Raw genomic sequence first — 55,954 nt, 5'->3', positions numbered from 1 at the left:
TTGGTACTTAGTGCTTGGTACTTGGTGCCTGGTTTTTCGTCCTGCACAACCTGTTCAGCCGCGCCGCCGGCACCGGTTTGCACCACGTCTTTTCTCGTTTCCTCGAAGCAGCCGCTGCGCCTTTTGAACTCCTGCAGGCCCAGCTCCTCCACGCCCAGGCGCACCATTTCGGCCACGCCCACGGCGCAGAAGCTCGAATCGGCCCCGCCGCTCAGGCTCAGCACGAAGCCGCGGCTGCGCGCCTTGCGCAGGTAGTCGAACAGGGCCAGGCTCATGGCCTGGTTCAGCTCCTTGTACTCATCGGGCTCGGGCAGCGGCACAATTTCGGCCGCCGGCTCCTGCGGGGTGGTGAAATCCACGTCCACCCATTCCAAATCCACTTCCTTAAAGCTCAGCAGCTGGTTGCGCTTCAGCAAATGACCATTGCGGGCCACCAGAATTTCACCGTCGAAGATGATGCGGCCGGCCTCGTTGCCCAGCAAATTAGCGTAGAGGTAAGTGCAGTCGAAAGTGCGCGACGCCTTCATTACCAGCTGGTAGCGCACGTCGGTTTTGCTCATCGCAAAGTGGCTGGCCGAGGGATTTACAATCAAATCCACCTTGCCCATGAGCCGGCAGGCGGGCCGCACGTTGTCGGCCCGCCAGGCATCCTCACAAATCTCGAAGCCGAAGCGCACGCCCTCGTGCTCAAAAATCAGGTCGCCGAGCGGCCACGTCTCCCCTTCCCAGCTCACGGTGCCGGTTTCGCCCGCCACCCAGGGCGCAAAGAAGCGCGTCTCGTAGTGCACCCCGTCATTGGCCAGAAACTGCTTGGCCGCGAAGCCCAGAATCTGGCCATCGCGCAGCACGGCGGCCGTGTTGTAGGTTCGGCCCGGCAGGCGCACCGGCAAGCCCACCACCACGCAGATGCCCTGCGTCCACTCCCGCACCTTTTGCAGGTGGGCCAGCGCCGCCTCGGGCATCCAGTCGCTCAGAAACAGGTCCTCGCAGCCGTAGCCGGTCAGGCACAGCTCGGGCAGGCACAGCAGCTGCACGCCCGCTGCTTTGGCCTGCTCGATGGCGGTCTGGATATTCCGCAGGTTGTTTTCCCAGTCGATGGGAATCTGGTTGAGGGCGGCTCCGGCAATACGCATTGGAAGGGTTGAATTTTGAGGGTTAAGGGTTGGGTAAGGCCAACCGCATACGTCGATAATAGCAACTGCCGCTAAAGCCCCTGGTTTTCCTCAAGGGGCTATTTCCACGCTGTTTAATTTCCGGGTTTCCACATAGCACTCAACATTCTACCCCCAAAAATCAACCTTTCAGCTGACTCCCAGCTCCGTCAGCGCCCGCTCGGCAGCCAATTGCTCGGCCTGCTTCTTGCTCAACCCCATGCCAGTGGCAATGATTTCTTCATCCAGCAGCACGTTGGCCGTAAACTCCATCATGCCGCCCGGCCGGGCCTCGCCCGTGATGTCGTAGCGCAGGACCCTGCCCTCACGTTGCGCCCATTCCACCAGCTTACTCTTGAAGTTGGCCGTGGTAGTCGTGATAGTGTGCACGTCCACAAAGCCCTTCACGAGGCGCGTAAGGATGAATTTCCGGGCCGATTTATAGCCCAAATCCAGGTACACGGCCCCTACCAGGGCCTCCAGCGCGTTGCCGTTCACGGAGCGCGAGCGGGCGGCGCGGCCCTGCGCGGCATCCAGTTGCACCAGCCCGTCGAGACCCAGCTTGAGGGCAATGCCGTTCAGGCTTTCGCGGTTCACGATGCGCGAGCGTACCTCGGTCAGGAAGCCCTCCTGCTCGTAGGGGTATTTTTTGAACAGGTATTCGGCCACCACCGTGCCCAGCACGGCATCACCGAGGAACTCCAGCCGCTCATTGGTCTGGTGTTTACCAATAGCCGGCTGCTGCCGCACCGCCGACGAGTGCGTGAACGCCAGCCGGTAGAGGCGGGCATTCTTGGGCGTCTGGCCCGTCACGGTGGCTACCGCCTGCCGAAACGCTTTATCAGAAGCAAACAAACGGGATACAAAACCGAGCAAAGGGAAGGGCGTAATAAAGTGAAGTGACTATAAAAGCCCGTCATGCTTCGCTGCGCGCTGCATGACGGGCTTTTTCTATTGCAGCGACTGCCGCCTACAGCTTACGGAAAATCACCGACGTGTTGTGGCCACCGAAACCAAACGTATTGCTCATGGCCACGCGCACCTCGCGGGGCTGCGCCACGTTCGGCGTGAAGTTCAGTGCCTGATTGATTTCCGGGTCGGGCGTATGCAGGTTGATGGTGGGGGGCACCAGGCTGTTTTGCATGGCCAGGAGGCAGGCCACGGCCTCGATGCCGCCGGCCCCGCCCAGCAGGTGGCCGGTCATGCTTTTGGTCGAGGAGATGTTCAGCTTCTCGGCATGCTCACCGAACACCTTTTCGATGGCCTTGATTTCGGCCCCGTCGCCCAGCGGCGTGCTCGTGCCGTGGGTGTTGATGTAGTCCACATCGGTGGTGGCAATGCCGGCATCGCGCAGGGCATTTTTCATCACCAGTACCACGCCTTCGCCGCTGGGGTCGGGCGCGGTGATGTGGTAGGCGTCCGATGACATACCGCCGCCAATCAGCTCGGCATACATTTTAGCGCCGCGCGCTTTGGCGTGCTCATACTCTTCGAGCACCAGCGCGCCGGCCCCTTCGCCCAGCACAAAGCCGTCGCGGTCCTTGTCGTAGGGCCGCGAGGCCGAGGCCGGGTCGTCGTTGCGCTCGCTCATGGCCTTGAGGGCGTTGAAGCCGCCCACCCCCGATTCGGTGATGGCCGCTTCGGAGCCGCCCGTCACCACCGCGTCGGCCAGACCGAGGCGGATGTTGTTGAAGGCCGCAATAATGGCGTCGTTCGACGAGGCGCAGGCCGACGTCGTCACGAAATTCGGCCCGCGAAAGCCGTTTTTGATGCTGATATTGCCCGACGAGGAGTCGGCAATCATGCGCGGAATGAAGAAAGGCGAGTAGCGGGGGGTGCCGTCGCCTTTCTCAAAGGCGAAGCATTCTTCCTGCAACGATTTCAGGCCACCGATGCCGGAGCCCCAAATCACGCCCACCCGGTCCTTGTCCACGCCGCTTTCCAGCAGGCCCGAGTCGGCGATGGCCTCATCGGCCGCCACCACGGCAAACTGCGTGAACAGGTCCATTTTGCGGTGCTCCTTGCGGTCGAAGTAATTATCGGCTTCGTAGCCTTTCACTTCGCAGGCAAAGCGGGTTTTGAACTTGGTAGGGTCGAAGCGCGTGATGGTGGCCGCGCCGCTGGCGCCCGTGCGCAGGCCTTCCCAGTAAGCCGGGGCAGTATTGCCCAGCGGTGTGATGGCTCCAAGGCCGGTAACGACAACCCGTCGGATGGACGACATAAGTCAGGCGCCAGAAGCGCGAAAGGTGAGGCAGGATAAAACAGCAAAACCGGCCGGCGGCTAGCCGGCCGGTATGCGCAGAACTTAGGGATTCATTCCAGGCAAAACGCGGAAATTGAGTAAGGATTATTTACGCAAATTGCTCGTTGTGCTCAAGATGAGGAAGACTACTTAGCGTGCTCTTCGAGGTAGCTGATGGCTTGGCCCACGGTGCCGATGTTCTCGGCCTGGTCGTCGGGGATGCTCACGTTGAATTCCTTTTCGAACTCCATAATCAGCTCGACGGTATCCAGCGAGTCAGCACCCAGGTCGTTGGTGAAGCTTGCCTCGGGGGTAACCTCGGAGGCTTCAACGCCCAGTTTATCAATAATAATGGCCTTTACTTTTTCTGCGATTTCAGACATTTCCGTGGGGGTTTAGGGAAAACTACAGCGCAAAGTAACGAGAGATTTTCCAACTAACCCACGGCCGCGCTTCCGAAATGCGGGTACAACATTATGGCGATGGCTCGTTGTAGGCCGTAGCTTTGCCGCTTCCCGCCTGCGGGTGCCCCTTTTGTGGCCGCTATGAAAACTTTCACCCTCGATGTTGAGTACGAGTGCGACTTCGCCCTTTTCGGGCTGGTAAGCAGCACCCGCGACTACACGCTGGCCTGGACGCTGAACCGCGCCCTGCGCCTGCGCTTCGTAAAGCAGCCCGAGCTGCTGCTCAACCTCCTCAGCCATGGCCGGCTGGTGTTTACGCACTACCTGCACGCCACCGAGAGCCTCACGCTGCGGCTGCTGCGCAACCGCTCCATTGCCCCTTCCAGCCTCAAAAAGCCCTACCTGGCCCCGGATATCAAGGAATACGACTACCTGCTGGCCGTGAGCAACGGCAGCGGCCACCTGGCCGACGACGAAATCCTTCAGTGCCTCACCGCCCTCGATGCCGTGCAGTACGCCTGCCAGTTCGACCCGAATTCGCTTAAATACAAGGAAAACCTGATTATGTGATTGCCGGGGCGGGCGAAGCGCATGGCCCTGCCCCAACGGAAATAAACCAACGCGCTCAGGTGCCCAATAGGGCCATAAACAAACGTTTGCCTGGAAAAACCCCGGGCAAGTAGCGCGGTAAACGGTAGGCTTTTCGGTTAAATTAAACGACTTTTGCGAGTACGGGCAGCGTTTTTATTCTGCTATCGCCCCAGCTTGCGCGCTGCGCCAGCGTCCCCTTCTGCCTAAGGAGGGGAGTTTTTTTGTTCCGACATTTCATCCTAACGCATGGAAACCCCCAACTCTTTCAACAAAACCAAAATTGTGGCCACCGTGGGCCCCGCTTCCAACACATATGAGCGCCTCGGTACGCTCATGCGCGAAGGCGTGGACGTGTTCCGGCTCAACTTTTCGCACGGCGCGCACGAGGAGCACCTGTCGGTTATTAACACGGTGCGGCGGCTGAACAAGGACATGCGGACTTCGGTGGGCCTGTTGCAGGACTTGCAGGGACCGAAAATCCGGTTGGGTGAGGTGGAAGGCGGCGGCGTTGAAATCAAGGCTGGCGACAAAATCAAGCTGGTGTGCGGCGAGAAGGAAATCAGCACGGCCACGCGGCTGAGCACCATATACCTGGGCCTGGCCCGCGACGTGAAAGCCGGCGACCAGATTCTGATTGACGATGGCAAGATTGAGCTGAAGGTGCTGGCCACCGACCGCGACAAGGAAGTGGACGTGGAAGTAATCTACGGCGGCCTGGTGAAGCCCCGCAAAGGCATCAACCTGCCCGACTCCGAAGTCTCGGCCCCGAGCATGACCGAGAAGGACATCGAAGACCTGAAATTTGGCCTGGAGCACGACGTGGACTGGGTGGCGCTGAGCTTCGCCCGCAAGGCCGACGACATTCGCTTCATCAAAAAGCTGATTGCCGACGCCGGCAAAACCACCCGCGTGGTGGCCAAGATTGAAACGCCCGACGGCCTGCGCAACATCGACGAAATCATTGCCATTACCGATGCCGTGATGGTGGCCCGCGGCGACCTCGGCGTGGAGGTGAAGATGGAAGAGGTGCCCATGGCCCAAAAGATGATTATCGCCAAGTGCAACGCGGCCGGCAAGCCCGTCATCGTGGCTACGCAGATGATGGAGTCGATGATTACGGCCCCCCGCCCCACCCGCGCCGAAACCAGCGACGTAGCCAACGCCGTACTCGACGGGGCCGATGCCGTGATGCTTTCGGCCGAAACCGCCGTGGGGGCCTACCCCGCCGAGGTGATTCGCTCGATGGTAGGCACCATTCTGAGCGTGGAGAGCCGCAGCCCGCAGCTGTTCCACAAGTGGTGGCCCGTGGACTCCAATGGCACCAACTTCATGGCCGACAGCATTTTGTCGGCGTCGTGCCACCTGGCCAAAAACACCGAGGCCAAAGCCATTACCGGCATGACGCACCGGGGCTACACGGCCTTCCAGCTGGCCAAGTACCGCCCCAAAGCCAACATCTTTATCTTCACCGATAACCGCCCCCTGCTCACGGCCCTGAGCCTGGTGTGGGGCGTGCGCGGCTTCTACTACGACCGCCTCGTGAGCACCGACAGCACCGTGGCCGACATCCGCTACGTCCTCACCACCACCGGCCACCTCGAAGCCGGCGACGTGTACATCACCACCGGCTCGATGCCCATCCAGGACCGGGGCAAAGCCAACATGGTGCGGGTGAGCATTGCCTAACTCACAATCCCGGCCCGCTGGCCGCATACGAAAAGAGCCCGCTGCGAAAGTAGCGGGCTCTTTTTTGTGGTGAATACCCCGTTATTCGTGGGTCAGCTTCCAGGTGGCAGTTGCGCCATCGGGGCCGGAGAGGTGCAGCAGGTAGAGGCCGGCGGGTTGCCCGGCCAGTGGTATGGATATGGCCGACTGCCCGGCGGGCACGGGCGCGCGCCACACGGCGCGGCCCAGCGCATCGGTCAGGCGCAACGCGGAGCCGGCACGGGCGGGCTGGGCCAGCGTGAGCGTGGCGGCTTCCGGGGCGGGGTTGGGGTGAAGGGTGGCGATGGCGGCCGCCTGGGCGGTACGGGTGGGCAGCAGGGTAGCATAGTTTGTATTTGAGCCGCAGATAATGGGGCCAGTGAATCCGCTTTTTACGGAATACTGTAGCGTTTTTTCATCGGTCCGAATGTCGCCCAATCCGGTTTCGGCGGCAAAATGCTGAAACCAGTTCCCGTCCGTTATTGTCCCGTATGCCAGGGTATTATTGCTGGCCATTCCACTGCGGTGCAAATATTCGTAGCCCAGAGTAGTGTTACCACTCTGGCAGGTAGGAAAGGTTGGCTGCGACAGGCCCAGCCCCACCAACAACACACTGCCAGCAAAACGGGACAGTTCCCGGTACTCTCCGGACAACAGCGGCAGCGCCTCATACTGTGGTGACTGGCCCGTGCGCAGCGAAAACGCCAGCCGGCCCGTTTGCACCGGCCCCAGTACCGTTCCAGGCGGCGTGCCGAAGCAGCCAGAAATACTGTGATTTACGACCTTGCTTTGTTGGCGGTAGGTGAAAGTCAGCGAGTCGCCCACCACCTGCCGCGTCAGCATATTGCGTAGCGTATACATACTGGTGCAGGGCGGCCCGCCCACCGATTGTGGCGTCGTTTCGTAACCCAACAGGTCGCCGGGATGCAAATCGAAAAGACGGTCCGGCGATAGCGGGGAGCCGGCCAACGTCACCGGCAGTTCGCGGACAACATATTGCGGAGCCGTGCTGGTCAGTGTAAGCCAGCGTGGACCGGCCAGTAGCCCGTATTGCCGGCTCAGCCGCACCACTACTCCCGAGCTGAGGGTGATAACCGCCACCGAATCGAAGGGGCTGCCCGGCTGGCTGCCTACCTGGTCCCAGCTCCGGCTCGTGAGGGTGGCCGTGAGCGCGGGTGAGGTACTGGCTACCCAGGAGCTGCCCACCGCTGCCCGGGGTCGTAGCCGCAACGACAGGGCCACTTGCTGGCTTCCTTCAGCCACGTTTTCCAAAATGAATTCGGCCGTACCCGGCTGCCATACCAGCCGCGCCCCGAATAGGTTGTTGCGGCTTTTACGGGCAGTCGTAAAGGCAAACATTCCCCCCAATGCACTGCCATCAAACGGCCGCATTAGCCGGTTAAAAGCCCACACGGAATCACCTCCCGCAGTGCGGTACGTTGAGTCAAGACGCAACAAAAACACATTGGCGGTCCCATTAGAAGCAGAAGACGAAGTGGGCGAAAACGAATAAATCAGCCCCGGCCGAAACGGCCGCCACGCCTGCTGCGCATTGGCTCCAAAGTGAAGCGCGAAGAGAACAGCCAACGCCAGCCATTTGTATAGGTACTTGTTTTTCATAACGGCAGTAGAATTATGAGTGACCATTTTGGAGTCTTGCAACCCACTTACTTGAACAGGCTTGCTCCTTATTCGTGGGTCAGTTTCCACGTCGCGGTAGCGCCATCGGGGCCGGTGAGGTGCAGCAGGTAGAGGCCGGCGGGCTGCCCGGCCAGCGGCACGGTTAGGGCCGACTGCCCGGCGGGCACAGGCGCGGCCCACACGGTGCGGCCCAGCGCATCGGTCAGGCGCAGCGCGGAACCGGGGCGGGCGGGCTGGGCCAGCGTGAGCGTGGCAGCCTCGGCGGCAGGGTTGGGGTACAGCGTGGCAATAGCGGCCGCCTGCGCGGCGCGGGTGAGCAGCAAGGTGACAAACGCCAGCGGTGAGCCGCAGACGGTCGTTATTCCATTGACGGTTTTGCGGTAGTATACCAAGCCATTATTTAACTCAAACGTAGTAGTCATGCCCGGCCCAAAGCTGTATAGCCAGCCAAGATAGTCCAGCCCTCGTTCGTATGTATTGCTATTCCCTACTTTTTGATAATAGGGAACGAAGCTGACCGGCCTACCAGATGGACCACACAAACCAGTTCCGGTCCCGGAAAGGGGCAGACCAGCCAGCAAGGCCGGGAAGCCGACGGATGGGTTTACCATATACTCGCCCGTGAGCAGGCGTAGCGCAGCCAATTGCAGCAAGCCACCCGAAGGCTCCCAGGCATTACCAGCCAGTGCGAAGGCCCAACGCCCTACTGTAACGGGTGTTATGTTGAGTGAGGCCGCTCCGCTACAAACGCCCTGATAATGATATTGCTCATACCGGTTTTGCGTTAGATAGGTAATAATTAAGCTGTCGCTTGTTAACCGGCGACTGATTATCCGCCGCAATGTTTTGCTATCGTAGCACTGAACGGGCGCGATATAATCGTCTATGCTATACCCAAACTCATCGCCCGGCTGCACGTCAAACAGACGGGTTGGACTATACAGCGACTGCGCGTAGCTGGCAGGCAGCATGGCCTGCTCCAATTGACTACCCGTAGCGCCGCCAAGCCACTGCGGCCCGGCCAGCAGCCCATAGAGCCGGCTCAGGCGCACCGTTTGGGTGGTGGTACCCGCAATGCTGATGACCGTTACGGTGTCTTGCACGCCGGCACTTATTGTTTGCCAGCTGCGGCTTACCAAGGTGGCCGTTTGGACCGGTGCGGTGTTGGCTGGCCAGGTGCTGCCTACCGCCGCGCGGGGGAATAAGGTCAGGCTCACCGCTGCCTGTACGCCCGGTTGCGCCAGTGCTTCCAGGGTGTAGATATTCTGGCCCGGCCGCCAGCGCAGCAGGGCCCCGAATAAGTTATTCCGACTTTTCACAAATCCGGGAGGTCCTACAGCAGCCGGTGCGTCACGAAGCCGCCGGTTAAACGTATACACCGAGTCGCCGGCACTCGTGACGTAGGCCGAATCGACCCGCATTGTATGATATGTGCTGCTGCTGGTAACCGGCGTGGCCGCGTAGCTGTAAATCAATCCCGGCCGAAACGGCCGCCACGCCTGCTGCGCACTGGCACCCAAGGCAATAAACGAGAATAGCGCGGCCAACAATGGCCGCGCCCAAGGGTAGGTGTGTTTCATGGTACGGGGGTAGGACGATGTGGAATACTGCCCGTAAGGTAAGTACTCGTCCGATGACTCCCGAATAAATCTATATCACCCCGCTCAAAGACCTATTTACACGCAAAAAGCCCTGCTCAAAATTGAGCAGGGCTTTTTGTAAGGAGCGCGAGACCAGACCTTGGGGCGGCGCAGTCTGGCCTCGCTAGGCTCGTCTCGCACTAAAGCGCGTTGACGAGCTTTGTCAGCTTGCTTTTGTTGTTAGCAGCTTTGTTCTTGTGGATGATGTTCTTCTTGGCCAGACGGTCCAGCATCGAAGTCACCTTCTTCAGCAGCTCTTGGGCAGCCGTTTTGTCGGTCGTCGTACGGAGCTTTTTGATAGCCGTGCGGGTGGATTTGTGCTGGTAACGGTTCAACACGCGCTTGGCTTCGTTGCTGCGGATGCGCTTGAGGGCCGACTTATGGTTTGCCATGAGCAGGAAATATATAGGAGCGTTATGCTTGAGTTCTGTGTTTGGGAGGGCAAAGGTACGAATCCGTCTGACAAATTCAAACCCTACCGCCAAAAATCTTGAGCCAATGCGTATTCTATTTCGTTGCGAAAATCACAGTCCCTCTCAAAACAGCCAATACTCATTCCAAATTCACTTTCAGGCAGCTAAATTAGTATGCATGCCGATTAGGTGCGAACTTTACCAAACCTCCCCTCCCACCCAGCGCGCCCAGCCACTCCCAGCCCCTCCGTGCCATGCCGCTCGTTGCCGAAACCCATTATCAGTCGCCGTTTTACCTGTTCAATGGTCATTTACAGACCATTGTGCCCAGCCTGTGGCGCACCGTGCCCGACGTGGCCTACCAGCGCGAGCGCCTGGAGCTGCCCGACGGCGATTTCCTGAACCTGGACTGGAGCCGCCTGCCCGAACACCGGCCTATTAATGGCCTCGCCATCGTGTCACACGGCCTGGAGGGCGACGCCTCGCGGCCCTACATGCGCGGCATGGTGCGCGCCCTCAACCGCGCCGGCCTCGACGCGCTGGCCTGGAACTACCGCAGCTGCGGCGGCGAGATGAACCGCCTGCTCCGCTCCTACCACCTCGGCGACACCGAGGACCTGGACCTAGTGCTGCGCCACGCGCTGGCCACCGGCCGCTACCAGCGGGCCTACCTGTTGGGCTTCTCGGCGGGTGGCAACGTGACGCTGAAGTACCTGGGTGAAGACGCGGCCCGCGTACCGGCCGAGGTGCAGCGGGCGGCAGTATTCTCCGTGCCGACAGATTTGCAGGCCAGCTCGGTGCATATCGGGCGGCTGCAAAACCAGGTGTACCTGCGCCGCTTTCTGAAATCGCTGCGCGAGAAAGTGCGGGCTAAGGCCGAGCTGCTGCCCGGCCAGGTCGACCTGGAGGGGATTGAGGAATTGCGCGATTTCCAGCAGTTCGATGACAAATACACCGCGCCCATGCACGGCTTCGATTCGGCCGATGCCTACTACCAGTATGCCAGCTCGGGCCGCTACCTCAGCGGCATCAAGGTGCCCACGCTGCTGGTGAATGCGCAGAACGACCCGTTTTTGCCGGCTTCCTGCTATCCGCGGGAGGTGGCGGCCAGCTCACCTTTCGTATTCCTCGAAACGCCGCCAGAGGGCGGGCACGTCGGCTTTGCCGAGAGCAGCGGCGAGTATTATTCGGAGCGGCGGGCGGTGGCATTTCTGACGGCGGCGGTGCCGGCGTAGGCGGAAACGCTTGTTTATGACTGGCGCGAGTTTAGCGCAGCGTAACTCGGGCTCACTATTTGGGCGAGGCTGTGCCTCGCATCAGAACGGCGCGGCCTGTGCAAAGCCGAATTGCCGCTGGCGCGGCACAGGAGGCAAAGCCTCCTGCTCGTAGCCGGCACGAGTTACGCTGCGCTAAACTCGCGCCAGCGCCGGCTAAACTCGCAATGACAGCCGGTTACTTCGCGGGTACAAACACCACTTTTTTCGTCTCGAAAAACTCTTCCGGATAGAAGTCGCTCAAGTTCGTTACCCGGGCTTTCAGGCCCGACTCGGCGATTTCCTCCGTCAGGTCGCCGCCTTTGAGATAGTACAGGCCGGCACCGGGCGCGCCCTGGGGCTTGAAGCGGTGGGCTATCCAGGGGTGGAAGGTGGCGAGGCGGGCCACGGCGCGGCTCACCACGAAGTCGTACTTGGCGCGCACCTGCTCGGCGCGGGTTTGCTCGGCGGTCACGTTGTTCAGGCCCAGCGCGGCGGCCATGAACTGCACGGCGCGGATTTTTTTGCCAATGCTATCCACCAAGTGGAAGTGCACTTCGGGGAACAGGATGGCCAGCGGCAGGCCGGGCAGGCCGCCGCCGGTGCCCACGTCGAGCACGGCGCTGCCTTTAGGAAACTGCACCACTTTGGCAATGCCCAGCGAGTGCAGCACGTGGCGCTCCGTGAAATTCTCCATATCGGGGCGCGACACCAGGTTGATGGCTTCGTTGGTGGCGCGGAACTCGGCTTCGAACTGCTTAAAAAGCTCAAGCTGCTGCGGGGTGAGTTGGGGGAAGTGGTGCTGAAGGAGGTTCATGGGTGCAAAGGTGCGAAAGATGGGGCTGCTTCGGTACGCTAAGCCGGTCCTATCACCTTATTTAGGCATCTGCGGGTAAACAGGTCTGCGCGGTACGCTCAGCACTTGGCAGTAGCTGCTAATCGATGCAAATACAATTTTATTCGATATGTATTTGTTGTTTTTCGATAAATATGTATTTGCTTTGCATTAACATTTATCCATCTTCTTCCATGCATATTCTTCCTCTGACTTCGCTGCTTCGGTTCAGCCGGCCTCTGGCATTTATTTTCCTACTGGGTGGCGGCATCGCGGCCATCATCCTGCTGGTACGCACGGTAACAGTCATCGACGATACTCCCGTGCAGCTTGTGCTGAATACAACGACTCCCAATACCTTTTCGGCTTTTCATGACATGCAGGCGGGCTGGGCCGATGGCTACAATGGTCGGCCGATGCGCCACACACAACATTCACCGCTAGCGGCCAATAGTTCTTTCGACCTAGCGGCCGACCCCCAGGCCCCGGTATTGCGCTATCACGAACCCAACGCGTGGCGGCGGGTGGCGCTCCTGTACCTAGGCGCTTCCAACGACTATCAGTCGCTGGCGTGGGTGGTGTTTTTCGCGGTGGGCAGTTGGCTGCTGTGGCAATTGCTGCTGGACGTAACCCCGGCGACGCCGTTTACCTTTGCCAATGCCCGGCGGCTGCGCGGGCTGGGCCTGCTGGTGCTGGGGCTCAATTTTGTGCAGGAGCTGGCCTACCTGGCCGTGCGGATGTTGGTGCCGCCGTTCCAGTCGCCGGGGCTAGCCGAGCCGCTTAGCCATTACGTACGCCTCAATACCGAAACCACCCTGCCGGGCTGGGAAGTTGGCCTGGTATTGCTCGTTATTGCCGCCGTGTACCAGCGCGGCGTCGAACTAAGCCGCGAGGCTGAACTCGTTATCTGATGCCCATAATCGTAAACCTCGACGTGATGCTGGCCCGCCGTAAGATGACGCTCAGCGCGCTCTCCGAAACCGTGGGCATCACCCTCGCCAATCTTTCTATCCTGAAAAGCGGACGAGCCAAAGCGGTGCGTTTCAGTACCCTGGCGGCAATATGTCAGGCGCTGGACTGCCAGCCGGCCGAAATCCTCGAACACCGCCCCGACCCGCGCGACCTGCGCGCGGCAGACGAATAAAGTCCGCCTGTTCAATCCATAAAAAAGCCCCGACTCACATCGGGGCTTTTTCATTTTCACGATTAAATAATTTGCTTGGTGTGCTTCACCATGTCATAGAGCAGCTCACGGGCGCGGTGCAGCTGGGCTTTCACGGTGCCGAGGGGGGCTTTGAGCTCGGTGGCAATTTCTTCGTAGCTGAGCTCGTCGAAATAGCGCAACGATACGAGGCGCTGGTACTTATCGGGCAGGCGCGACACGACGTGGCGCATGATTTCGATTTTCTGGTTGCGCACGGCGTGCTCGGCCGGGTTCAGGTCGTTGTCGCGGAAATCGATGGTGATTTCGTCGCCGTTATCAACCTTAATGGCCGAGTCAATTGACATCGTTTTGATTTTATTCTTGCGGATAAAATCGATGCAGTTATTGGTGGCAATGCGGAACAGCCAGGTGCTGAACGCATACTCGGGGTTGAACTTATGCAGGTTGCGAAAAGCCTTGGCGAAGGCCTCAATGGTGAGGTCTTCGGCATCGTCCTGGTTGCGCACCATCTTGAGCACCACGTGGTACACGGGCTTTTTGTAGATGTGCATCAGCTCGGCATAGGCCTTCTCATCGCCGTGGTCCACGGCGGCGCGAATCAGCTTAAAGTCGTGTTTGGCTTTAGCTGAAAACTGCTTTTGAATATCTTGGTTGTTTACTTCCATCGAAGGGTGCGGTTAAGGAACAGCGAGATTCCCAGGGCCAGGTATTGAAAAAAATAAACCGCATCGAGCACCGGCAAGAGCCCGACGATTACGGGCTGGCCGAGCCGCTGGCTCAGACGCGCATATACGGCGCTTACGAACAAAGTTCGCAGAACCCATACGACTGCCAAAGGTACCCAATTGTTTGGCGAAAAAACTAGCACAACGGTAGCCAGATAGAACAACATATTGGCCAGCACGAAGGTGCCCACCCGCAAACGGTCGGGCAAGCGGTAGGCACGGCCAGCTGATAAGTGCCGGCGCTTCTGGCGCCACCAGGCGGCCCAGGTTTCGGCGGGCGCGCTCAGGGTGTGGGCCGACGGGTCGGCTACTACGGCCACGCGCTGGCGCTGGCGCACGGCGTCCTGCACCAGCAGGTCGTCGTCGCCGGAGAGCTGGCGGATGTGCGAGGCAAAGCCCTTGGTGGCCGTGAAGCAGGCGCGGGTGTAGGCCAGGTTGCGGCCCACGCCCATGTAGGGCCAGCCGCGCCAGGCAAAGCTGAGGTACTGAGCAGCAGTGAGCAGCGTTTCGTAGCGGATGAGCTGATTGAGGAAGCCGGGCGCTTCGGCGTAGGCGGAAAAGCCCAGGACGAGGTCGGCCCCGTCTTTCTGGGCAAAGCCGCGCTGCATGAGGCGCAGCCACTGGTTGGTGGCCGGGATGCAGTCGGCATCGGTGAAGAGCAGGCGGGCGTAGCGGGTGGCTTTGATGCCGAGGGTGAGGGCGTATTTCTTGGGCGCGAAGCTGTCGGGGGTGCGGTCGATGGTGACGAGGCGAATTTTTTCGGGGTAATACTGGGCCAGCTGCTGGGCGTATAGATACGTGTCGTCGTGGCTGCGGTCGTCGATGAGCACGATTTCGAATGCCGCCGGATAGTCCTGCTGGAGCAGCAGCGGGAGCAGGCGGCGCAGGTTGTCGAGCTCGTTGCGGGCGCAAACGACGATGGACACCGGCTCGGCGTCCGGACCGGGCGCATCGGCGGGCGCTTCGGGGGCGCGGCGGGCAAAGGGCCAGAAGAAATATGCCGCGTAGAACAGCTGCACCAGCACGCACGCCAACAAAAGCCAGAAAAACGGGGACGTGGGTACGGGTGGAAGCAACAAAGCGGCGGGTACGAATGAGCCTGCAAAAGTACGGGGCGCGAAACGGGCGGGTTACCTTTGCAGAACGTAGCGCAAATAGAACGTCATGCAGAGCGCAGCAAAGCATCTTTACCGCACAAGTAATCAGATTTACTGTGGCGGGCAAGATGCTTCGCTGCGCTCTGCATGACGTTCTGAATAACCCGTGCTTCCCTCGCATGACCTTCGACCTCCTCGCCCAAGACCCCGCCACCAAGGCCCGCGCCGGCCGCCTCGAAACGGCCCACGGCACCATCGAAACGCCCATTTTCATGCCCGTGGGCACGGCCGGCACCGTGAAGGCCGTGAGCCAGGCCACGCTGAAAGACGACGTGCAGGCCCAGATTATTCTCGGCAACACCTACCACCTCTACCTGCGCCCGGGCCTCGATGTGCTACGGGCGGCCGGCGGCCTGCACAAGTTCAACGGCTGGGACCGGCCGATTCTGACTGATTCGGGCGGCTACCAGGTGTACTCGCTCAGCAACACCCGGAAGATTAAGGAGGAGGGCGTGAAATTCCGCTCGCACATTGACGGCAGCCAGCATCTATTTTCGCCCGAGGGCGTGATGGACATTCAGCGTGTGATTGGGGCCGATATCATCATGGCTTTTGATGAGTGCACGCCCTGGCCCTGCGAGTACGACTACGCCGCCCGCTCGCTCGATATGACGCACCGCTGGCTGAAGCGCTGCATTGCGCGCTTCGACAGCACCGAAGGACTTTATGGCTACGAGCAGGCACTTTTCCCGATTGTGCAGGGCAGCACGTTCAAAGACTTGCGCATTAAATCGGCGGAGTTTATTGCTGAGCAGGGCCGGGCCGGTAATGCCATTGGCGGGCTGAGCGTGGGCGAGCCGGCCGAGTTGATGTATGAGATGACCGAGCTGGTGTGCGACATCTTGCCCAAGGACAAGCCGCGCTACCTGATGGGCGTGGGCACGCCGGCCAACATTCTGGAAAACATTGCATTGGGCGTGGATATGTTCGACTGCGTGATGCCGACCCGCAACGCCCGCAATGGCATGCTGTTCACCACTCAGGGCATTATGAACGTGACGAACCTGAAGTTTGCCACCGATTTCACGCCCATTGACCCGGTGCTGGAGGGCGCGGCCAGCAACTTCTACACCCGCGCCTATGTGCGCCACCTCTTTCAGTGCCAGGAGATGCTGGGGCCGCAAATCGCCTCGGCCCACAACCTCACGTTTTACCTCTGGCTGGTGAAGGAGGCCCGCAAGGAAATCATCGCCGGCACGTTTGGGCCGTGGAAAGAGCGCATGGTGAAGCAATTGATGACACGATTATAATTATAAATTTTGAATTATAAATTATAAATTCTGTTTTCGCATTTTCATTTTTGAACACCTCATTCATTTATAATTTATAATTCAAAACTTATAATTTTCCCCCAATGAATATCCTCGACAAATACATCATTAAGAAATTTCTCGCCGCGTTTTTCTTCTCGGTGGTAATTCTCGTGACGGTGATTTGCGTGATTGATTTCACGGAGAAAAACGACGACTTTATTCAGCATAATTTGCCGATGTCGAAAATTATTTTCGGCTATTACATTTATCTGTTCCCCTATTTCGCCAACCTGCTGTCGCCGATTACCATTTTTATTGCCGTGGTGTTTGTGACGGCGCAACTGGCGGCGCGGACGGAAATTGTGGCTATTCTGGCCAGTGGCGTGAGCTTCCGGCGGCTGATGCTGCCTTATGCCATGGGTGGCGCGGTGGTTGGGCTGCTGATATTCGGGCTGATTGGCTGGGTGCTGCCCATTGGCAATAAATCGCGGGTGGCGTTTGAGCGGTCGTACATCAAACTGCCCTACCGGTTTCAGGGGCGCAACGTGCACATCAAAATCGGGCCGCGCAGCTACGTTTACATGGAGAGCTACGACAACCTGAGCAACATCGGCTTCCATTTTGCGCTCGAAACCGTGGACAGTACCATCCTTAAGCGCCGCCTCACGGCCGATGCCATCAACTGGGATTCGACCAAACAGGTCTGGCACCTCTCGCCGCAGCTGGTACGCACCTTCAGAGGCGCGCAGGACGAAACCCTGCAAACCGTGCCCGCCCGCGACACCACCCTGAACCTGTTTCCGAAGGACTTTGCCAGCACCTACAAGCTGGCCGAAACCATGACCCTACCCGAGCTGAACGCCTACATTAAAACCAAAATAGAGCGCGGGGCCGACGACACCCAGCTCTACCTGAGCGAGAAATACGAGCGGTACGCATACCCGTTTTCCATCGTTATTCTGACCCTGATTGGCGTCACGCTCAGCGCCCGCAAGTCGCGGGCCGGGGTGGGCGGGCAAATTGCGCTGGGGTTCGTGCTGGCCTTCGTGTTCATCATTTTCGTGATGCTGAGCCGCAACCTGGCGCAGGTGGGCAGCATGTCGCCGCTGGTGGCGGCGTGGGTGCCCAGCACCGTATTCTCGGTAATCGGGCTGGCGCTGTACCGGTTTGTGCCGAAATAGCGTAGCGCGGAGCGGTGCTTCGCCTATTGCCGCCGCGCGGCAAATCCCATTCGCCCCAGTCATGCACCGGGATACTGTTCACCTAATTACTTGCCGCGTTGCGGCGATACGCGAAGCATCGCTTCGCACTACAGCATGCTCCGCGATTACCTCAAGCTTCATTTCATTGTGCTCCTGTGGGGCTTCACGGCCATATTGGGCAAGCTGCTGACGGTGCCACCGGTGGAGCTCGTGTTCTGGCGCACACTGCTGGCGGCGGCTGGCCTTACGGTACTGCTGGCAGCGCGGCGGCAGGCCTGGCGCGTGTCAGCGGGGCAGGCGGTGCGGCTGCTGGCGGTGGGCGCGCTGGTAGCGGCGCACTGGATTACCTTCTTTCTGGCGGCGCGGCTGTCATCCGTTAGCGTGTGCCTGGCAGGCCTGGCCACGCTGGCGCTGTGGACTTCGCTGCTGGAGCCGCTGCTGCTGTGGCGGCGGGTGCGCGGCTACGAAGTGGGCCTGGGGCTGATTACCATGGTGGGGCTGTACCTGGTGAGTCAGGCCGAGCTCGACCAGCTGCTGGGCCTGGGCGTGGCGGTGCTGTCGGCGGGCCTGTCGGCGCTGTTCAGCGTGCTGAACTCGAAGCTGATTAAGACGCATCCGCCGCTGCGGCTCACCTTTTACGAGATGGCAGGGGCTTGTTTGAGCATCGTGCTGTTCTTCCCCATTTACAGCCATTATTTCACGCAGGGCCGGGGCTTGCAGCTGGCGTGGCACGGCTACGACTGGCTCTGGCTGGGCCTGCTGGCGGGCGTGTGCACGGTATACGCCTTCTCCACATCGGTTGAATTGATGAAGCGAATTTCGCCATTTGCGGTGAACCTGACCATTAATCTGGAGCCGGTGTATGGCATTTCGATGGCAGCGGCCATCTATTGGCTGCACACCAAAGGACTGCTGCACGCGCCGCAATTCAACGGCGAGCGCATGAGCACGGGCTTCTACATTGGCACCCTGCTCATCGTGCTCAGTGTGCTGATTCACCCATTGGTGGCGCGCCTGATGAAGGACAAGCAGCCGGACTTGGAGCCAGCCATGCCGGTTTAGCGCCCAAGACTTGTCATTCCGACGAAGGAGGAATCTGGGCAAACCCTTGCAACGGCTTATCTCAGATTCCTCCTTCGTCGGAATGACAAGCCGACCGGGTCGGTTTAGAATACCCCCTGCCACACGGTGTACTCAGCTGGCCACTTCATGGCCGGCAGCTCCCCGCCTTCCCACAAGCCATACAAGGCCGAGCCAGAGCCCGACAGGCTCGCATACGTAGCGCCAGCATCATACATCTGCTGCTTAATATCGGCCAGCACCGGGTGGCTGGGCGTGAGAGCCGTTTCAAAATAGTTGCTGACCGTGTTGCGCCAGGTGCTCATGGGTTGCGCCAGCGCCTCGCGCAACGGGTGTTGCGGCAGTTGCGGGACGATGTGAGCATAGGCTTCGGCCGTGCTAATGTGCAGGTTGGGGTACACCACCACGCAAGCCGTGCCGGTTAGATTCAGGCTTATTTCTTCGAATACATCGCCTTTTTCTAAGGCCAGCACCGGCTTGTTCTGGATGAAGAAGGCGCAGTCGGAGCCTAGGCGGCGTGCATAGCCTTCCAGGGTTTCCACCGAAAGACTGAGGCGAAACAGGTCGTTGGCAGCCCGGAGGGCGAAGGCGGCATCGGCCGAGCCACCGCCCAGGCCCGCCCCAATGGGTACTATTTTGTGCAGGTACAGTTGTACTGGCGGCAGCTGCGGGAAATCGGCCTGCAACAGCTCGTAGGCCCGCACGCAGAGATTGGTGGCCGGGTCGCCGGGAATGGGGCGGCCGGTGAGGGTAAGGCTGGTAGGATGGCCGGGAGCGGCGGGCAGCATCTCAAAAGCATCGGTCCAGGGCAGGGGTACGAAGACTGATTCGAGGGTGTGGAACCCATCGGGCCGGCGCTGGGTAACGTAGAGGCCGAGGTTAAGCTTGGCGTTGGGGAAGACGAGCATCTTTGGGAGGGTTGAGTTTTGAGGGTTGAAAGTTGAGTTGTTTTTGGGTGACTCAACGCTCCTCAAGCCGCGATAATAACAGCAAAGTACCGAGTCCTACCTTTGTTTATGCCTGCGGCACCTCAACCTTCAACCCTCAAAACTCAACCCTCGCTATACGCCCGCCACGGCAAGCGCCTGCTCGACCTCGTGCTGGCCCTGCCGCTGCTGCTGCTCGCGCTGCCGCTGCTGGCCGGCGCGGCGGCGCTGGCGGCCAGCCAGAACCGGGGCCGCTGGCTGTTTCGGCAGCTGCGGCCGGGCTGGCACGGGCAGCTTTTCACCCTCTACAAGCTGCAAACCATGACCGACGCCCGCGACGCCGCCGGCCAGCCGCTGCCCGATGCCGAGCGCCTGCCCCCGCTGGGCCGCTGGCTACGCGCTACCTCCCTCGATGAACTGCCCCAGCTCTGGAACATCGTGCGCGGCGATTTGAGCCTGGTAGGCCCGCGCCCGCTGCTGCCCCAGTACATGCCACTGTACTCGCCCGCGCAGGCCCGCCGCCACGCCGTGCGCCCCGGCCTCACTGGCTGGGCGCAGGTAAACGGCCGCAATGCCATCAGCTGGGAGGAAAAATTCGCGTTTGATGTCTGGTACGTCGACCACCTTTCGCTGCGGCTCGACCTGCTTATTCTGTGGCGCACCGCCGGGCGGGTGCTGGGCGCGCGCGGCATCAATACGCCCGGGCAGGCCACTACTACGGCCTTTCGGGGCAGTCCGCCATCACCGCCTTCTTCGTAAATTATTATCTACTGCTACGCAATACTTTCTGCGGCGTCTGTTTTTGTGGCTGATTGCTCGTTTGATGCTGTTAAGCCGTTTTTTAGAACGAAAAATCAGTTGAAACATCTGACTCAGGAGCTACCTGCGTAACATCAGTTATTGTCATGACACAACTCTTCTTTTCTGATTACGAGGTAGCGGAGGAGATGCCGCCGCTCGTCATATTCGGGGCGGGCGGCCTGGGACGCGAGGTTCTGCTGCTGCTCCGGCAACTCAACGAGGCTCAGCCCAGCTGGCAGGTGCGCGGCTTCTACGACGACTACGCCCCCGCCACGCCCACCGTAGGCGGCCTCCCCTACCTCGGCACCAGCGCCGACCTCAACGCCACCGCCGAGCCGCTGGCCGTGGCCGTGGCCGTGGGCAGCTCGGCCAGCCGGGCAGCCGTGGTGGCCCGGCTCACGTCGGAGCAGCTCAGCTTTCCGAGCATCGTGCATCCGGCCGTGGCGCTGGGGACGATGCAGCGCATTGCGCTGGGCGCGGGCTGCATCATTCAGCAGGGCTGCCTCCTGACCTGTGATATTACGCTGGGCCGGTTCGTGCTGCTCAACCTGGGCTGCACGGTGGGGCATGATGCCACGCTGGCCGATTTCTGTTCTCTCATGCCGCACGCCAACGTGAGCGGCGCGGCCCGCCTGGGCCAGGGCGTGTACCTTGGCACGAATGCCACCGTTATCCAGGGCGTACAAATCGGCGAAAACACCACCCTCGGGGCCGGCGCGGTGGCCGTGCGCGACTTGCCAGCAAATGTGACGGCGGTAGGCGTACCGGCTAAGGCACTTGGTATGACTAACGACTAATCAATAATTACTCGAACGTCATGCTGAGCGTAGCCGAAGCATCTCTACTTCAGCAGTAAACATAATTACTTACGCGGTAGAGATGCTTCGGCGACGCTCAGCATGACCTTTCATTTTTCTTCTGCAGTCCAGAAGTTCTATTACCCTTAACTGAATAATGCGCAGCCAGGATTACGACCGTCTCTACCTCTCCCCTCCCCACCTCGGCCGACACGAAATGAACTACGTGCACAAGGCCATTGAGGACAACTGGGTGGCTCCGGCCGGACCAAATATCACGGGCTTCGAAGCCGACATTTGCGCGGCGGTGGGCGTGCCCTATGCAGTGGCGCTGAACTCGGGCACGGCGGCCATTCACCTGGGGCTGATTTTGTTGGGCGTGGGCCCGGGCGATGAAGTGCTGTGTCCCTCCTTCACCTTCGTGGCCACGGCCAATCCTATTGTGTACCTCGGGGCCACGCCGGTGTTTGTGGATAGCGAAGCCGAAACCTGGAATATCTGCCCCGAGCGCCTGCGCGAGGCCATCGTGGACCGCATCGCCAAGGGCCGCAAGCCTAAAGCCCTCATCCTGGTGCACCTCTACGGAATGCCCGCCAGGCTGCCCGAAATCCTGGCCCTGGCAACAGAATTCGACATTCCCATCCTCGAAGACGCGGCCGAAGCCCTGGGCTCGGAGTGGGAGCAGCAGCCGCTGGGCAGCTTTGGGCGGGTGGGCGTGTTTTCCTTTAATGGCAATAAGATTCTGACCACCAGCGGCGGTGGTGCGCTCGTGACCTACGACCGCGCCCTGGCCGATAAAGCTCGCTTCCTGGCCACCCAGGCCAAGGACGATGCCCCGTACTACCAGCATTCCGAAACCGGTTACAACTACCGCCTGAGCAACATCCTGGCCGGCATCGGGCGGGGCCAGATGGAACTGCTGCCCGAGCGCGTGAAGCGCCGCCGCCAGATTTTCGACTGGTACCGCGAGCACCTCGCCGCCGTGCCCGGCCTCACGGTAGCGCTGGCCCCGGAGCCCGCCGGCAGCCGTGCCAACCGCTGGCTCACCACCATTCTCCTGGCCTCGCCCGACCCCGACAACGCCGCCCCCGCCCCTACGCCTGAGGCCGTGCGCCTGCACCTCGAAACCCGCAACATCGAGAGCCGGCCGCTGTGGAAGCCGCTGCACCTGCAGCCCCTGTTTGCCGCTGCGCCCATGTACGGCGGCGCGGTGTGCGAAGACCTGTTTGCCCGGGGCCTGTGCCTGCCCAGCGGCACCGCGATGGGCGACGGCGAGTTGCGCCGCGTGAAAGAGGCCCTAACGGTGGCACTAAGCTAACGCCAGCCCAACCGGTCGTCGTTGTTTAGCGGAGCGTACTTGCTATGAATGGTAGCAGTATAGTGCCATGGGCAACGGCGAGTTGCACCGCGTGACAGAGGCCACGCGTGAGGCAGCTGGAGTCAGAACCATGCGATATTCAATGAGGAAGTCTTGCAGAATTGGCCCTGCTTCTACACCGTGGCCCGGACTTTGCCGTTAAAGGATAACCTCAATTCTTTATTTCCCATGAAAAACCCCTGTCTTCTCGCGCTGTTGTTGCTGGCCTCGCCTTTTGCCGCCCTCGCCCAGACTAAATCCACCACTACAACGACGACTAAACCCACCTCGACGACGACCACCACCACCCCGGCCGGTACTCAGCAGCAAGTCGAAGTAACCGAAGACCTGGACCCCGAAACCGGCAAGGTCATTCGCCGCACCACGCGCACCATAAATGTGCCGGTGGGCACCACCACCAGCCCTGCTTCTTCCGCCGGCAGCAGCAGCACGATGGATTCCCCCGCCACGGCCGCTACCGATGCCCAGGTGTCGACCTTCCTGCGCAAGAAAACCACCGTTTCCACGCTCACCACCACCGGCCTGCTCTCGGCCTACGACCTGTTCATTGAGCGCGTGCGCAACGACCGCCAGAATTGGAAACCCGCCGACTGGGCCACCGCCGCCAATATCATGAGCAGCCTCAACGACCGGTACCAGCAGCTGCGCGGCAGCTTTTCGCTCGATGATAAGCTGACCATCCGCTCGCAGCAGGGCGAGTTTCAGGCCCTGCGCACCGCCAAGCAGATTTCTACCCAGGTATCGGACAAGCTGTAGCGTCTCAACCAGGAAAGCAGCAAAAGGGGGTAGCAACGCAAACAGTGCGTTGCTACCCCCTTTGCCATTTCAGGCCGTCAGTTAATGGTGATGGGGCTCTTCCTCGGGCGGTGGGGGCAGCTCGGCAGCCGCGCGGTAGAGCAGGGCCGTGGGCACCCGGGGATAGTGATGGTGCAGGTGATGAAAGGCAAACGACGCCGTAATGGGCGTCCAGGCCTGGGCCAGCGCGGCGGCGGTGCGGGCCACCGGGTTGCGCGCCGACACATGGTGCGGCACATACGACGCCCAGATGGGCATGGTCGCGCTCATAAAAAACGCCACGCCCCAGTACCCCAGCCCCACCCACGAGCCCGTGCGCCAGTACAGCCCGACGAATGCCACCAGCAAGCCCAGCGTCAGCCCCGTTTCGAGGAGCTGAATGCGCCGCGTATTCGGCGCGATGCGCAGCGACTCGCGGCGCAGCATCAGGGTGTGCCACGGCCCCTGCCACAGCACCCGCCCAAAGCTCCAGGTAGCGGGCGCGCCCTCCGGGTCGGCCTCGGTGAGGCAGCGGCCGTGGTGGCGCAAATGGGTTACCTGCAAGCCGTGTCCGCTTTTGAGGATGAGCAGACCGCTCAGCGTGAGCACCCGCTCGTTGGCGGGCTTGGCCAGGCCCAGCGAGTTGTGCATGGCGTCGTGCATCTGCACAAAAGCCGCCAGGCACACCACCACGGCCAGCGGCAGCGCCAGCCACCACCACCCGGCCAGAGCGGCCAGCACGTACAGGGCCAGCAGCACCCACGGGCGGGCCAGCTCGATGCGGCGTTGGGCGGGCGTGAGTTCCAGTTTCATGGCTGATTCAAAAGGGCTGAGTTAAAAAATTACTCCCGGCTTTCGTGCCGCAGCGGCAGGGCATAAGCCGGAATCTGGTCGGGGACCAGGTGCTGCCAGGTAGCCTGGAACGAACCGGAATACCCGAACAGCCTGCCAAGAACGGGGTTGCGCACCTCCACCCGGATGCGGTAGCAGGCGGCCTCGTCGTCGTACCACTCCTCCACATCGGCCAGGGCCGCCAGCAGGCGCGGCAGTCCAAACGCCACCCGGCCCTCTCTAAACCGCTGCGCCCCCGAACGCAGCCGCAGCCCCCCCCGCGCCGTCACGGCCAGGTCAATGTCCACGGCAATGTGCTGGTGCGTGCCCAGGTAGTCTACAATGCAGCCGCGGGCCGCGCTCCGAATCATCGTCGCATCGAAGCAGCGGGTATTTTCCGGGAAAGCAAAGCGCCGAATCCACGTCACGGTTTCGCGGCCCAGCGGGTCGATGTAGGCGTAGTTTTCGATGCGAAACGGCACGTTCGCGCCCGCCTCGGGAAACGTAATCTGGCGCGCCAGGCCCAGCCGCAGAAAGGGCCGCGTGAAGAACGGCCCCTGCCACACGCGCTCCATCGTGCCCTCGCCCACAAAAGCGCGGTGGTCGCGGCTACTAAAGGCCAGCCGCTCCTGAATGCGCGGGTGCAGCTTCTGGAAATCGGCTCCTAATTGCTGCTGATAGATGGAAAGCATGAAAAAAGCAGGTTGATAAGCAGCGGAGAAACTGGGACTACGCTACCGCGACGGGCGCGGCGTGCGGGATTTTATCGGCCGTGGGCCGGGCCGCCGGGGGCTGGCGCAGGCAGCGGGCGGCGCTGGGCACCAGGTCTGGCGGAATAAGCAGGGCCACGGCCGACAAGGCCATCAGCGCCAGGTTCAGAGTGAGCGGGTTGAAGGGGGCCACAAATACCGCCGGCTGGCTGAACAGCGCCCCCGCCCCCAGCCCCAGCAGGCCCACCATATTCAACCAGTACACGGGCCGTAGCCACCGCGCCGGCAGCAGCCAGAACAGCAGCCCAAACAGGATTTCGCCTACGCCCACGCCAGCGGCCAGCCCCCGCGCGGCCCCGGCCGAAAACCCCGCGCCCTGCAAAATACTTAGCTCCCCGGTATCGGGGTACAGCAGCTTGGGCACTATTCCTTGGTATAGCCACACGAAGCCCAGTGTAGCCCGCACCAGCACTACCGTGGCCGCCAGTGCCCGCGACAGGCGCGGGGCCTGCCCCTGCTCCAGCCACAGCCGCAGGCAGTCGAAACTCCAGGCCGTGGCCCAGCCGATGAGGGGCCGGAACGCCAGCCGGTCAAACCCGCGCCCCACCGCGCCGAAGCGCGTCTGGTAGTCGTATTTGGTAAAAAACCGCAGCCCGTCCGCCGTCGGCACGTATTTCCAGAAACCCGCGCCTTCGCGGATGAGTGAGGCCCACTCATCGGACCAGAACCGGAGAACCGACGTGCGTTCGCCATTCTTTTCGCGTGTGCCCAGGCTTTCGCCGCCGCCCGCCACGCCCAGCCCAAACCCTATGCGGGTAGCGTACAGAAACTGCTGCGGCACGGCCTCCGAAGCCCGGGGCAGATAGGCTATTTCGGTGAAGCGCAGGTCCCACTGCTGGTGCAGCTCCGGCTGCTGGGTGTGCGCCCAAAGCTGCTCCATGGAACAGTCGATGCGGGCTTCTACGTAAATCGAGGGTAGCTTCATTTGGTATGATGAAGATAGCCCCCAGCCGCGAATAATCAGCCGCAAAACGTCGCTAAATCAGCGCGCTGCCTCGAATTTCTGCATTCATCCAACCGCCCCTAATCCAGCGCGTGGGCCAAATCGGCCAGCAATTCCTCCACTGGCTCAATGCCTACACTCAGCCGCACCAGCCCCACGGTGATGCCCAGCTCGGCCCGCTGCGCATCGGTCAGGGCGCGGTGCGAGGTGTAGAGCGGGTGCGAGCACGACGAATCGACCCCCGCCAGCGAGGGCGCAAACGGAAACCGCTGGCTGCGCTGCATGAAGCGGTTCACCACGGCCGCATCATCCGGCAGCCGGAACGAGAGCATGCCGCCGAAGCGCCCTGCGCCCTGCAAGGTGGCCAGCGCGTGCTGCGGGTGGCCGGGTAGGCCCGGATAATACACGGCCTGCACAGCCGGATGCTCGTTCAGAAACTCGGCTACCACCAGCGCGTTTTCGCTGTGGGCGGCCACGCGCAGGCGCATGGTTTTCATGCCGCGCACGGCCAGCCAGCTTTCCATCGGGCTCAGCGTGAGGCCGAACACGATGCCAATCTGGCGCAGGCGGGCCACATCCTCCGGGGTGCGGGCCACTACGGCCCCGGCCGTCACGTCGGAGTGACCGGCCAGGTATTTGGTCACGCTGTGCAGCACGAGGTCGGCCCCGTGGGCCAGCGGGCGGGTGAGCACCGGGGTCGAAAACGTGTTATCGACCACCAGTTTCAGGCCGTGGCTGTGACATTCGTCGGCGGCGGCGCGCAGGTCTACCACGCGCAGCAGCGGGTTGCTCATCGTTTCACAAAGAAGCAGCCGGGAAGTGGGCTGCACGTAGGCTGCCAGGTCGTACAGGCTATCAAACGGCACGTACGTCACCGCAATACCCAGCCGCGCCAGCTCCAGGTTCAGCAGCGCCGCCGAGCCGCCGTAGATGTCGGCCGCGCACAGCACATGGTCGCCGGCTTGGCAGTACGTGAGCAGCGCCGCGAAAATGGCCGCCATGCCCGAGCCCGTGGCTACCGCGCCCGCGCCGCCCTCCCAGTGGGCCACGGCGGTGGCCAGCTCATCGGAGTTGGGGTTGCCGTTACGCGAATACAGATAGCGGCTACCCGGCTCGTCGAAGTATTGCTGCACCGCGTCAAGGTCTTCAAACTTGAAAACCGACGTTTGGTAGATGGGCGTGATTTTAGGCTGAATGTTTGGGTGGTCCATGAGCGCGAAAGCGGAGCGTGAGGCGCAAAGGTCGGCACGCGCCCGGCTTCGGCGGGTATGCCACGGGCCAAAAAACCATTATTCCTCCGCCGGGAAAATTCCGGGAAAAGCGTCGGACGATTTCACTCCGTTTTCTCCGGGGTCGGAGTAACCGGTTTGTGTTCGGGCGGACTATTCACCACCAGCTTCATGTGCTGGCGGTTTTCGCGCCGAAACACTTCCATCAATACCATAAAATACGACACCAGCAGCGGCCCCACCACCAGCCCGATGATGCCGAATATCTCCACGCCCAGCACAATGCCCACCAGCGTTATCAGCGGGTGGATATTTCCCATGCGCTTGGCCAGCACAATGCGCAGCACGTTATCGATGTTCATAATCAGGATGAAACCCACCAGCAAAATCCCGATGGCCTGCCCCTTATTCCCCTGCGAAAACTGATAGAGCGCGGCTGGCCCCCACACCAGCGGCGTGCCCAGCACCGGCAGAAACGCCGCAAAAAAGGCCACCACGCCCCAGAAAACCGCGTCGGGCACCCCAAAAATCAGCAGCGTGGCTCCCGTGAGCACGCCCTGCACCACCGACACCAGCACCTGGCCCAGCACGTTGGCATTCACGTTGTTTTTCAACGACTCGCCCAGCTCCTGCAGCGTCTCGTTGCGGAACGGCAGGTAGCGGTGCAGCCCCAGCAGAAAGAACGTTTCCTGCATAAACATGTAGTACATCGTGAACAGCATCAGGCCCACAATCACCAGGAAGTTGAGGGCGCTGCTGGCCAGCGTGGGCAGCCAGCCCGTGACTTTGGCCGCGCCCTGCAGCAGCAGCTGGCGCACGTTCAGCTGCTCGGTCAGTTGGAAGCCGGTGGCTTTTTCCAGCTTGTGAATCACCTCCAGCAGCCGGTCGGGGTTCTGGGCGAAGGCAATCAGGCGGTCGAGCAACAGCGAAGTCAGGGCGTAGAACGGAATCACGAGCACCACCACCGTCACCAGCAGAATGCCCACCACCACCACCTGCCGGTTCCAGCGCCGCTGGTGTACCAGGGCCAGCCACCACGGCCGAAACACCACGAACAGGATGCCCGCCGCCAGAAACGCCGTGAGGTACTGCGCCAGCCCAAACACCATCAGGGCCGCCAGTCCAATCAACGAGGCTACCAGCAGCACATAGCGCTGCCGGGGGGTATAAATATTTTCAACGGCAACAAATGGGTCCGAAGATTTCATAAACAACAAAGGCAAATGGTTTTGCGCGCAGTATGCTATACGGTATTCTCCTCACTTGGCCGGCTCATGCCACAAAAAAGCCGCTCCTGCCTGGCAGGAGCGGCTTTTGGCCAGATGCTAACGGTTGCTGCGGCGTTACGCCACTGCGCCTTCGGCCAGCACTATCACGTTGTTACGCAGCACTTCCACCACGCCGCCTTCGATGCGGATAACCTCGCGGCCACCCGCGCCGCCGGTCAGGGTCACGTCGCCGGCCTTCAGCGCGGCAATGAGGGGAGCATGGTTGTTCAGCACTTCAAACGAGCCATTGGCCCCCGGAAACTGGGCCGCCGTCACTTCGCCTTCAAATACCTTACGGTCGGGGGTGATGATTTCTAAATGCATGAGGCTGAATTATAAATTATAAATTATAAATTATGAATTATGCTCCCAAGCAGGGAAACACACTGACCATAACTTATAATTTATAATTCAAAATTTATAATTTCTTCTATCTATTTGGCTTCGGCAATCAGGCGCTCGCCCTTCGACACGGCATCCTCGATGTTACCCACGAGGTTGAAGGCCGCCTCGGGGAGGTGGTCGTACTTGCCGTCGATGATTTCGTTGAAGCCTTTGATGGTGTCTTTGATGTCAACCAGTACGCCTTTGAGGCCGGTGAACTGCTCGGCCACGAAGAAGGGCTGCGACAGGAAACGCTGCACGCGACGGGCGCGGTTTACTACCTGCTTGTCCTCTTCCGAAAGCTCGTCCATACCCAGGATGGCGATGATGTCCTGCAGTTCCTTGTAGCGCTGGAGCAGCTCTTTCACGCGCTGGGCGGTGTTGTAGTGCTCGTCGCCGAGAATGTCGGCCGACAGGATGCGCGAGGTCGAGTCCAGCGGGTCAACGGCCGGGTAGATGCCCAGCTCGGCGATTTTGCGGCTCAGTACCGTCGTGGCGTCCAAGTGGGCAAACGTGTTGGCCGGGGCCGGGTCAGTCAAGTCATCGGCAGGCACGTAAACGGCCTGTACCGAGGTAATTGAACCGCGCTTGGTGGAGGTAATACGCTCCTGCATGGCACCCATTTCGGTAGCCAGCGTGGGCTGGTAACCTACGGCCGAAGGCATCCGACCCAAGAGAGCCGATACTTCCGAACCCGCCTGCGTGAAGCGGAAAATGTTGTCGATGAAGAACAGAATGTCGCGGCCGGCACCGGTGCCATCGCCATCGCGGAAGCTCTCGGCAATGGTCAGACCCGACAGGGCCACGCGGGCGCGGGCTCCGGGGGGCTCGTTCATCTGGCCGAACACGAGGGTAGCCTGCGATTTTTCCATCGCCGCCATGTCCACCTTGCTCAGGTCCCAGCCACCTTCTTCCATCGAATGCTTGAAGGCATCGCCGTACAGAATGATGTTGGATTCGATGAATTCGCGCAACAAGTCGTTGCCCTCACGGGTACGCTCGCCCACGCCGGCAAACACCGACAGGCCTTCGTAGGCCTTGGCCACGTTGTTGATAAGCTCCTGAATCAGTACGGTTTTGCCTACGCCGGCACCACCGAACAAACCAATCTTGCCACCCTTTACATAAGGCGCGAGCAAGTCGATAACCTTGATACCGGTGAAGAATACTTCCGACGACGTTGCCAGCTCCTCAAACGCCGGGGCGTTGCGGTGAATGGACAAACGCGGCCCGCTCTTGGGCTGCGGGATGCCATCAATGGCTTCGCCGATAACGTTGAACAGGCGGCCTTTCACGCCATCGCCGGTAGGCATCGAGATGGGGGCACCCAGGTCGCGCACTTCCGCGCCGCGGGCCAGGCCCTCGGTCGAGTCCATGGCAATGGTCCGAACCCGGTCCTCGCCCAGGTGCTGCTGGCATTCCAGCACTACCACTTGGCCGTTCTCTTTGGTTACTTCGAGGGCGTCGAGGATGTTGGGCAGCTTCGTGTTTTCACCCGCGAAGCTTACGTCCACGACGGGTCCGATGACCTGGGTGATTTTGCCGGTATTGGCCATTTGGTTGTATTTATGATGAAGTTGATGCTCTTTTCAGGCCGCAAAATTACGGTAGAACCCTGGCTTTTCCAACCATAACGTTTGCGGCACCCGGCCCAACCATAAATATCCTGCATGGCCCCTACCCCGTGAAAATCAGGCATCAATGAGATGGAAGCCGCTTTCGGGGGTGATACCGCCGATTTTTTCTTCATTTTTTTTCAAGAAATCCTTGCACCGAATTTTTCCAGTAGTACATTTGCACTCCCAAACGGCACGTAGCCAACTGGGAAATTGTCCGATGGTGTAACTGGCAACACGCTTGATTTTGATTCAAGAAAGTCCAGGTTCGAGCCCTGGTCGGACAACTTCGACACCGCTCGACAACTTTAGCAAAGGCGCTGGCTTCTCCCTCCCCGGGAGCAAGTCAGCGCCTTTCGCTATTTATTCCTCATCACGCTGCCGCCTGTTGCTCTGCTTAAACCCGGATTAACAGGCGGTTTTTCTTTATCCTTCCCTTTATGGACCCGCACGCTAAAATATTCGCCGGCAGCGCCTCACAGGAGCTGGGCCACAAAATTGCCGCCGCTTTTGGCCAGCCCCTAGGCGACCTCACCCTTCAGCGCTTCGCCGACGACGAGCTCAGCCCGAGCTTCGACGAAAGCGTGCGCGGCTGCGAGGTGTTTCTCATCCAGAGCACCTTCCCGCCCTCCGAGCACCTCATGGAGCTCATGCTGATGGTGGATGCCTGCAAGCGTGCCTCGGCCCACAAGGTGACCATCGTGATGCCCTACATGGGCTACGCCCGGCAGGACCGCAAGGACAAGCCCCGCGTGAGCATCGGGGCCAAGGTGGTGGCCAACATCATTCAGAGCGTGGGCACCGACCGTCTGATGACCTGCGACCTGCACGCCGGCCAGATTCAGGGCTTCTTCGATATCCCGGTCGACCACCTCGACGGGGCCACCGTCACGGCCCCCTACATCAAGTCGCTGAACCTGGAAAACCTCATTTTCGCCTCGCCCGACGTGGGCGGCGTAGTGCGTACCCGTGCCTTCGCCAAGAAGTTTGGGGCCGAAATTGTGGTCTGCGATAAGATGCGCGTGCGGGCCAATGAGATTGCCTCCATGCAGATTATCGGCGATGTGAAGGGGATGGACGTGGTGTTTGTGGACGACATGGTGGACACCGCCGGCACCATCTGCAAGGCCGCCGACCTGGTGATGGAGCGCGGGGCCAACTCGGTGCGCGCCGTGATTACGCACCCGCTGCTGAGCGGTCCGGCGCACGCCCGCATCCGCGCCTCGGCCCTCACCGAATTGATTACGACCGATACCATCCCGCAGCGCGAGGAGAACGACAAAATCCGGGTGATTTCGCTGGCTCCGCTCTTTGCCGCCGCCATTCGCAACGTGGTGACGCACGAGAGCATCAGCTCGCTATTCGTGTAGCCACTGGTCTGATTGGCTTTACCCCGGCACGTCGTGCTGAGCGCTGCTTCGGCCGCGTTTAGCACGACGTGCTTTTTTTATCCCCGCTGCCCTACTGTGTCTGATAAGATTGGCACAATTTTGTAGAAAGGCTTCCCGACTGGAACTTTTTTCTGCAAACGTGATGAACAAGCTTTACACTTCCACCTTCACCCTTTTAGTCGCGCTGCTGCTGAGTGCCTGCGCGTCCTCGGTTCACATTCGGGCGCTGGCCCCAGCGGCGGTGCCCATGCCGGCCAACCTGCAAAGCGTGGCCACGGCCAACCGCATTATTCCGGAGTCGCGCCGCGATAAATTCTTTGATGTGCTCGAAGGCGCTTTCACCGGCGAAGGCATTGGCGTGGACCGTGCCGGGGCCGACGAGTGCGTGAACGTGGTGGGCCAGGCCCTGGCCAACAACAGCTACCGCTTTAAGGTGACGCAGGCGCAGCTGCAGCTGCTGGGCCGCAGCCGGGAGTTTTTTCTACCGCCGCTGGCCCCGCGCTACGTGCAGGACTTGTGCCGCCGCACGCAGGTTGATGGCCTAGTGGTGCTCGAAGCCTTCGACTCGGATATGCTGCTGACGCACACCAACGGCACCCGCACCGTGAAAGACAAGGAGGGCAAGGAGTACCAGGTGCCCACCGTGCACGTCGAAATGGTGATGAAAATCGTGAGCGGCTTCCGGACCTACGGCGCGGCCCAGGGCTTCGTGCTCGACCAGGCCCGGCAGGAAGACCAGCTGGTGTTCGCCGGCAACGGTGATAATTACCCCGCCGCCCTGCGCCAGCTGCCGCCGCCGGCGGAGTGCATTCGCCGGGTGGCCCAGCGGGCCGGCGATGGCTACGCCCGCCGCATTGCGCCGTCCTACGTCGATTTTGACCGGGACTACTTCCCCACGGCCAAAAAAGATGCCCTGATGAAGCAGGCCGCCGTGCGCGCCGATGCCGGCGACTGGGCCGGGGCCGAAACCCTCTGGCAGCAATCGGCCCGCAACCTGCACCCTAAAATTGCCGGCCGCGCCTTCTACAACCTGGCCGTGGCCAGCGAAGTGCGCGGCGACCTGCCCGGCGCTATCGACTGGGCCCGAAAGGCGGCCTTCACCTGCAACAACTCCCAAGCCCGCCAATACCTTCGCGTGCTCAATGACCGCGTGCAGGCGCAAGCAGTGGTGCAGGAGCAGTTGAAGAGCGTGCCCCTCAATTAACAGAAATGCCTTTCCGAACCCAATTTCTACCATTTGCCGGGCTTTTGTGTGGGCTGGCTTGCCTCCCGTCCCAGGCCCAGGTATCAGCACCCTGGCAAGTTACCCGGCTCGACTCGGTAGCGTCGGTACGGATGCCCTACGCCGGCACGTTCGATGATGAGCTGCTTTCCTCCGGGGTGGCTGTATTTGCCACCAGCACTTCGGATAATGATTTCGACGCCCTGGTTTTTACGCCTCCCCCCGCTCCTGCCCGTGCGCTGAAGCCGGGCCAGGTATGGGTGCCGGATGTTGACCGGTTTCTGACTGAGCTGATGCGATTGCCGGACAAGTCATTTGCGAAGGCCCGGCTCAAGACCAGCTACCCCATCACCCTGCCATCTGCTCCCGGCGGCAAGGCGATGCACCAGGTATACAGCGGCTTCGATGACTACCACCAGATACCGGCGGCGCTGGAGCTGACCTGGGTAGTGGTGGGCCAGAAGCTTTATGTATTCCGGTGTTCGTACTCGATGCCGCAGGAACCGGGGGCGGCCGAAGATGCCCGCCATTTCTTCACCACCATCGAGTTCAATCCCATTAAGCCGTAGGTTTTTATAGCACTAACCCGTACCTTTGCGGCCCGTTTGCCCCCAACGTTGGAGGCGAACGGGCCATTTATCATCCCCAAAAACCACTTTTATGAAAAGCCTCGAGATTGTAGGGTTTAAAAGAGCGAATCTCGGTAAAACGGACGCCAAGGCATTGCGCCTCGACGCTCAAGTACCGTGCGTATTGTATGGCGGCACCGATACCGTGCACTTCTCCGTGCCCGCTATCCTGTTCCGCGAACTGTTGTACACGCCGGAGGCGCACATTGTGGACCTGAACGTGGAAGGCACCTTGTACAAGGCAATTGTGCAGGACGCCCAGTTCCACCCCGTAAACGAAATGCTCCTCCACGTTGACTTCCTGGAACTGGAAGAAGGCAAAGAGGTGAAAATGGACATCCCCGTGAAGTACGTAGGCGTTTCGCCCGGCGTACTGGCCGGTGGTAAGCTGGTGAGCAAGCTGCGCAAAGTGCGCGTGCGCGCTACAATGGACAACCTCCCCGACTACGTGGAAGTGAACATCGGCACCATGGAGCTGGGCAAATCCATCAAGGTGGGTGCCGTGGAGCCGAAGGGCTACACCATCCTCACCAGCGCCGAGGCGCCTATCGCCACCATCACCATCCCGCGTGCCCTGAAAGGCGAGCTGGCCGCTGGCAAATAATACCACTGATTTTCGCTGATTAACCGTGATTTTGCTGATTGCGGTGTCATCTCGAAATAAGGAAAGAAAAAGGCGCTTCTCCCGAAGCGCCTTTTTCTTTGTCTCTACCTTGTCGTAAATAAGGATTCCATTCTCTCTACTGAGCCGTGCATCAGCGAAATCACGATTAATCAGCGAAAATCAGCGATGAAATTTTTGGTTCTCTGCCTGGGCAATATTGGCCCCGAATACGCCGACACCCGCCACAATATCGGCTTCATGGTGGCTGATTATCTGGCCGCTAAATTCGACGCGCCACGCTTCGAAATTGGCCGTCACGCCTTCACCACCGAATTTAAGCACAAAGGCCACACCTACGTGCTGGTGAAGCCCACCACCTACATGAACCTCAGCGGCAAAGCCGCCGCCCACTGGCTGGCCACGCTCAAAATCACAGCCGAAAATATGGTCGTCGTGACCGATGACCTGGCCCTCCCCTTCGGCAAGCTGCGCCTGAAAGGCCAGGGCTCGGCCGGCGGGCACAATGGCCTGAAGGATATTCAGGCCACGCTGGGCAACGATATATACGCCCGCCTGCGCTTTGGCGTGGATGCGAATTTCCCCAAAGGCCGGCAGGTGGATTATGTACTGGACCCGTTTTCGAAAGATGAATTAATCGAACTGCCCACACGCATTGAAAAAGCCGGCGAAGCGGTTTTGGCCTTCGGGGCCATGGGGCTGGAACGGGCGATGAATATCGTGAATGTGAAGTAAGCGGCTGGCTGACATAAAAAGCACGTCATGCCGGGCGCAGCCGAGGCATGACGTGCTTTTTTTCTCTCTAACTTACGCTATGCTGCTGCCGTTGCGCACGGGGGTGCCGGGCTGCATGAGGGCGAGGCTGCCATCGGCATTTTCGGCCATGAGCAGCATGCCCTGGCTTTTGATGCCTTTGATTTCGCGGGGCGCGAGGTTGAGCAATACCTGCACCTGTTGGCCAATCAGGGCCTCGGGGATGAAATGCTCGGCGATGCCGCTCACGATGGTGCGCTCTTCCAGGCCCAGGTCGACGGTGAGCTTGAGGAGTTTTTTGGTTTTGGCTACTTTCTCGGCGGCCGTAATGGTGCCGATGCGCAAATCCATCTGGCCAAAATCATCGAACGAAATATCGTCTTTGGCCGGCATGACGGGGGTGTTGGCCAACTGATTTTCCTTTTTGGTGTCGAGCAATTTCTGCACCTGGGTTTCGACCACGGCATCTTCAATTTTACCGAAGAGCAGCGCGGCTTCGCGCAGCTGATGGCCGGCGGCGAGGGCATCGGGCCGGCCGGCGCTGGCCCAGTTGCCTAGTTCCAGGTTGAGCATGGTAGCCAGTTTCTGGGCCGATTCGGGCAGGAACGGCTCCAGCAGCGGGGCCAGACCAGCGGCAATCTGCAGCGACACATTCAACACGGTACCGGTGCGGACGGCATCGGTTTTGATGAGGTGCCAGGGCTGGGTTTCGGCCAGGTATTTATTGCCGAGGCGGGCCAGATTCATTACTTCAGCAAGGGCATCGCGGAAGCGGTAATTTTCAATCAGCTCCCCTACTTTCGCCGGAAATTCAGCCAGCTGCGCGAAAGCATCCTGGTCGATAGGCGTTAATTCGCCCAATTCCGGCACTTTGCCTTCGAAGAATTTGTGCGTGAGCACGGCGGCGCGGTTTACGAAATTACCGAGCGTAGCCACCAATTCGTTGTTGTTGCGTGCCTGAAAATCTTTCCAGGTGAAGTCGTTATCCTTGGTTTCGGGGGCATTGGCGCACAGCACGTAGCGCAACACATCGGCCTGACCGGGGAAATCCTGCAAGTATTCGTGCAGCCACACCGCCCAGTTGCGGGAGGTGCTGATTTTATCGCCTTCAAGGTTCAGAAACTCATTGGCGGGCACGTTATCCGGCAGAATAAATTCGCCGTGCGCCTTCAGCATTACCGGGAAAATAATGCAGTGGAAAACGATATTATCCTTGCCGATAAAATGCACCAGCTTAGAGCCGGCATCTTTCCAGTATAATTCCCACTCGTCGGGGAAAGCTTCTTTGGTAGCGGATATGTAGCCGATTGGCGCGTCAAACCACACGTAGAGCACTTTGCCTTCGGCCCCGGGCACTGGCACGGGCACGCCCCAGTCGAGGTCGCGCGTGACGGCGCGGGGGTGAAGGCCCTGGTCAATCCAGGATTTGCACTGGCCGTACACGTTGGTTTTCCAGTCGTTTTTGTGGCCTTCAATTATCCATTCGCGCAGCCAGGGCTCGTATTGGTCGAGGGGCAGAAACCAGTGCTTGGTATCGCGCAAAACAGGCTGCGCGCCGCTGAGCATGGAGCGCGGATTAATTAACTCGGTCGGGCTAAGCGAGGTACCGCAACGCTCGCATTGGTCGCCGTAGGCATTTTCGTTGCCACAATTGGGGCAGGTGCCCACAATGTAGCGGTCGGCCAGAAATTGCTGGGCTTTTTCGTCGAAATACTGCTGCGTGGTTTGCTCGATGAATTTGCCTTCGTTATTCAGCTTGGTGAAAAAACCGCTGGAAACCTCGGCGTGCGTAGCCGACGACGTGCGCGAATACACATCGAACGAAACGTTGAAATCTTTGAACGAATCCCGAATCAGGGCGTGGTATTTATCGACCACCTGCTGGGGCGTAACGCCCTCTTTCTGGGCGCGAATGGTGATGGGAACGCCGTGCTCATCGGAACCGCAAATAAATTTTACATCGCGGCCGGCCGAGCGCAGGTAGCGCACATAAATGTCGGCGGGCAAATAAACCCCGGCCAAATGCCCGATGTGCACCGGCCCGTTGGCATAAGGCAAAGCAGCGGTAACGGTGTATCGCTTAGGAAGAAGTGACATAAAAATCAAAAATAAAAAGGCGGGGATGCGAGGATTATTTTTCGCAGAAAATCAGGGCAATTATTCCCCGTTGCAAAGAAACGATTAAAAAAAGTACAGAATTAAATCAACAAAAAAACCGAGCAAACCGTTTGACGCTTAAATGATTTTATATTTGAGCGTGCTTAATTAAAATATAGCGCCACTCAATCGACTTCCTTTCGCCTATTTCACCCTTCACCAATCAATTTTTTTCAGATGAAAAAACCTGCTTCTCCGCTTAAAACGGAAAAACGTGCGAAACGCACACCGGAAGATAAAGCAGCCCGTAAATCGGCCAAAAGCGCAGGCCGCGCCTCCGCTGACTTGAACGACGAACGCGCCAGCAAAAAAGCCAGTCAGAAGAAATCCCTCAAGTCGGCCGCCAAGCAATTGCAAAAGGAGCTGAACGGCCGCATGAATGAAGTAGTGGCACGCATTCGCAAAGAAACGAAGGCCAAGCTGAAGGAAGTGGTGAAAGAAGCTACACGCCGCCTTGATGGCGACACGGAGCGCATGTTTGAGCAGGCCCTGCACACCATTGTGCGGCATTACGACTCGGTATCCGGCGCGGCCGCTACCGACAATAGCCCGAACGAAGCCCCTGCTTCGGCCGCAGCTACCGGCAAGCCCACGGCAGGCCGCAAAAAAGGCCCTACGCTGAACAAAGACGGCACGCCCCGCAAGGCCCGCGCCCTCCGCGATGCCGATGAGGAAACGACCGCAACGGCTGCCAGTGGCCGGGGCCGCAAGCCCAGCACCACGGCTGCCAAAGCCACCGGCGTTAAGCGCGGTCCCAAGCCAGCCGCTGCTGCCGCCTCGGCCAGCACGGGTGCCAAGCGGGGCCCCAAGCCCCGCGCTCAGGCGGCCCCCGCCCCCGAGCCCGCAGCAACCGACGTTATGAACTCGGCCGATAACCCCGGCACGAGCGAGGCAAGCGAATAGCCTGCTTCAGCCACAGTGCTGCTAGTGGCAGAAAGCCCGCTCCGAATAATCGGGGCGGGCTTTTTCGTTGCAGGCAGTTCAGGAAGTGCTGAAAATTATGCAGCCCGATGTTCTGGCGGGCCTGCCACGCAGCTTTGATGCTGCGGGCGGCACATCAGGGCCGGGGGGGGGGATTCAATGGCACGGGAATATCGGTATTGAGGCGTTTCAGACGAGTTTCGGGCGTGGTGTTGTTGGGGTCGTTGGTATTCACGCTTTCGATGCGCTTCTGGCTGTTGATGCTGGCCGCCTGCTCGCCGAGGCGCACGCGGTTGGGCGTGGCATCGGGCACGGCGTAGCCATTGCTGGTGCCCGCGCCGTTGCTGTTATAGATGGCGCGGCGGTCGGCATCGGTGCGAACCTCGGTGGGCGTGCTGGTGGGCGCGGCGGTTTCCGAGTTTTGCTCCGACACCGAACAGGCCGAGAGCAGGGCAGCGGCCCCGAGCATCAGCCAGGGACGGGCAGTAAATAATTGAAAAGTCAGCATGGCCGAACAAGTAAAAAGGAGGCAGCCAGGCGGCTGCCTCCTTCAAACGGCGGGTGAGGCCTGGTGGTTGGCTACGCCAGCGTGGGGCTGGCCTGGGTGGGCTTGATGCCGTCCCAGAGGGCCATTCGGGCTTCCAGGCATTCGATGGTGACTTGCTGGGCATCCTGCCAGCGCTGGGGGTCGTCGGCGCACAGCTCGCGCACCATTTGCTGGGCCAGCGGAGCGTGTACTTCCTCATCGAGCTGGATGTGGCGGTCGAGGTAGTACGTAAACGTGTCGAGCTGGCCGGGAAACCGGGTACGCAGCTCACCTACCAGTTGGCGGAACATGGCCGGAATCAAATCTTCGCGCCCAAACGTGAAGGCGGCCGCTACCGCGTGCGCCTTACCGGATTCAACAATGCGAAACGTGGTTTCGACGAACTGGCGCACCGACTCCGGGGCTTGCGCATCGGTGAGGGCCTGGGAAACCGGCCGGCCGGCCCCTACTGCCGCCACCAGCCGGCGAATGGGCTGGGTGTTGGCCCCACATTCTTCCATGGCCCGCATATAGAGCTCGAAATGGCTGGTGGGCTGGCCCTGCGGGTCGAGGTCGGTTTCCTCCTCCAGCACAATCTCGTTGATGAGGCGGCGCGTGGCCGGGTTCGCCGTGGGTACCCACGGCACGTCGACGCAGGTCAAATCGCGTTGCAGGGCTTTGAGCAGCGACATAAAATCCCACACGGCAAATACGTGGTGCTCCATGAAATGGCGCAGGTCGGCCATGGACTGGAGGCGGTAGTACAGTCCGTTATTCAGCAGTAGCTGGCGGGTACTGGCCACTTCCTGCTGCAAAAACTCGATGGGGTCCAGAACATCTTCCATATGGCAACTTTTTTATAACTATTTGAATACTACCAATTCCCTATTGTGTACAACAATAAGCCCTCAAAAATGGTTTATACAAACGAAAAACCCTTTGACCTGGATTGCCAAAGGGTTTTGTTTTGTTAATTTTCCCAGAAAAGCACCAGGCTTTCTTTTATTTCTTCTCAAAAACCAGCGCATTGCCGTCCATGCAGTAGCGTTGGCCGGTGGGCTTGGGGCCGTCGTTGAAAACGTGGCCGAGGTGGCCGCCGCATTTGGCGCACACAATCTCGTCGCGGCTCATGCCAAAGCTGTTATCCGAAGCCACTTTTACGCTGGTCGCGGCGGCCGGGGCGAAGAAGCTGGGCCAGCCGGTGCCCGACTCAAACTTGGTATCAGAAGTGAACAGAAAATTGTGGTCGGCGGCGCAGTAATAGTTGCCGGCGGCGTGGTTGTCGTGGTATTTGCCGGTGAAGGGACGCTCAGTACCTTGCTCACGCAGGATGTAATATTGGTCGGGCGTGAGGAGTTTTTTCCACTCGGCATCGGTGTGGCGCACCGCAAATTCGTCGGGCTTACCGGTGAGGGGCTGCGCCTGGAAGTAGGTTTTGCCGCCCACGGTGCGGGCTGGGGAGGCCGTATTGGCGGCTACGTCGCGCTTTTGCGAGCAGGCCGAGTTGAGCGAGAGCACCGAAACAAATAATATCAGCAGGGAAAAGCGCATGGTTGGGATGGGGTTTTAATGACAACTGACCAACATACGGCGGCGGCGTCCGGTTTGGTCGTGAGGTTAGACGAAAGAACGCCGGGAACCTTACGCCCCAGCTAATCGATTTAGGGCGACAGGCTTGGCTGCGCGGCAGGGTGCGGCAGCGGGGCTTGGGTTAAGAGTTGAGTACCACAAGGCTTTGCGCGTTTTTATCTGTACCTTTGCACCCGCAAAACCAACCCATATGGCCAACAATATTCGTAACATTGCCATCATCGCTCACGTTGACCACGGCAAGACTACTCTGGTGGATAAGATTATCCACGCATCCAAGATTTTCGATGCGCACCAGCACTTCGACGACCTGATTCTCGACGACAACCCCCTGGAGCGCGAGCGCGGCATCACCATCGTTTCCAAAAACGTATCGGTTCGCTACAACGGCACCAAAATCAACATCATCGACACCCCTGGTCACGCCGACTTCGGCGGTGAGGTAGAGCGTGTGTTGAAGCTGGCCGACGGCGTGCTGCTGCTCGTGGACGCCTTTGAAGGCGCCATGCCGCAGACCCGCTTCGTGCTGGGCAAAGCCATTGCCCTGGGCCTCAAGCCCATTGTAGTGGTGAACAAAGTAGACAAGGAAAACTGCCGCCCCGACGAGGTGCACGAGCAGGTTTTCGACCTCATGTTCAACCTCGGCGCTTCGGAAGACCAGCTCGACTTCGTGACTTTGTACGGTTCCTCGAAGCAGGGCTGGATGAGCACCGACTGGAAAGTGAAGACCGACAACCTGATTCCGTTGCTCGACGCGGTTATCTCTTCGATTCCGCCCGCGCCGACCTTGGAAGGCACGCCTCAGATGCAGATTACCTCGCTCGACTACTCGTCGTTCGTGGGTCGTATCGCCATCGGCCGCGTGCACCGCGGTACGCTGAAAGAAGGCTCGAACATGAGCCTGATGAAAGCCGACGGCAGCATCAAAAAAGTAAAAATCCGCGAGCTGCACGTATTTGAAGGCCTCGGCCGCGTGAAAGTGGCGGAAGTAAGCAGCGGCGAAATCTGCGCCGTGTCGGGCATCGAAGGCTTCGACATTGGTGACACCCTCGCCGACAACGACAACCCCGAGCAGCTGGAGCGCATCAGCATCGACGAGCCGACGATGAACATGCTGTTCACCATCAACAACTCGCCGTTCTTCGGCAAGGAAGGCAAGTTCGTGACCTCGCGTCACCTGCGTGACCGTCTGTTCAAAGAGACCGAGAAAAACCTCGCCCTGCGCGTGGAGGCGACTGACAAGGAGGATACGTTCCTGGTGTTCGGCCGCGGCATTCTTCACTTGTCCGTACTCATCGAGACCATGCGTCGCGAAGGCTACGAGCTGCAGGTGGGCCAGCCCCAGGTACTGTTCAAGGAAGACGACAACGGCAAGCGTACCGAGCCTATCGAATTGCTCGTGGTGGACGTGCCCGAGGAATCGGCCGGCAAAGTAATCGAGCTGGTGAGCATGCGCAAAGGCGAAATGACCATCATGGAGCCTAAGGGCGACTTGCAGCACTTGGAGTTCACCATTCCGTCGCGCGGCCTGATTGGCCTGCGTAACAACGTGCTGACTGCTACCGGCGGCGAGGCCATCATGAACCACCGTTTCGTGGATTATGAGGAGCACAAAGGCCCCATCCCCGGCCGGATTGCTGGTTCGCTGATTTCGTTGGAAACCGGCGCTGGCACGGCTTACACAATTGACAAGCTGCAGGACCGTGGCTCGTTCTTCGTGGACCCAGGTGAGGAAGTGTACGGCGGCCAGGTTATTGGCGAGCACACCCGCCCCAATGACCTGACGGTGAACATCCAGAAAGGCAAGAAGCTGACCAACATGCGTGCTTCGGGCACCGACGACAACGCCAAAATCACCCCCAAGCGCCAGTTTTCGCTGGAAGAAGCCATGGAATACATCCAGAAGGATGAGTACCTGGAGGTGACCCCGAAGTCGATTCGGATGCGCAAGATTCTGCTCGACGAGAACGAGCGTCTGCGCTACGCCAAGCAGGCTGACTAATTGCCGCCTGATTTTATAAGTAAAACGCCCAGCTTCGGACTCCGAGGCTGGGCGTTTTGCTTATGAGTAGCTGCGAATGCGAACGGTGCGTTATTTTTACTGATTGTTCGCTGAACAATTGATTTTCTTTCCTGCCATGCTTCCTCGTATGCTTAAAAAATCTACCCTGCTACCATTGCTGGCCCTACTCATTATGGCCCGGCCGGGACGAGGCCAGTCGCCGGCCGCAACGATGACCGAACACCCGGACAAATCTGAATACAAGCTCTCCCGCGCGGGTTTTGAGGACGCTTATGCCTTTAATGACACGGCGCGCGCCATCATCCGCATGTACTACGCCAAGTGGAACACCGGCCGCAACATTATGCGCTTTGCCGCGATTCCGGTGCCCGTGGTAACCGTTGTTGGGCGACACTACGAGCCGAATCCGGCTACGTATGGTGTCACGCCCAATTACAATGCTTATTACTACGATTCGTGGGTTGCACCCATGGCTTTCAGCCTGTTGGGCGTATCGGTGTTTGGAATGGTCCGGGCCATTAATAACGGCCGCGACCAACTGTATCAAACCATCCGGCAGTACCATGCCACTCGGCGGCTGCCGCTGTCGATACGCCCGGCCGCACTGGTTCCTTATCTGCTGGAAGTGCAGCAGGAAGGCGTACAGCCCCGCTAAATTTTAACTTATGACGAATTTGAAATCCTCCGAAAATCTGAGCCGCTTCGTGCAGCTTTTTACGCTGAATGATGCCGAAGCCACCCAGCGCGTGAGCGAGCGGCTGGCGCTGGTGCTGCGCGACCCGGCCGCCTATCAGGAGCAGTTTGCCGAGGAGTTGGAGGAGCGCGGCATTGTGGCGGCGCTGCCGGTGCAGGAGCTGCGCGATTTGGCCCTTATTGATGCGCTGCTGGCTGAAGAGCTGCTGTGGGAAAGCGACTGGAAGGACCCGGCGGCCGACCTGGTTTACGGCATTAACGAAACGCTGACGCAGCAGAAGAAATCAATGCGGCTGCATGAGCCCGCCAGCGGCCGCGCCACGGTGACCGGCCCTGAAGCGCTTGACATCGTGCAGGACCTGGCTGAGCCGGTGGGCCTGGCAGTGGTGCTCTTTACGCTGGATAGCGACTCTTATGCCCTGAGCGTGGTGGCCGATGCGCAAGCCGAGGAAGCCCGTCAGCTGGCGCTGGAACTGGGTTTTGGGGTAACGGTGTACTAACCCCGGCAGGGCAGGATAATCGATTGTGTAAAATCGGCGGCACGTACCTTGCGACCCCGAATACACTCCTACCCTGCTCGCTTATGCTGCTGAAAAACCTGTTGGCCGCTGCCCTGCTGCTGGCCACCATCGCTGCCACCGCCCAAAACCGCCACGAGTATTTACTCGATTCGGACTGGAAATTCTCGAAGGGCGACGTGCCGAATGCGGCCAGGCCGGACTTCGCCGATGCCAAATGGCAGACGGTGAGCGTGCCGCATGACTGGGCCATTACGGGGCCGTTTAGCGGGAATAACGACTTACAGGTCGTTAAAATCGAACAGAACCAGGAGCAGAAGGCCACGCAGAAATCGGGGCGCACGGGTGGGTTGCCATTCATTGGCACGGGCTGGTACCGGCGGCGGCTGGCAGTGCCGGGCTTTGGTCCGGGCCAGCGGGCAGTGCTGCTCTTTGATGGCGCGATGAGCAACGCGCACGTTTTCGTGAATGGCAAAGAAGCCGGGTTTTGGCCATATGGCTACAACTCGTTTTCGCTGGATATTACTTCCTTTTTAAAGCCGGGCGACGGCAATGTGCTGGCCGTGCGCTTGGAAAACCAGCCCGAGGCTTCGCGCTGGTACCCCGGCGCGGGCCTCTACCGCAACGTGCACCTGGTGGTGACGGATGCCGTGCACATTCCGGTGTGGGGCACTTACCTGACCACGCCTGAAATCACGGCGGCGCAGGCCCAGGTGGTGCTGAAAACCAAGGTGGAAACGCCGGGTGGCAAGTTTCAGCCATTGCGGCTCGATACCGAAATCCGCGATGCGGCGGGCAAGGTGGTGGCCACGACCAGCACGGCGCTGACCAACGGGCTCACGTTTGAACAGCGCCTGACGGTGCCGCAGCCCCGGCTATGGTCGCCGGAAAGGCCGGTGCTGTACACGGCTTCGTCGAAGCTGTATGCGGGCAAGGCACTGAAAGATGCGTACCAGACGTCGTTCGGCATCCGCTCTTTCAAATTTGAAAAGGGCGTAGGCTTTTCGCTGAATGGGCAGCCGCGCAAGTTCAAGGGCGTGTGCAACCACCACGATTTGGGGCCGCTGGGCGCGGCGGTGAATACGGCAGCACTGCGCCGGCAGCTGACGCTGCTGAAAGATTTGGGCTGCGATGCCATTCGGACTTCGCACAACATGCCCGCGCCGGAGCTGGTGGCGCTGTGCGACGAGATGGGCCTGATGCTGATGGTGGAGTCGTTTGACGAGTGGAAGTCGCCCAAGGTGAAAAATGGCTACAGCCAGTATTTCGATGCGTGGGCGGAGAAGGATTTGGTGAACATGGTGCACCACTACCGCAATAATCCATCGGTGATTATGTGGAGCATCGGCAATGAAGTGCCCGACCAGAGCAATGCCAATGGCCCTGTTATCGCCAAGCGCCTGCAGGACATTGTGCACCGTGAGGACCCCACCCGCCCCGTGACCATGGGCCTGGACCGCTTCGACGACGATTTCAAGTACGGCATCGCGGCGGTGCTCGACATTCCCGGCTTCAACTACAAGCCCCACCGCTACGCCGAAGCCCTGGCCAAGCTGCCGCAGGGCTTCCTGCTGGGCGCGGAAACGGCTTCGACGGTGAGCTCGCGCGGGGTGTATAAATTTCCGGTCGAAAAGGCCAAGCAGAAGCAGTACCCGGACAATCAGTCGTCGTCGTACGACCTGGAGGCCTGCGTATGGTCGCAGACGCCGGACGAGGAATTTGCCTCCCAGGACGACCTGCCGAACGTCATGGGTGAGTTTGTGTGGACGGGCTTCGACTACCTGGGCGAGCCCACGCCTTATGACGAAAAATGGCCTTCGCACAGCTCCTACTTCGGCATTCTGGATTTGGCCGGCATGCCGAAAGACCGGTACTACCTCTACCGCGCCCGTTGGAACACGGCCAGCCCAACGCTGCACCTGCTGCCGCACTGGACCTGGCCCGGCCGCGAAGGCCAGACCACGCCGGTCTTTGCTTACACGAGCTACCCTTCGGCTGAGCTGTTTGTGAACGGCCAGAGCCAGGGCCGCCAGACCAAAGCCTCATCGGACCAGCCCCAAACCCGCTACCGCCTGATGTGGAACAACGTGAAATACGCGCCCGGCACCCTCAAAATAGTGGCCTACGATGCCCAGGGCAAAGCGGTGGCCACCGAAGAAGTACGCACGGCGGGCGCGCCGCACCACATCCGGCTGGTAGCCGACCGCTCGGCCCTAGCCGCCGATGGCAAAGACCTGGCCTTCATCACGGCCCGCGTGGAGGATGCCCAAGGCAACCTCTGCCCCGATGCCACGCAGTCGCTCAGCTTTGTGGTGAGCGGCGCGGGTAGCTTCCGGGCCATCGGCAACGGCGACGCGACTTGCCTAGAGTCTTTTCAGCAGCCGCAGATGCGGGCGTTTCAGGGGCAGCTGGTGGCCATTGTGCAGGCTGGCCAAAAGGCTGGCGCGGTGCAGGTGAAGGCCACGAGCCAGGGATTGCAAAGCGGCTCCTTGGAACTTTCAACCCAACGGACGCAGTAGTTACAGCAGCTATTGCAAGTGGGGGAAGTTCGATTTTCGCCTTATCTTGTTTCACGTTCTACCGTTCCCCAACCCAATTTTATGGAACCCCGAGATAAGCGCGATTTACCCGAAGTAGTAGCCGAGATTCTGATTGAGCAACACGCCATGCGTGAGGACATAGCAGCACTGCGCCGAGAAATGAGAGAACAGATTGGCGGCTTGCGCGAAGAAGTTGGTGGCTTGCGTGGGGACGTTGGTGGCTTGCGCGAAGAAGTTGGCGGCTTGCGTGGGGACGTTGTCGGCTTGCGCCAGGACCTCCAAACCGGTTTGGATAACCTTGCGCAAACATTTAATAGCATGACCAACGCCATTTTGGATGCGATGAACCGGGGCAATGACCGTTACGACAGCTCCGACCAGCAAATTAAGCAACTGGATACCCGCGTGACCAAGCTGGAGAATCCCGAAGCCGCCTAATTGGCCGTACGCTGGCGTACGGCTTCAAACGCCAGCACGGCGCCGGCCACGCTCACGTTGAGCGAGTCGATGCGGCCCATCATGGGGATGATGATGGTTTCGTCGCAGGCGGCGAGGGCAGCGGGGGTCAGGCCGTCGGCTTCGGTGCCGAGGACGAGGGCCGTGGGCTGGCGAAAGTCGCAGGCGAGGTAGGAATGGGCTGTGGGCGTGAGGGCGGCGGCGTAGCTGCGAATGCCTTTGGCATGCAGAAAAGCCATAATTTCGGCCATTGGCGCGGCAATTACGGGTACTGAGAACACGCAGCCAATGCTGGACCGGATGGTGTTGGGGTTGTAGAGGTCGGTGCGCGCATCGCCGATGAGCACGGCATCAACGGGGGCGGCGTCGGCGGTGCGGAGGATGGCGCCGAGGTTGCCGGGCTTCTCCACGGCTTCGAGTACTAGGAGGAGCGGGTTGGCGGGTAGGCGGAGGTCGGCCAGGGTGCGGGCGGGGGTGCGGAGCACGGCCAGCAGGCCATCGGAGCCTTCGCGGTAGGCCACTTTCTCGAAGACGGGGCGCGTGACTTCGAACCACTCGGGTGCATCTTTTTTGTCGAAAAATAGGCTTTTTAGCTCCGAAATACCGTTTTCGCCAGCCAGCTCGGGGCAGGAGTAAATGGTAGCTACGGATACGCCGGCCTCCACGGCAATGGTAAGCTCGCGCAGGCCCTCGACCAGGGTGAGGCCGAGGGCGCGGCGCTCGGCCGATTTCTGCTGGAGCTTCAGGAGCTGCTTGATGCGGGGGTTTTGGGGGCTACTGAGGCGGTCGAGGGGAGCAAATGACATGGGGCAAAGATACCGGGCCAGCGGCCGGAGCCAACCCGGCGGCAGCGGGATGCGTAGGGCCGGCCATTACCTTCGCTGCCGATGAACGTCAAATCGAACACCAAATCGAATACCAAAATTATTGTGGGCTTTGCCCTGGCCGTGGGCGTGCTGCTGCTCACGGCGGCGGCTTCGTTCTGGAGCATTCGGGGCCTGAGCGTGCAAACCCGGAACGTGGAGCACACCTATCAGGTGCTGCAGGAGGCCGAAACAATCACGGCGGTGCTCAAAGATGCCCAGGCGGGTACGCGCGGCTACCTGCTCACCGGCGACACGGTGTATCTGCGGCCCTACAGCATGGCCACTGGCCAGCTACCCGCCGCCCTGGAACGCGTGCAGGCCCTAACGGTGGACAACCCTGACCAGCGCGCCCGCCTCGATTCGCTACGGGGCCTGGTGGAACAGGAGTTTCGCATTCTGCGGCCCCTTACGGAGATTAAAAAAGCCATGAGCCAGTCGGCCATGCAAACGCTGCTCGACACCGACCGCCAGACCCTGCGTCAGGTGCGGCTGCTGTACGCCCGCATCAATACCAGCGAGCTGGCCCTGCTGGCCCAGCGCAGTGCGTCGCAGGAGGTTTTTGAAAAAGCTACGCCCATCGTGGTGCTGGTTTCGGCGGTGCTGGCCGTGCTGATTGTGGTGTGGCTGGTGATAAAGGTGGTGAAGGAGCTGGAAGACAACCGCCGCCTGCAAAGCGAGCTAGCCGACGTGAACGCGCAGGTGAGCCGCCGCATTGCCCAGATTCGGAAGCTGGCCGAGCAGGTAGTGCAGGGCGACTACACGGTTAAAATCACGGATGATGCCGAGGATAACCTCGGCGGCCTGGCCGCGTCGCTCAACCACATGACCCAGACGCTGGAAGGCAGTTTCAGCGCCCTGGAAAAGCGCAACCACGAGCTCGACCAGTTTGCCTACGTGGCCTCGCACGACCTGAAAGCGCCTCTGCGCGGCGTGACCACCATCGTAAAATGGATTGAGGACGAGCTGGCCGCCGAGCTCTCGCCCCAGCTCCGCACCTATCTCGACCAGATGAAGGGCCGTTTGGCGCGCCTCGAAGACCTGATAAACGGCCTGCTGGCCTACGCCCGCGTGGGCCGCACCGCACAGTCACGCGAGACGGTGGACGTGAACCAGCTTCTGACCGAGGTAGCCGACCTGGTGGTACCGCCCGATTTCACGCTGCGCATCGGTCCCGATATGCCCACCTTCGAAACCGACCGGCTGAGCCTGCAACAGGTTTTCACCAACCTACTCTCGAACGCCGTGAAATACCACCAGCGCGGGGCGGGCCACCTGGACGTGACGTGCCGGGACATTGGCCGCTGCTATGAGTTTCGGGTGCAGGACGACGGCCCGGGCATTGCCCCGGAATACCACCAGAAAATTTTCCTACTCTTCCAGACCCTGCGCGACCGGCACACGGCCGAAAGCACGGGCATCGGGCTGAGCATCGTGCAAAAAATTATTAACGAGCAGCAGGGCACTATTCGCGTCGAATCGGCTGTGGGGCAGGGGGCTGGTTTTATCTTTACGTGGCCGAAATAAGGCAATTTCAATAACGGCGAGCAGAACCGTCATTTTTAGCTGTCATCCTTCGCAAGCTTTAGGATGACAGCTAAAAATGACGGGCGAGCTTATAGCTACCCACTAATCATTACCTACTTATGCGCTCTGTTTTACTAGTCGAAGACGATATTTTTGATACGATGACGGCGGAAAAATCCTTCGCCAAATTCAACGTACCGCACCAGTTGCACACCGCCTTCAACGGCGAGGAGGCCCTGGACCTGCTCCTGGGCCGCAACGGCGCGGAGGCCCTGCGCCCCCTGCCCGAAGTCATTCTGCTCGACCTGAACATGCCCCGCATGAACGGCATCGAATTTCTGACCGAGCTGCGCGGCAACCCCGAATTTCATCACATTCCGGTATTCATTACCACTACTTCCAGCATGGAGGAGGACCGCGCCGACGCTACTACCTTGGGTGTGAGCGGCTATATTCTGAAGCCGCTGGACTTTGAAACCGGCAACGACCTGTCGGACAGCCTAAGCCTGCTAGAGAAGCTGCTCAAGTAGCGCCGGGCGGGGCCGGCACGATTGCGGGTTCACTTGCGCTTCACGATACAAGTGCGGAATTTGCTGGCGTTTCCCAACGTTCGGTTTTCGCGGTTTGCCGGTCCTATTGCGGGGCGGCGGCGCGTGGTTCGGTATTATTGGCGGGACATGGGTACCTTGTTCGGCCTGTTGGTCCTAATTGCTGTCCTTCCGTATGAAAATTCCCGTTTTATATCCGGCCCTGCTGCTGGTTTTGCTGGGTGGGCGCGCGGCGCAGGCCCAGGACGATGGCCCCCGCCAGCTGGGTGCGCCGCCAGCCATGCCCACGCCCGTGCGGCCCCGCCCGGCCCCAGCCCCGCGCCAGCTGGAAACCGTGCCCGTGGCCCCGCCCGATTCTTCGCGCCGTTCTGCGGTAACGGCGCCGCTGCCCGGCCCCATGGCCGCACCGGCTCCCGTGTATGCCCCCACGCCGGCCGGCCAGCTGCCGGGCAATAATACCCGCGCGCCCCGCTTCCAGGTGGGCCTAAAAAACGGGATGATATATTCTGCCAATGACGTGGAAACGAAGAATCCGCTCTTCGGCCGCTCCTATCTGCTGCTGGATGGGCGGCAGAAGTTTGAGCTGGCGGAAATCGGGTTTTACGAGGATGAAACCGGCCACTACGTGCGCACCACGCTGCCCAACTCCTCGCGGGAAACCACGCTGCGCCGCGAAAAAACCGGGCGCATCAGCCTGTATTCCATCACTTCCTCGCAGTACAGCTCGGGGCCGGGCGGCTTTGGGGGCTACCCGGGCTATGGCTACGGCGGCTATGGCATGGGCTACGGCGGGTTTGGCGGCTACCCTTACGGCGGCTACCGCACCGTGAAAACCGAATATTTTTCCAAAGACAATGGCCCCATTCAAAACCTGACCAACAACAACCTGATGCTGGCCACCCGCGACAATGCCGGGTCGCAGGAGCTGCTGCTGGATTCGCGTCGTTACCAGCGCCTCACGCTGGGCAGCTACGTGGTGGGCGGCGGGCTGCTGGTGGCCGGACTGTTTCAGTCGCTGCGCCCCGGCGATGGCCAGGCCGGCATTTCGCCACTGGTTTACGCGGCTATTCCGGTGCTTATCGTGCCCATCGTGCTGCAAAGCAAGCAGTCTAATAACCAGCGCCAGGCCATTGCGCTTTATAACTCGACGCGGTGAGATTGTCATCCGGAGCATTCTGCGTTTAGAAGCAGAAACGAAGGACCTCATCACGCCAAAACGACTTGCACCATATTAATTACTGCAAGTCGTTTTGGCGTGATAAGGTCCTTCGCAAGCTCAGGATGACAGTTGCTTTCATTCTTCATTAAGCGCAGCGTAACACCACCCCAGCTCGCCGCGTAGGCCCGGGCATGAAAACTGCCGCTGCTACCGCCACTGCCGAAGCGCAGGCCGCCGATTTTGCTGCCCGCCAAGCCAAAGCCTTATTGGTCCATGGGCGGCTATGCGCCGAGTACGGGGCTCCTTTTCCGTTTTTCAGCACCAAAGACCCGCTGAGCGAGCTGGTGAGTGCCCTGCTTTCGCACCGCACCAAAAACGCCGATTCCCACCGGGCCTACCAGGAATTGCGGGCCACGTTTCCCACCTGGGAGGCCGTGCGCGACGCGCCCACCGAGGCCGTGCAGCATGCCATTCGGGCCTGCACCTGGCCCGAGCAAAAGGCCCCGCGCATTCAGGCCGTGCTGCGCGAAATCAGCGAGCGCTGCGGCACCGATGCGCCGTGTGCGCTGGATTTCCTGGCCGAAATGCCCATTCCCGAAGCCCGCGCCTGGCTGGAAAGCATCAGCGGCGTGGGGCCAAAAACCAGCGCCGCTACGCTTCTGTTCAGCACGCTGCGCATTCCGGCCATGCCCGTGGATAGCCACCACCACCGCGTGGCGCAGCGCCTGGGCCTCATCGGGCCGAAGGTGGGCGAAGGGCCGGCCCACAAGCTGCTCGAAGCCCTGCTCCCGCCCGGCTGGGATGCCCAGCAGGTGTACGACCACCACGAGGCGCTCATGTTCCACGGCCAGAAATGCTGCTATTTCTCCTCGCCGGCCTGCGGGCGCTGCGTGGTGCTCGACCAGTGCCCGTTTGGGCAGGCGCGGCTGGGCGGTAAGGCTGCCGGATAATTAAAGAACATCACGCTTCGACTTCGCTCAGCATGGTATTCTTTATTGCCCCCAACACTAAATAAAAGCATGATTCTGCACCTGCGGGCCAAGCCCAACTCCCGCCAAAACCAGCTGCTGCGCGCCGCCGATGGCACCCTGACCGTGCGCCTGAAAGCGCCGCCCCAGGAAGGCCAGGCCAATGCCGTGCTGCTGGCCTTTCTGGCCACCGTTTTTGCCGTGCCCAAAAGCCGCGTGCTGCTGCTGAGCGGGCACACGGCCCCGTTCAAAAAGCTGGAGATTGAGGGTGTGAGCGAAGAAGAAGGGCAGCGGGTGCTGGCCGAATTGATTTCGTAAAAGCGGCTGTTTCACCAGCGGCAGGCTTACTTTCCGCGCTTCCAGCGGTAGTATTTGCGGTACCAGGGCGAGGTTTTTTTGAACAGGCTGCTGGTGGATTCGTTCGGAAACATGTTCACCCGGAACACCTGCATGCGGTCGGCCTCAATGGTGAGGCCACCGGTGTCGGTGGCTATGCCCAAGGCGAAACCGGCTTCGCGCACGGTGTCTTTCACGGCTTCGTTCAGGTCGCCGTAGGGGTAGGCGAAGGTCACTATTTCGGTTTGCAGGTCGGCTTCGAGGGCGGCTTTGCTGCGCTGGATTTCGGCGGCGGCTTCGGGCAGCGGCAACGTGGTGAGGCGCGGGTGCGACATGGTGTGCGCGCCGATTTCCCAGCCGGCAGCCACGAAAGCCCGTTTTTGGGCCAGGTCCATTATGTCGGAGCGGGGCTCGGTGGGGTCAGCGACCAGGTCCCATTGGTTGTGGCGCACGTCGGCATCGCCCAACAAATACAGCACGCCCCGGTAGCCGTAGTGCTGCATCAGGGGCAGCAGGTTGGTGTAGTTATCGGTATAGCCGTCGTCGAACGTGAGGATGATGGGGCGCGCTGGAAAATCAGCCAAGGACCGTTCACCGTTTGCATATTTCAAATAATCGGCAAACGTTATGGGCGTTAGATTCTGCTTTTTGAAATAAGCCAGGTGCTTTTCAAAATTGTCCTTCGTGACGTAAATATGGTGCTTGGTGGCCAGCGGCGCATCGGGGATTTTGTGGTACATCAGCACCGGAATAAAGCCAGGGACGGCTTTTTGCATTCGGGCGGCCTGGTACACCTCCAGCACCCGCGCCGCAATGGTGGCTAGGCTGTAGTGTGCCTGCACCTGCTGCCGGAGCGCGGCCGGCACCGCCTGCGGCTGCCGCAAAAAGCCTTGCGCATCGACCAGCAGGGCAGCAAAATCGACTTCCGAGGCGCTTAGCCGGGCCGCAATGTCGCCGAAATTAGACGCTGCCGCCGGGGCAAAAGTATCTTCTGTGACGAGGCCCTCGTAGCTGGCTTCGCCCAGCGCCAGCACGGGCCGGCCCGCGCCCAGCGCCTCAATGGCCACCCGCCCCGCCCCAATTACCAGCGTGGTGCAGGCCAGCCAGCCGGGTACGTCATCACTGAAACCCACCACCTCAATACGCTCACCAAAATCGGCCTGAAGCTGCGCCAGGGCCGTTTTGCCCGCCGCCGGCAAGTGTTCCAGCTCACCGCCGATGAGGGCCACCCGCAACGCCGGAAACTCGCGCAGCAAGGCCGGGAACACCTGTGCCAGCAGCGCCGCCGCCCGCTCGCCCTTGCCCCCATTGAAGCGCCCGATGAAGGAAATTCGCAAGGCGAAATCCTCGCTTGCCAGTTCTTCGTTCCCGAATGCTACCCCGTTGGGAATGGCCTCGATTTTGGCGGCGTCCATCTTCACCTCGCTGATGAGGTGCTCGCGCAGATTGGCACAAATGGCAATGACTTTGTCGCCGTACACATCGAGCAGCGACGTGGAAGTGTGCAGGTGCTGGCGGCCGTGCACGGTGCTCACCAGCGGCACCGCCAAGCCGCGCAGGGCGAAATAGCTCACCCAGCTGGCTGCCCGCGAGTGGCAGTGCACGACATCAATCCGTTCTTTTTTAACAAGCTGGCGGATGATGCGGGCGTTGCGCAGCCGCTGCCGGTAGCTGCGGTTGCTGATGCCGGCCCACACCAGCGTGGCCCCGGTGGGCAGCTTATCGGCATCGGCCACTACCCATACCTGGTGGCCCTGGGCGCGGTGGGCTTCGGCCAGTTGCACGGCATAGGCCACGGAGCCCGCAAAAAACTCAGCCGAAAGAACGTGGAGAATGCGCATGGGGCAAAGGTATTGCCGAGCGGCTTGAAAGGGTAAGAGGGTATGGGGGTAGGAGGGTGGGAGTTGTGTTGTTGCAATATCAACTCTCACCTTTCTACCCTCCTACCCTCCTACCCTTTCCAACTACCCCCGGGCCCGGCCGGCCACGTTGTCCATGTATTTCTGGCCGTTGCCGGTGTTCAGGAGCAGGATTTTCTCGTCGGGATGAATGGCGCCGGTAGCCAGGAGCTGGCGGGCGGCCGTCCACACCGCGCCGCCTTCGGGGGCCACGAACAGGCCTTCCTGGTGGCCGAGGTCGCGCATGCCGTCCAGCATGCCTTCTTCGCTCACGCTCACCACCGTGCCGTGCGACTCGCGGAGCACGCGGAGCATCATGTTTTCACCCAGCGGGTGGGGCACGGCCAGGCCGTTGGCCAGCGTAGCGTGGCCGTGGTAGTTGTGGCAGTTGGGCTGGCGGCCCTCGTACGTTTCGAGGAGCGGGCAGCAGTTTTCGGCCTGCACGGCCACCATGCGCGGCAGTTTCACATGGGGGGCGAGCCAGCCGAGCTGCTTCATTTCCTGGAAGGCTTTCCAGATGCCGATGAGGCCGGTACCGCCGCCAGCGGGGTAGAGCAGCACGTCGGGCAGCGTCCAGTTCAGCTGTTCGGCAATTTCGTAGCCCATGGTTTTCTTGCCTTCGAGGCGGTAGGGCTCTTTCAGGGTCGAGATGTCGAGCAGGGCGCCGTCGGCGTTGCGCTGGCGCACGCGGGCCCCGCAGTCGCTGATGAGGCCATCGACGAGCTCCACTTCGGCCCCGTACCAGAGGCATTCTTCCTGGAAAGCCTGGGGGGTGTGGCGGGGCATCACCACCACGGCGCGCAGGCCGGCGCGGGCGCAGTAGGCGGCCAGGGCCACGCCCGCGTTGCCAGCCGTGGGAATAATGCAGCCTTCCACGCCCATCTCCTTGGCTTTGGACACGGCCATGCTCAGGCCGCGCGCCTTAAAGGAGCCGGTGGGGTTCTGGCCTTCGTCTTTCAGCAGCAGGTGGGCCAGCTCGTGGCGGGCGGCCAGGCGCGGCAGGCGCAGTAGCGGCGTGAGGCCTTCGCCGAGGGTGACTTTGTTTTCTTCGTGCAGCAGCGGCAGCAGCGCGCCATAGCGCCACATCGAGGTATCGGCTTGGTCGATGACGGCGCGGCTGAGGGGCTGGTGCAGGTCATAATCGGCCACCAGCGGCACCTGGCAGCAGGCCGAAACCCGTTGCAGGTCGAAGGCGGAGTATTCGGTGTCGCAGGCGGAGCAATGGAGCACGGCCAGGCGGGATAGGGATTCGGAAGCGACCAGTTTCATCGTTGGTGAGATGGTGAAGTGGTGAGCTAGCGAGCATGATTTTCTATTGGCGTTGATGGAACGTCAAACCCACCATCTCACCGTTTCATACCTCACTATTTCATGGCACAAAGTACGGAACGACTTCACCCAGGGTATGCCTTCCGGGCATGGGTATTTGGAATAGCCTATGCCCTATCGGAATAGTAGCGGCGCGTGAACTGCAGAAAATCCTTGTAGGGCGCGTTGTTCTCGGTGCCCTTGCGCTGGATGAAATTGAACTCCCGTTTCAGGGGGAAATTATTGATTTTTACCTCTGCGAATTCGCCCGAGGCCAGCTCCTTCACCACCGCCTGCCGGGGCAGGAAAGCCAGGCAGGTATCCACGCGCACGAAGTTTTTGAGGGCCTCGGTGCCGCCCAGGCGCACGCGCACGGGCAGGGCCGCCAGCTTGATGCGGTGCCGGGCCAGGGCTTCTTCGAGCACGGCGAGGGTGCCGGAACCGGCCTCGCGCAGGGCCAGCGGCGTGCTGAGCAGGTCGTGAACTTCGAGGGTGCGGTGTTCGAGCGGATTGTTGGCGGCGCACACGGCCACTACATCGTCGGTGAGCAGGGGCGTGTAGGTCACGTTGCTCACCTTGTGGATGCCTTCGATGATGCCGAGCTCGATTTCATGGTCGAGCAAGGCGCGCAGGATGTTATCGGAATTGCGGTTTTTGAGGCTAAGCTGGCGGTTGGGGTGCAGGCGCAGGTAGGCCGACACCACCGGCGGCAGCACATAGAGCGAGATGGTGGTGCTGGCCCCGATGACAAGGTGCTGCGTGGGCGCAAAATCGGCGCTGAGCGCGCTCATTTCCTGGTGCAGCTCCTGCTGCAGCTGCTTGGCCTGCAGCAGCTTCTGGTACAGCTTGAGGCCGGCCGGCGTGAGCTGGATGCTGCTGCCCAGGCGCTCGAAGAGGCCGGTTTTGTAGTGCTCCTCCAGCGCCTTCACCTGCTTGCTCACCGCCGACTGGCTGATGAACAAGGCCTGGCTGGCTTTGGTAAAGCTCAGGCGCTGGGCTACTTCGAGGAAGACTTCGTGGGGATGGGAGAGCATAATTGTAGAGACCTGTAGATTTGGGGTATAGGATAAAACCCCGTTCTTGGTTTCGGATAACCACCCCGGCCGGCTACCCTATGTAGAGACCAGGTGTCG

Annotated in this window: 54 protein-coding genes and 1 tRNA gene (1 of these 55 cut by a window edge); 29 read left to right on the top strand and 26 right to left on the bottom strand. The window is 60.4% G+C overall.

From position 1 onward, the window contains the following. From nadE to HBN54_RS18885, 4 genes are all read right to left on the bottom strand, one after another. On the bottom strand, positions 1-1,133 hold the 5' portion of the coding sequence (nadE, locus tag HBN54_RS18900; RefSeq protein ID WP_168674792.1) for an NAD(+) synthase. The gene continues 790 nt to the left of window position 1, outside the view; only the first 1,133 of its 1,923 coding nucleotides appear in the window; the start codon lies at positions 1,131-1,133; its stop codon lies off the left edge, out of view. Between the two features lie 168 nt (positions 1,134-1,301). Beyond that, complete coding sequence (gene rnc / locus HBN54_RS18895; RefSeq protein WP_210428115.1) at positions 1,302-2,027, bottom strand: ribonuclease III; 726 nt, start codon at positions 2,025-2,027, stop codon at positions 1,302-1,304. 94 nt (positions 2,028-2,121) lie between these two features. Further along, positions 2,122-3,372: a beta-ketoacyl-ACP synthase II gene (fabF, locus tag HBN54_RS18890; RefSeq protein ID WP_168674791.1), complete on the bottom strand. Its 1,251-nt coding sequence runs from the start codon at positions 3,370-3,372 to the stop codon at positions 2,122-2,124. 167 nt (positions 3,373-3,539) lie between these two features. Continuing rightward, on the bottom strand, positions 3,540-3,776 hold the full coding sequence (locus HBN54_RS18885) for an acyl carrier protein (RefSeq protein ID WP_019948606.1): 237 nt from the start codon (positions 3,774-3,776) through the stop codon (positions 3,540-3,542). Between the two features lie 162 nt (positions 3,777-3,938). Here HBN54_RS18885 and HBN54_RS18880 point away from each other — a divergent pair, with 162 nt between their 5' ends. Next, positions 3,939-4,367, top strand: a complete 429-nt coding sequence (locus tag HBN54_RS18880; RefSeq protein WP_168674790.1) for an IPExxxVDY family protein — start codon at positions 3,939-3,941, stop codon at positions 4,365-4,367. Between the two features lie 267 nt (positions 4,368-4,634). After that, positions 4,635-6,074: a pyruvate kinase gene (pyk, locus tag HBN54_RS18875; RefSeq protein WP_168674789.1), complete on the top strand. Its 1,440-nt coding sequence runs from the start codon at positions 4,635-4,637 to the stop codon at positions 6,072-6,074. Between the two features lie 81 nt (positions 6,075-6,155). Here the strand turns inward: pyk and HBN54_RS18870 are convergent, their stop codons facing one another. The 3 genes from HBN54_RS18870 to rpsT form a co-directional block, all read right to left on the bottom strand. After that, positions 6,156-7,451, bottom strand: a complete 1,296-nt coding sequence (locus tag HBN54_RS18870; protein ID WP_168674788.1) for a T9SS type A sorting domain-containing protein — start codon at positions 7,449-7,451, stop codon at positions 6,156-6,158. Positions 7,452-7,780: 329 nt separating this feature from the next. Next, positions 7,781-9,313: a T9SS type A sorting domain-containing protein gene (locus tag HBN54_RS18865; RefSeq protein WP_168674787.1), complete on the bottom strand. Its 1,533-nt coding sequence runs from the start codon at positions 9,311-9,313 to the stop codon at positions 7,781-7,783. Between the two features lie 200 nt (positions 9,314-9,513). Then, a complete protein-coding gene (gene rpsT, locus HBN54_RS18860; RefSeq protein ID WP_168674786.1) occupies positions 9,514-9,765 on the bottom strand; it encodes a 30S ribosomal protein S20 in 252 nt (83 codons plus the stop codon). A 275-nt stretch (positions 9,766-10,040) separates the two neighbouring features. Here rpsT and HBN54_RS18855 point away from each other — a divergent pair, with 275 nt between their 5' ends. Continuing rightward, complete coding sequence (locus tag HBN54_RS18855) at positions 10,041-11,021, top strand: YheT family hydrolase (protein ID WP_168674785.1); 981 nt, start codon at positions 10,041-10,043, stop codon at positions 11,019-11,021. A gap of 217 nt (positions 11,022-11,238) precedes the next feature. Here the strand turns inward: HBN54_RS18855 and rsmG are convergent, their stop codons facing one another. Next, complete coding sequence (gene rsmG / locus HBN54_RS18850) at positions 11,239-11,856, bottom strand: 16S rRNA (guanine(527)-N(7))-methyltransferase RsmG (protein WP_168674784.1); 618 nt, start codon at positions 11,854-11,856, stop codon at positions 11,239-11,241. Positions 11,857-12,068: 212 nt separating this feature from the next. On the opposite strand from rsmG, the gene HBN54_RS18845 reads away from it, so the two are divergent. Together HBN54_RS18845 and HBN54_RS18840 are read left to right on the top strand one after the other, a co-directional pair. Beyond that, complete coding sequence (locus HBN54_RS18845; protein ID WP_168674783.1) at positions 12,069-12,785, top strand: DUF2975 domain-containing protein; 717 nt, start codon at positions 12,069-12,071, stop codon at positions 12,783-12,785. After that, the gene (locus HBN54_RS18840; protein ID WP_168674782.1) at positions 12,785-13,018 is read left to right on the top strand and encodes a helix-turn-helix domain-containing protein; all 234 of its coding nucleotides are present in this window, start codon (positions 12,785-12,787) and stop codon (positions 13,016-13,018) included. Before HBN54_RS18845 ends, HBN54_RS18840 begins: the two co-directional genes overlap by 1 nt. A 62-nt stretch (positions 13,019-13,080) precedes the next feature. Here the strand turns inward: HBN54_RS18840 and HBN54_RS18835 are convergent, their stop codons facing one another. Both HBN54_RS18835 and HBN54_RS18830 read right to left on the bottom strand, forming a co-directional pair. After that, on the bottom strand, positions 13,081-13,704 hold the full coding sequence (locus tag HBN54_RS18835; protein WP_070728736.1) for an RNA polymerase sigma factor: 624 nt from the start codon (positions 13,702-13,704) through the stop codon (positions 13,081-13,083). Continuing rightward, positions 13,695-14,843 carry a glycosyltransferase gene (locus tag HBN54_RS18830; protein ID WP_168674781.1) on the bottom strand — a complete coding sequence of 383 codons (1,149 nt, stop codon included), beginning with the start codon at positions 14,841-14,843 and terminating at the stop codon, positions 13,695-13,697. Before HBN54_RS18830 ends, HBN54_RS18835 begins: the two co-directional genes overlap by 10 nt. A 197-nt stretch (positions 14,844-15,040) precedes the next feature. On the opposite strand from HBN54_RS18830, the gene tgt reads away from it, so the two are divergent. The 3 genes from tgt (at position 15,041) to HBN54_RS18815 (ending at position 18,438) form a co-directional block, all read left to right on the top strand. After that, the gene (gene tgt / locus HBN54_RS18825; RefSeq protein WP_168674780.1) at positions 15,041-16,171 is read left to right on the top strand and encodes a tRNA guanosine(34) transglycosylase Tgt; all 1,131 of its coding nucleotides are present in this window, start codon (positions 15,041-15,043) and stop codon (positions 16,169-16,171) included. A gap of 104 nt (positions 16,172-16,275) precedes the next feature. Further along, the gene (locus tag HBN54_RS18820; protein ID WP_168674779.1) at positions 16,276-17,355 is read left to right on the top strand and encodes an LptF/LptG family permease; all 1,080 of its coding nucleotides are present in this window, start codon (positions 16,276-16,278) and stop codon (positions 17,353-17,355) included. Positions 17,356-17,490: 135 nt separating this feature from the next. Further along, positions 17,491-18,438: a DMT family transporter gene (locus tag HBN54_RS18815; protein WP_168674778.1), complete on the top strand. Its 948-nt coding sequence runs from the start codon at positions 17,491-17,493 to the stop codon at positions 18,436-18,438. 104 nt (positions 18,439-18,542) lie between these two features. Here HBN54_RS18815 and ispE read toward each other — a convergent pair whose 3' ends face one another. Further along, entirely contained in the window at positions 18,543-19,364 is an 822-nt protein-coding gene (gene ispE / locus HBN54_RS18810; RefSeq protein ID WP_168674777.1) for a 4-(cytidine 5'-diphospho)-2-C-methyl-D-erythritol kinase, read from the bottom strand. Positions 19,365-19,472: 108 nt separating this feature from the next. Here ispE and HBN54_RS18805 point away from each other — a divergent pair, with 108 nt between their 5' ends. The 4 genes from HBN54_RS18805 (at position 19,473) to HBN54_RS18790 (ending at position 23,114) form a co-directional block, all read left to right on the top strand. Beyond that, the gene (locus tag HBN54_RS18805; protein WP_168674776.1) at positions 19,473-20,141 is read left to right on the top strand and encodes a sugar transferase; all 669 of its coding nucleotides are present in this window, start codon (positions 19,473-19,475) and stop codon (positions 20,139-20,141) included. 146 nt (positions 20,142-20,287) lie between these two features. Further along, the gene (locus HBN54_RS18800) at positions 20,288-20,980 is read left to right on the top strand and encodes an acetyltransferase (RefSeq protein ID WP_168674775.1); all 693 of its coding nucleotides are present in this window, start codon (positions 20,288-20,290) and stop codon (positions 20,978-20,980) included. Between the two features lie 157 nt (positions 20,981-21,137). Beyond that, positions 21,138-22,298 (top strand): DegT/DnrJ/EryC1/StrS family aminotransferase, encoded by a 1,161-nt coding sequence (locus HBN54_RS18795; RefSeq protein ID WP_168674774.1) that lies wholly within the window; start codon positions 21,138-21,140, stop codon positions 22,296-22,298. A gap of 228 nt (positions 22,299-22,526) precedes the next feature. After that, positions 22,527-23,114 (top strand): hypothetical protein, encoded by a 588-nt coding sequence (locus HBN54_RS18790; protein WP_168674773.1) that lies wholly within the window; start codon positions 22,527-22,529, stop codon positions 23,112-23,114. An 81-nt stretch (positions 23,115-23,195) separates the two neighbouring features. Here the strand turns inward: HBN54_RS18790 and HBN54_RS18785 are convergent, their stop codons facing one another. From HBN54_RS18785 to atpD, 7 genes are all read right to left on the bottom strand, one after another. Then, the gene (locus HBN54_RS18785; RefSeq protein ID WP_168674772.1) at positions 23,196-23,945 is read right to left on the bottom strand and encodes a fatty acid desaturase; all 750 of its coding nucleotides are present in this window, start codon (positions 23,943-23,945) and stop codon (positions 23,196-23,198) included. Between the two features lie 29 nt (positions 23,946-23,974). Continuing rightward, entirely contained in the window at positions 23,975-24,655 is a 681-nt protein-coding gene (locus HBN54_RS18780) for a DUF4166 domain-containing protein (RefSeq protein WP_168674771.1), read from the bottom strand. A 37-nt stretch (positions 24,656-24,692) separates the two neighbouring features. Then, positions 24,693-25,658, bottom strand: a complete 966-nt coding sequence (locus tag HBN54_RS18775; protein WP_168674770.1) for a DoxX-like family protein — start codon at positions 25,656-25,658, stop codon at positions 24,693-24,695. A 98-nt stretch (positions 25,659-25,756) separates the two neighbouring features. After that, entirely contained in the window at positions 25,757-26,887 is a 1,131-nt protein-coding gene (locus HBN54_RS18770; RefSeq protein ID WP_168674769.1) for a trans-sulfuration enzyme family protein, read from the bottom strand. A 122-nt stretch (positions 26,888-27,009) separates the two neighbouring features. Further along, positions 27,010-28,113: an AI-2E family transporter gene (locus HBN54_RS18765; RefSeq protein WP_168674768.1), complete on the bottom strand. Its 1,104-nt coding sequence runs from the start codon at positions 28,111-28,113 to the stop codon at positions 27,010-27,012. A gap of 135 nt (positions 28,114-28,248) precedes the next feature. After that, positions 28,249-28,497 carry an ATP synthase F1 subunit epsilon gene (atpC, locus tag HBN54_RS18760; protein ID WP_168674767.1) on the bottom strand — a complete coding sequence of 83 codons (249 nt, stop codon included), beginning with the start codon at positions 28,495-28,497 and terminating at the stop codon, positions 28,249-28,251. A 110-nt stretch (positions 28,498-28,607) separates the two neighbouring features. Beyond that, a complete protein-coding gene (atpD, locus tag HBN54_RS18755; protein WP_168674766.1) occupies positions 28,608-30,113 on the bottom strand; it encodes a F0F1 ATP synthase subunit beta in 1,506 nt (501 codons plus the stop codon). Between the two features lie 274 nt (positions 30,114-30,387). On the opposite strand from atpD, the gene HBN54_RS18750 reads away from it, so the two are divergent. The 6 genes from HBN54_RS18750 (at position 30,388) to pth (ending at position 34,772) form a co-directional block, all read left to right on the top strand. Then, positions 30,388-30,460, top strand: a tRNA-Gln gene (locus HBN54_RS18750). Positions 30,461-30,613: 153 nt separating this feature from the next. Then, the gene (locus tag HBN54_RS18745) at positions 30,614-31,543 is read left to right on the top strand and encodes a ribose-phosphate pyrophosphokinase (protein ID WP_168674765.1); all 930 of its coding nucleotides are present in this window, start codon (positions 30,614-30,616) and stop codon (positions 31,541-31,543) included. Positions 31,544-31,706: 163 nt separating this feature from the next. After that, positions 31,707-32,768 (top strand): DUF6340 family protein, encoded by a 1,062-nt coding sequence (locus tag HBN54_RS18740; protein WP_168674764.1) that lies wholly within the window; start codon positions 31,707-31,709, stop codon positions 32,766-32,768. Between the two features lie 5 nt (positions 32,769-32,773). Continuing rightward, entirely contained in the window at positions 32,774-33,355 is a 582-nt protein-coding gene (locus HBN54_RS18735) for a hypothetical protein (protein ID WP_168674763.1), read from the top strand. Between the two features lie 91 nt (positions 33,356-33,446). After that, positions 33,447-34,019, top strand: a complete 573-nt coding sequence (locus HBN54_RS18730; RefSeq protein WP_168674762.1) for a 50S ribosomal protein L25/general stress protein Ctc — start codon at positions 33,447-33,449, stop codon at positions 34,017-34,019. Between the two features lie 186 nt (positions 34,020-34,205). Next, positions 34,206-34,772: an aminoacyl-tRNA hydrolase gene (gene pth, locus HBN54_RS18725; RefSeq protein ID WP_168674761.1), complete on the top strand. Its 567-nt coding sequence runs from the start codon at positions 34,206-34,208 to the stop codon at positions 34,770-34,772. A gap of 72 nt (positions 34,773-34,844) precedes the next feature. Here pth and metG read toward each other — a convergent pair whose 3' ends face one another. Beyond that, positions 34,845-36,887, bottom strand: a complete 2,043-nt coding sequence (gene metG / locus HBN54_RS18720) for a methionine--tRNA ligase (RefSeq protein WP_168674760.1) — start codon at positions 36,885-36,887, stop codon at positions 34,845-34,847. A gap of 345 nt (positions 36,888-37,232) precedes the next feature. Between metG and HBN54_RS18715 the strand changes: the two genes are divergently transcribed. Beyond that, positions 37,233-37,850, top strand: a complete 618-nt coding sequence (locus HBN54_RS18715) for a hypothetical protein (RefSeq protein WP_168674759.1) — start codon at positions 37,233-37,235, stop codon at positions 37,848-37,850. A gap of 154 nt (positions 37,851-38,004) precedes the next feature. Here HBN54_RS18715 and HBN54_RS18710 read toward each other — a convergent pair whose 3' ends face one another. The 3 genes from HBN54_RS18710 to msrB form a co-directional block, all read right to left on the bottom strand. Next, a complete protein-coding gene (locus HBN54_RS18710; RefSeq protein ID WP_168674758.1) occupies positions 38,005-38,376 on the bottom strand; it encodes a hypothetical protein in 372 nt (123 codons plus the stop codon). 71 nt (positions 38,377-38,447) lie between these two features. After that, positions 38,448-39,239, bottom strand: coding sequence for a DUF3050 domain-containing protein (locus HBN54_RS18705; protein WP_210428114.1), 792 nt, complete (start codon positions 39,237-39,239; stop codon positions 38,448-38,450). A gap of 157 nt (positions 39,240-39,396) precedes the next feature. Continuing rightward, positions 39,397-39,945 carry a peptide-methionine (R)-S-oxide reductase MsrB gene (gene msrB, locus HBN54_RS18700; RefSeq protein ID WP_168674757.1) on the bottom strand — a complete coding sequence of 183 codons (549 nt, stop codon included), beginning with the start codon at positions 39,943-39,945 and terminating at the stop codon, positions 39,397-39,399. A 229-nt stretch (positions 39,946-40,174) separates the two neighbouring features. On the opposite strand from msrB, the gene typA reads away from it, so the two are divergent. From typA to HBN54_RS18675, 5 genes are all read left to right on the top strand, one after another. Continuing rightward, positions 40,175-41,986: a translational GTPase TypA gene (gene typA, locus HBN54_RS18695; protein ID WP_168674756.1), complete on the top strand. Its 1,812-nt coding sequence runs from the start codon at positions 40,175-40,177 to the stop codon at positions 41,984-41,986. Between the two features lie 148 nt (positions 41,987-42,134). Then, positions 42,135-42,662, top strand: coding sequence for a hypothetical protein (locus HBN54_RS18690; protein ID WP_168674755.1), 528 nt, complete (start codon positions 42,135-42,137; stop codon positions 42,660-42,662). Positions 42,663-42,672: 10 nt separating this feature from the next. Continuing rightward, on the top strand, positions 42,673-43,200 hold the full coding sequence (locus tag HBN54_RS18685) for a DUF6630 family protein (protein WP_168674754.1): 528 nt from the start codon (positions 42,673-42,675) through the stop codon (positions 43,198-43,200). A gap of 83 nt (positions 43,201-43,283) precedes the next feature. Then, the gene (gene galB, locus HBN54_RS18680) at positions 43,284-45,737 is read left to right on the top strand and encodes a beta-galactosidase GalB (RefSeq protein WP_168674753.1); all 2,454 of its coding nucleotides are present in this window, start codon (positions 43,284-43,286) and stop codon (positions 45,735-45,737) included. A gap of 81 nt (positions 45,738-45,818) precedes the next feature. After that, positions 45,819-46,196 carry a hypothetical protein gene (locus HBN54_RS18675; RefSeq protein ID WP_168674752.1) on the top strand — a complete coding sequence of 126 codons (378 nt, stop codon included), beginning with the start codon at positions 45,819-45,821 and terminating at the stop codon, positions 46,194-46,196. Here the strand turns inward: HBN54_RS18675 and HBN54_RS18670 are convergent. Further along, positions 46,193-47,020, bottom strand: coding sequence for a TrmH family RNA methyltransferase (locus HBN54_RS18670; RefSeq protein WP_168674751.1), 828 nt, complete (start codon positions 47,018-47,020; stop codon positions 46,193-46,195). The genes HBN54_RS18675 and HBN54_RS18670 overlap by 4 nt on opposite strands. Before the next feature lie 81 nt (positions 47,021-47,101). Here HBN54_RS18670 and HBN54_RS18665 point away from each other — a divergent pair, with 81 nt between their 5' ends. From HBN54_RS18665 to HBN54_RS18645, 5 genes are all read left to right on the top strand, one after another. Further along, the gene (locus tag HBN54_RS18665; RefSeq protein ID WP_168674750.1) at positions 47,102-48,604 is read left to right on the top strand and encodes a sensor histidine kinase; all 1,503 of its coding nucleotides are present in this window, start codon (positions 47,102-47,104) and stop codon (positions 48,602-48,604) included. A 119-nt stretch (positions 48,605-48,723) separates the two neighbouring features. Further along, positions 48,724-49,134 (top strand): response regulator, encoded by a 411-nt coding sequence (locus HBN54_RS18660; protein ID WP_168674749.1) that lies wholly within the window; start codon positions 48,724-48,726, stop codon positions 49,132-49,134. Between the two features lie 193 nt (positions 49,135-49,327). Then, entirely contained in the window at positions 49,328-50,308 is a 981-nt protein-coding gene (locus tag HBN54_RS18655) for a hypothetical protein (RefSeq protein WP_168674743.1), read from the top strand. Positions 50,309-50,502: 194 nt separating this feature from the next. Next, positions 50,503-51,261: an endonuclease III domain-containing protein gene (locus HBN54_RS18650; protein WP_168674748.1), complete on the top strand. Its 759-nt coding sequence runs from the start codon at positions 50,503-50,505 to the stop codon at positions 51,259-51,261. A gap of 69 nt (positions 51,262-51,330) precedes the next feature. Continuing rightward, positions 51,331-51,597, top strand: a complete 267-nt coding sequence (locus HBN54_RS18645; protein WP_168674747.1) for a DUF167 domain-containing protein — start codon at positions 51,331-51,333, stop codon at positions 51,595-51,597. Positions 51,598-51,623: 26 nt separating this feature from the next. Here HBN54_RS18645 and HBN54_RS18640 read toward each other — a convergent pair whose 3' ends face one another. From HBN54_RS18640 to HBN54_RS18630, 3 genes are all read right to left on the bottom strand, one after another. Further along, on the bottom strand, positions 51,624-53,456 hold the full coding sequence (locus tag HBN54_RS18640) for a polysaccharide deacetylase family protein (RefSeq protein WP_168674746.1): 1,833 nt from the start codon (positions 53,454-53,456) through the stop codon (positions 51,624-51,626). A 123-nt stretch (positions 53,457-53,579) separates the two neighbouring features. Further along, positions 53,580-54,782, bottom strand: coding sequence for a threonine synthase (locus tag HBN54_RS18635; protein WP_168674745.1), 1,203 nt, complete (start codon positions 54,780-54,782; stop codon positions 53,580-53,582). 167 nt (positions 54,783-54,949) lie between these two features. Beyond that, positions 54,950-55,855: a LysR family transcriptional regulator gene (locus HBN54_RS18630; RefSeq protein ID WP_168674744.1), complete on the bottom strand. Its 906-nt coding sequence runs from the start codon at positions 55,853-55,855 to the stop codon at positions 54,950-54,952. Positions 55,856-55,954: the final 99 nt, after the last annotated feature.

This window comes from Hymenobacter artigasi (assembly GCF_012275535.1).
Classification (GTDB): Bacteria; Bacteroidota; Bacteroidia; order Cytophagales; family Hymenobacteraceae; genus Hymenobacter; species Hymenobacter artigasi.
The sequence above is the reverse complement of the archived record's forward strand: the minus strand, read 5'-3'. Positions and strand labels throughout refer to the sequence as shown.

Bases quoted from the DNA above. Each gene is read 5' to 3' on its own strand.
- metG (WP_168674760.1), bottom strand. From the start codon at position 36,887: ATGTCACTTCTTCCTAAGCGATACACCGTTACCGCTGCTTTGCCTTAT.
- HBN54_RS18770 (WP_168674769.1), bottom strand. From the start codon at position 26,887: ATGGACCACCCAAACATTCAGCCTAAAATCACGCCCATCTACCAAACG.
- fabF (WP_168674791.1), bottom strand. From the start codon at position 3,372: ATGTCGTCCATCCGACGGGTTGTCGTTACCGGCCTTGGAGCCATCACA.
- rpsT (WP_168674786.1), bottom strand. From the start codon at position 9,765: ATGGCAAACCATAAGTCGGCCCTCAAGCGCATCCGCAGCAACGAAGCC.
- HBN54_RS18650 (WP_168674748.1), top strand. From the start codon at position 50,503: ATGAAAACTGCCGCTGCTACCGCCACTGCCGAAGCGCAGGCCGCCGAT.
- HBN54_RS18660 (WP_168674749.1), top strand. From the start codon at position 48,724: ATGCGCTCTGTTTTACTAGTCGAAGACGATATTTTTGATACGATGACG.
- HBN54_RS18745 (WP_168674765.1), top strand. From the start codon at position 30,614: ATGGACCCGCACGCTAAAATATTCGCCGGCAGCGCCTCACAGGAGCTG.
- HBN54_RS18655 (WP_168674743.1), top strand. From the start codon at position 49,328: ATGAAAATTCCCGTTTTATATCCGGCCCTGCTGCTGGTTTTGCTGGGT.
- HBN54_RS18665 (WP_168674750.1), top strand. From the start codon at position 47,102: ATGAACGTCAAATCGAACACCAAATCGAATACCAAAATTATTGTGGGC.
- pth (WP_168674761.1), top strand. From the start codon at position 34,206: ATGAAATTTTTGGTTCTCTGCCTGGGCAATATTGGCCCCGAATACGCC.
- HBN54_RS18805 (WP_168674776.1), top strand. From the start codon at position 19,473: ATGCCTGCGGCACCTCAACCTTCAACCCTCAAAACTCAACCCTCGCTA.
- HBN54_RS18775 (WP_168674770.1), bottom strand. From the start codon at position 25,658: ATGAAGCTACCCTCGATTTACGTAGAAGCCCGCATCGACTGTTCCATG.
- HBN54_RS18835 (WP_070728736.1), bottom strand. From the start codon at position 13,704: ATGGAAGTAAACAACCAAGATATTCAAAAGCAGTTTTCAGCTAAAGCC.
- HBN54_RS18800 (WP_168674775.1), top strand. From the start codon at position 20,288: ATGACACAACTCTTCTTTTCTGATTACGAGGTAGCGGAGGAGATGCCG.
- HBN54_RS18645 (WP_168674747.1), top strand. From the start codon at position 51,331: ATGATTCTGCACCTGCGGGCCAAGCCCAACTCCCGCCAAAACCAGCTG.
- HBN54_RS18690 (WP_168674755.1), top strand. From the start codon at position 42,135: ATGCTTAAAAAATCTACCCTGCTACCATTGCTGGCCCTACTCATTATG.
- pyk (WP_168674789.1), top strand. From the start codon at position 4,635: ATGGAAACCCCCAACTCTTTCAACAAAACCAAAATTGTGGCCACCGTG.
- HBN54_RS18855 (WP_168674785.1), top strand. From the start codon at position 10,041: ATGCCGCTCGTTGCCGAAACCCATTATCAGTCGCCGTTTTACCTGTTC.
- HBN54_RS18735 (WP_168674763.1), top strand. From the start codon at position 32,774: ATGCCTTTCCGAACCCAATTTCTACCATTTGCCGGGCTTTTGTGTGGG.
- HBN54_RS18840 (WP_168674782.1), top strand. From the start codon at position 12,785: ATGCCCATAATCGTAAACCTCGACGTGATGCTGGCCCGCCGTAAGATG.
- HBN54_RS18845 (WP_168674783.1), top strand. From the start codon at position 12,069: ATGCATATTCTTCCTCTGACTTCGCTGCTTCGGTTCAGCCGGCCTCTG.
- tgt (WP_168674780.1), top strand. From the start codon at position 15,041: ATGACCTTCGACCTCCTCGCCCAAGACCCCGCCACCAAGGCCCGCGCC.
- HBN54_RS18630 (WP_168674744.1), bottom strand. From the start codon at position 55,855: ATGCTCTCCCATCCCCACGAAGTCTTCCTCGAAGTAGCCCAGCGCCTG.
- HBN54_RS18785 (WP_168674772.1), bottom strand. From the start codon at position 23,945: ATGAAACTGGAACTCACGCCCGCCCAACGCCGCATCGAGCTGGCCCGC.
- HBN54_RS18780 (WP_168674771.1), bottom strand. From the start codon at position 24,655: ATGCTTTCCATCTATCAGCAGCAATTAGGAGCCGATTTCCAGAAGCTG.
- HBN54_RS18640 (WP_168674746.1), bottom strand. From the start codon at position 53,456: ATGCGCATTCTCCACGTTCTTTCGGCTGAGTTTTTTGCGGGCTCCGTG.
- HBN54_RS18795 (WP_168674774.1), top strand. From the start codon at position 21,138: ATGCGCAGCCAGGATTACGACCGTCTCTACCTCTCCCCTCCCCACCTC.
- HBN54_RS18635 (WP_168674745.1), bottom strand. From the start codon at position 54,782: ATGAAACTGGTCGCTTCCGAATCCCTATCCCGCCTGGCCGTGCTCCAT.
- HBN54_RS18790 (WP_168674773.1), top strand. From the start codon at position 22,527: ATGAAAAACCCCTGTCTTCTCGCGCTGTTGTTGCTGGCCTCGCCTTTT.
- galB (WP_168674753.1), top strand. From the start codon at position 43,284: ATGCTGCTGAAAAACCTGTTGGCCGCTGCCCTGCTGCTGGCCACCATC.
- ispE (WP_168674777.1), bottom strand. From the start codon at position 19,364: ATGCTCGTCTTCCCCAACGCCAAGCTTAACCTCGGCCTCTACGTTACC.
- HBN54_RS18880 (WP_168674790.1), top strand. From the start codon at position 3,939: ATGAAAACTTTCACCCTCGATGTTGAGTACGAGTGCGACTTCGCCCTT.
- HBN54_RS18820 (WP_168674779.1), top strand. From the start codon at position 16,276: ATGAATATCCTCGACAAATACATCATTAAGAAATTTCTCGCCGCGTTT.
- HBN54_RS18730 (WP_168674762.1), top strand. From the start codon at position 33,447: ATGAAAAGCCTCGAGATTGTAGGGTTTAAAAGAGCGAATCTCGGTAAA.
- HBN54_RS18740 (WP_168674764.1), top strand. From the start codon at position 31,707: ATGAACAAGCTTTACACTTCCACCTTCACCCTTTTAGTCGCGCTGCTG.
- rsmG (WP_168674784.1), bottom strand. From the start codon at position 11,856: ATGAACCTCCTTCAGCACCACTTCCCCCAACTCACCCCGCAGCAGCTT.
- atpD (WP_168674766.1), bottom strand. From the start codon at position 30,113: ATGGCCAATACCGGCAAAATCACCCAGGTCATCGGACCCGTCGTGGAC.
- atpC (WP_168674767.1), bottom strand. From the start codon at position 28,497: ATGCATTTAGAAATCATCACCCCCGACCGTAAGGTATTTGAAGGCGAA.
- HBN54_RS18710 (WP_168674758.1), bottom strand. From the start codon at position 38,376: ATGCTGACTTTTCAATTATTTACTGCCCGTCCCTGGCTGATGCTCGGG.
- HBN54_RS18815 (WP_168674778.1), top strand. From the start codon at position 17,491: ATGCTCCGCGATTACCTCAAGCTTCATTTCATTGTGCTCCTGTGGGGC.
- HBN54_RS18675 (WP_168674752.1), top strand. From the start codon at position 45,819: ATGGAACCCCGAGATAAGCGCGATTTACCCGAAGTAGTAGCCGAGATT.
- HBN54_RS18865 (WP_168674787.1), bottom strand. From the start codon at position 9,313: ATGAAACACACCTACCCTTGGGCGCGGCCATTGTTGGCCGCGCTATTC.
- typA (WP_168674756.1), top strand. From the start codon at position 40,175: ATGGCCAACAATATTCGTAACATTGCCATCATCGCTCACGTTGACCAC.
- HBN54_RS18705 (WP_210428114.1), bottom strand. From the start codon at position 39,239: ATGGAAGATGTTCTGGACCCCATCGAGTTTTTGCAGCAGGAAGTGGCC.
- msrB (WP_168674757.1), bottom strand. From the start codon at position 39,945: ATGCGCTTTTCCCTGCTGATATTATTTGTTTCGGTGCTCTCGCTCAAC.
- HBN54_RS18685 (WP_168674754.1), top strand. From the start codon at position 42,673: ATGACGAATTTGAAATCCTCCGAAAATCTGAGCCGCTTCGTGCAGCTT.
- HBN54_RS18870 (WP_168674788.1), bottom strand. From the start codon at position 7,451: ATGTTTGCCTTTACGACTGCCCGTAAAAGCCGCAACAACCTATTCGGG.
- HBN54_RS18885 (WP_019948606.1), bottom strand. From the start codon at position 3,776: ATGTCTGAAATCGCAGAAAAAGTAAAGGCCATTATTATTGATAAACTG.
- HBN54_RS18765 (WP_168674768.1), bottom strand. From the start codon at position 28,113: ATGAAATCTTCGGACCCATTTGTTGCCGTTGAAAATATTTATACCCCC.
- HBN54_RS18670 (WP_168674751.1), bottom strand. From the start codon at position 47,020: ATGTCATTTGCTCCCCTCGACCGCCTCAGTAGCCCCCAAAACCCCCGC.